Here is a 49658-nt window from a genome sequence, read left to right on the forward strand (position 1 = left end):
ACAGAAGGCGCGCTCGTCGACGGGCCGGGCCGGGCGCTGATGGTTCCGCCGATCACGCTGGAACTCGTCGAGGAACTGCGCGACGTGCGCATCGCGCTGGAGGGCTGCGTGGCACAGCGCGCCGCCACGCGCATGTCCGACGCTCATCTCAGGGCCGTTCAGGATATTTACGAGGTCATGAACGGGCACGCGGAAGCCGGCGAAGTCGCGGACTATCTGCGCAGCAACTTTGCGTTCCACAGCGGAATTTACCGGCATGGCGCGAGCGAAATCACGCTCGCCACCATCCAGAGCTTGTGGATTCGCATCGGGCCGTTTCTCAACGTCGTCGCGCCGGACATCCCGCACATGCGGCGCTCGATGGAAGCGCATCGGCAGATCGTCGACGCGCTTTGCCGGCGGGACGGGGAAGCCGCGCGGGCGGGCATTGCGCGCGATATCGGCGACGCAGCGCAGAGTCTGATTGACCGCCTGCAGATGCGCGCAGACGTCGGCGGGAAGCAGGCGAACCGCTAACAAACACGCATGAATCCGGATGGATTCATACGCAATTGATTCGATTAGTACAACTATTTCTATCCATTCCTGACTGCCAACACGCGTCAGCACATCAGTCTGTCAACGGAGCGAGAAGACATGAGTATTGTGACAATGCTGCAACCACCACCGGGTTTGCGTGTACTGGTTACAGGCGGCGGCGGTGGGATCGGCCTCACGATCGCGCGGGCCTTCACCGAGGTGGGCGCAAAAGTGCACGTCTGCGACGCAAGCGAACGCGTGCTCGAAGCGATGCGCGCCGACAGGAACAACGAAAGCATCTCGGCCACGCTCGCCGATGTCGCCGATGAAAGCGCGGTTGCCCGTGTCTTCGAGGACGTCCAATCCCGGCTCGGCGGTCTCGACGTGCTGATCAACAATGCGGGCATCGCCGGACCGACCGGCGGCATCGATGAAATCGACGCCGCGCAATGGGAACAGACGGTCGCGATCAACCTGAACGCGCAGTTCTATTTCGCGCGACGGGCGGTGCCGCTGCTGCGCGAATCGCCGCACGGTGGCTCGATCATCGCCATGTCGTCGGTGGCCGGGCGATTGGGCTATGCATATCGCGCGCCCTATTCCGCGACGAAGTGGGCTGTAATCGGCATGACCAAAAGTCTCGCGATCGAACTCGGACCCGCCGGCATTCGCGTGAACGCCATTCAGCCGGGCATTGTGCGCGGCCCCCGCATGGAAGGGGTGATCGCGGCGCGAGCCCAGCAGCTCGGTCTGAGCTACGCGGAGATGGAAGCGAAGTACCTCGAAAAGATCTCGCTGCGCCGCATGACCACTCAGGAGGAAATCGCGGCGACCGCGCTATTCCTGTGCGCGCCGGGCGGCAGTGGCATTTCCGGCCAGGCGATCTCCGTGTGCGGCAACGTCGAAGTGCTCTGACGCTTCACTCTTTCCTTCCTCAGCGTGGACTCCGATTCTCATGGCCTCAACCCGTAAAGTCATCATTACCTGCGCGCCCACGGGCGCGATCCATACACCGTCGATGTCGCCCTACCTGCCGGTCACCCCGCAGCAGATAACCGAGGCCGCACTGGCGGCAGCAACCGAAGGCGCCGCGATCCTGCATCTGCATGCCCGCGATCCCGGCGATGGACGGCCCACGCAGGACCCGGCCGTGTTTTCAGAATTCCTGCCGCAGATCAAGGCGCAAACCGACGCCGTCATCAACCTCACCAGCGGCGGCAGCCCGCATATGACCGTGGCGGAGCGGCTGCGCCCCGCGCATCACTTCCAGCCGGAGATCGCCTCGCTCAACATGGGCTCGATGAATTTCGGCCTGTATCCGATGCTCGAACGCTTCAAGGAGCTGAAGCACGACTGGGAACGGCAGCATCTCGAAGCGAGCCGCGATCTCGTCTTCAAGAATACGTTTGCGGACATCGAGTACATCCTGACGTCATGCGGCGCCAATGGAACACGCTTCGAGTTCGAGTGCTACGACATCTCGCATCTGTACAACCTCGCCCACTTCGTCGAGCGCAATCTGGCCAAGCCGCCGTTCTTCATTCAAAGCGTTTTCGGTTTGCTCGGCGGCATTGGCGCTCATCCGGAAGACCTGATGCACATGCGGCGCACCGCCGACCGTCTGTTCGGCAACGACTATGTCTGGTCGATCCTCGGCGCCGGCCGCAACCAGATCCCGCTCGCGACCATGGGTCTGACGCAGGGTTCGAACGTCCGCGTCGGCCTCGAGGATTCGCTCTGGATTGGACCGGGCAAACTCGCCGAATCGAGCGCCGCACAGGTTCGGCAAATCCGGAAAGTGATCGAAGGGCTGTCTCTCGACATCGCCACGCCGGCCGAAGCACGCGCGATGCTGGGTCTCAAGGGCAAGGACAACGTGCGTTTCTAATCGCCGCCCAAGCCTTCCGGCACGGAAACGGAAGGAGACGGCAGGGGCAGTCGAAGGGCATCTGGCCGCGCGTGCCTCGCCCTTCGCCTCGACGCATACACGCGCAAAGCGGGTCGTTGCCCGTTGCCGGGGCGCAGTCGCTGCGCCGAACCGGGCACCGGGATCTCCGACGTTCCACCTACCCAGATCTGGGGAATCACATGTCAACGCATCGATCAACGAAGCCGCAAGCCGATCAGCTTGCGCAATCCGCCCTTACACGGCTCCTGATCCGCAAGCTGATGCCGTTACTCGTCATTGTCTACGTCATCAGCTTTCTCGATCGAACGAATATCGCGTTGGCTCGACACACCATGAGCATCGACCTCGGGCTTTCCGCGGCGGCTTATGGACTCGGCGCGGGACTGTTCTTTCTCACCTACGCAATGCTGGAAATACCGAGCAACCTGGTGATGAACAAGGTGGGCGCGCGGCTATGGATCACGCGCATCATGGTCACGTGGGGAGTGCTATCGATTGGCATGGCCTTCGTGCGCGGCGAGACGTCGTTCTACGTGATGCGGCTATTGCTGGGCGCCGCTGAAGCAGGCCTCTTCCCCGGTGTCATGCTCTACCTGACGTACTGGTTCACCCGCGAAGAACGGGCGCTTGCAACAGGCTATTTCCTGATCGGCGTGTGCGTCGCGAACATTGTCGGCGGGCCGCTCGGCGGTGCACTTCTTGAACTCGACGGCATGCTCGGTTTGCGTGGCTGGCAGTGGCTTTTCGTGATCGAAGGGTTGCCGGCGGTGCTCCTCGCGATCGTGGTCTGGAAGATGCTGCCTGACAAACCCCTGGAAGCATCGTGGCTGTCGCCGGCGCAAGCCGCGCAGATCGAGGCGCGCCTCGCCGCCGAACGCGACGCGCAAGCCGGAGACGGACGTGCCAGCCATTCCCTGCGCCACGCACTGGGCGATCCGCAAGTCTGGCTCGCCATTCTCGTGTACTTCTGCCATCAACTGACCATCTACACGACCATCTTCTTTCTGCCGGGCGTGATCGGCGCGTCGGGACATTTCTCGCCGCTGGTGGTGGGAACGTTGTCGGCGACACCGTGGATTGCCGCCGCCATCGGCGCGGCGGCGCTGCCGCGTTTCGCCAGCACGTCGGCACGCAGCCGGCTACTGCTGGTCGGCGGCCTGATTGTGATGGCGCTCGGCTTGTTGATCGCCGCGCACTCGCGGCCCGCGATCGGTCTGCTTGGAATGTGCCTCGCCGCATTCATGTTCTTCGTGGTGCAGTCGATCATTTTCACGTTCCCGTCCTCGCGGCTCAGCGGCGCCGCGTTGGCCGGCGGTCTTGCGCTGGTCAATTCGTGTGGTCTGCTCGGCGGATTCGTTGGGCCTACGGTCATGGGCCTGATCGAACAATCGACGGGCAGCGCGACCAACGGCCTCATCGTTCTGGCGGTTGCGCTGATCATCGCCGCGGTGGGTAGTCTTCGCTTGAGGCATGGGGACGAGGATCGTCGCGCACGTGCTGTGTATTGCCGGGATGCCGAAAAGGCGGTATGAGGCCGACGATGGTTCTGTCGCACCGAAGCGTTTGTCGACGAAGATCACTGGCGGCGGCCTTAGTGGCAAGTACACAACGGATTGACCGCGTCACCGGTCACGATTGAGTTATCGGGTTTATACTAAGCACGTCTCCTCCATGTCTCCTCTGATATGGATTCAGCCCGCCTCCGAGCGGGCTTTTTCTTATCCGACACAGCAAGCACAACGATGACAGGAAGAATCGCCGACGGTGAGGCGCGCGAGCGTCTCATTATCTGGATTCGCCGCCGCATGAGCGAGTTCGGCATCACGTTCGAAGCGCTCGCCGAATCCATCCAGCACGATCTCGACAATCCGCCGATTTACCGTGACGCCAGGGGCAACGACTGGAACGGACTCGGCGACATGCCGGACTGGCTGCGGGCAGCAAAAAATGCCGGCGTCGATCCGGCTTTCTTCAGGATCGAGCCAAAGCCTGAGCCCGCGCCGAAACATTCCAGCGCGCAGTATGTGCAGGCTGATCTCTTCGAGTAACGGCGCCGTGCCGATCAATCGGCCGAGCAGGGGTGGTTGAGGATGTAGTTCTTGTCGCGCAATGAACGCGCTACTTGCCTGCGCGATGCGCAACTGCAATCGCATCCAGCCCTGCCAGCACGAAACGCACAAAGTCATCGGCAAGCGCTTTCCTGTCTTTAGCGACTGCGGGCAGCAAGGCCGCCTGCACCTGCTTCGGCGCGATCATCATCGCGATGCACGGCAGCACCGTGAACATCAACGCCCGCTGCACGGCTGGCTCTTTGGGGTTCAATTGAAGCACCTCGCCGATGAGTCCCAGCAAAAGCGCGGCCTTGGGCCGCACCGCTTTCTCGATGAGCGCCGGAATCGCCGGCGACGGCGAGAGCACCTCGCGCAGCATCAGCATGAATCCCCACGGCGCCGCCGCGTTGACCGACAGGCCGACAAAGTGCGAGATGACCGCGCGAAGCTTGTCCTTCGGATCGCTAACGCCCTCGGTTAACGCCTTCAACTCGTCGAGCCCGACAACCTGCCGGTGCGCTTCCACCAGCGCCGCTTCGTAAAGCGCCTCGCGGCTGCCGAAGTGGTAATGCACCGATGCCATCGGCGTACCTGCGCGTTCGCAGATCTCCTTGCTCGTGGCGTCCGCGAAACCGCGCTCGGCGAATACCTGCCCGGCTGTGTCGAGCAGATGCTGGCGCGTCGCCGCGCCGTCAGGACGCGTCGCCCGCTGTTTGCGCGTCGAACCGGTTTTTGCTGAGGATGTGCGCATGAAGAATCGGTGACTCTGGAAATAGTTTGAATTCAAATTCAAATTCACATATCATCGATTCTACTTCATCCGAGGCCCTCTTGCGTCGGTTCAACCGCGCATGCAAGGCTGCGTCGGCGGCGGACAGTGCACACCGCGCAGTCGCTTTTGGCAGCCACGAGTCAGCCAGATGAACGCTGTGTCGCGCTCTCAATGATATGGATTACTTACTGAACACGCGTGTCCGAGTAGGCGCGTTTTTTCGGATGAACCCATGCTTACCTCGCTAACGAACCTTGTGCCACCGGTTCCCGGCCGCTTCATGATGATGTTCGCCATGCTCGTGGGCGCTACGCTCACAGCCTGTTCCCATTCCGACAACAACGCCTACCAGGGCTATGTCGAAGGTGAATTCGTCTATCTCGGCTCGTCGCAGGCAGGGAGATTGACGCAACTATCGGCCGCACGCGGGCAATATGTGAAAGCGGATACGCAGCTCTTCACACTCGAAGCAATCGACGAAACAGCCGCGCTTCGACAGGCCGAACAGCAACTCACGGCGACGCGCGCGCAACTGGCGGACATCGAGACCGGCAAGCGCGTGCCGGAGGTCAACGTCAATCGCGCGCAGCTTGCCCAGGCTGTCGCCAATGCGCGCAAGGCATCCTTGCAACTCACGCGCGACAAGGCACAGTTCGCGGCCGGCGGCATTGCAAAAGCGCAACTCGACGATTCGCAAGCCAACGCCGACGCCACCGCCGCGCAGGTGCGCGAGCTGACGAATCAGGTCGAAGTGGCGCGCCTGCCCGGGCGCTCGCAACAGATCGCGGCGCTCCATGCGCAGGTAGCAGCCGCCGAAGCAGTCGTCGCGCAGGCGCAATGGAAGCTGGACCAGAAGCGTGTCAGCGCGCCTGCCGGGGGCCTGATCTACGACACGATCTATCGAACGGGAGAATGGGTACCGGCGGGAAGTCCTGTCGTGCAGATGCTGCCACCGCAAAATATCAAGGTGCGCTTCTTCGTGCCGGAGAGCATCGTCGGCCGACTCGCGAACGGCCGCAGCGTGGCGATTCATTGCGACGGTTGCGCAGCCGATGTGTCCGCGAAAATCACCTACATATCGAGCGAGGCGGAATACACGCCGCCCGTCATCTACAGCAACGAAACCCGCGCGAAGCTCGTGTTCATGGTCGAAGCGCATCCGTCCATAGCGGACGCAAACAGGCTGCATCCGGGCCAGCCGGTGACGGTGGCACTGCAATGAGCGGCGAGACCCCCGAGCACGTCATCGACGTTCAGCATCTGAACAAGCATTTCGGCGACAAGCACGTCGTCAACGACGTGTCGCTACAGGTCGGACGAGGTGAAATCTTCGGTTTTCTCGGCCCGAACGGCAGCGGAAAAACCACCTCGATCCGATTGATGTGCGGACTCCTGACGCCGGATTCCGGCACCGGCACCTGTCTCGGTTACGACATCCTGCGCGAGAGCGAAGCCATCAAGCGTAATGTCGGCTACATGACGCAGCGCTTTTCATATTGGGAAGACCTGACAATCCGCGAAAATCTCGATTTCGTCGCACGGGTCTATCAGATGAAGAACCGCCGTCAGGCGGTCGACCGCTCGCTCGAATCGCTTGGACTGCAAAGCCGCGCCAATCAGTTGACGGGTTCGTTGTCCGGCGGCTGGAAGCAGCGGCTCGCGCTCGCCGCATGCATGCTGCACGAACCCAAGCTGCTGTTGCTCGACGAACCGACTGCCGGCGTCGATCCCACCGCGCGGCGCGATTTCTGGGAGGAACTGCACCGGCTGGCCGCACGCGGCATTTCGGTGCTGGTCAGCACGCACTACATGGATGAGGCCGAACGCTGTCACAAGCTCGCGTACATCGCCTACGGCAAGTTGCTCGCGCAAGGCACATCGAACGAAGTCATCGAGTCACAACATCTGTCGACGTGGTGCATCCACGGCGAACACCTTAGCGCACTGTCCGAACAGCTTCGCGCGATGCCCGGCGTCGACCAGACCGTTGTGTTCGGCTCCGCGCTGCATGTCAGCGGCCGCGACCACGCCGCGCTCGAACAGGCAATCAGGCAGGCGACAGCAGGCACCGCGTTGCGTATCGAGCCGATCGGCACGGGACTCGAAGACGTCTTCATCTACCTGATGAGTCACGCGAAAGACAACTTCGGAGCGCCATCATGAGCAGACGAACCGTGTTCTCGTTGAGCCGCTGGTGGAGCATCGTGCTCAAGGAGTTTTTGCAACTTCGGCGCGATCGGATCACGTTCGCGATGATCATCGGTTTGCCGATCGTTCAACTCTCGCTATTCGGCTTCGCCATCAATACGAATCCGCGGCATCTACCTACCGCCGTCGTCATTCACGATCAAAGCGAGTTCTCGCGCAGCTTCGTGGCTGCAATGACCAACTCCGCGTATTTCAACGTGATCGAAAGCTTGCCGGACGAAGAAGCCGGCCGTCGCGCGCTCGCGCAGGGCCGCGTGCAATTCGTGCTCAACGTTCCGGTCGATTTCTCTGCGAAATTGCTGCGCGGTGAGCACCCCTCGTTGCTGGTCGAAGCCGATGCAACCGATCCGACCGCGACCAGCACCGCCGTCGCGGCGCTGCCGGGTCTGATCCAGCCCGTCGCCGACAAGGACATCACCGGTCCGCTCGCGCATCTGAACGGCGGCCCGAGCGCATTCGGCGTGCAGGTTCACAACCTGTACAACCCCGAGGGCATTACGCAATACAACGTGGTCCCCGGCTTGATGGGCGTCATTTTGACGATGACGCTCGTCATGATGACGGGCCTCGCGATCACACGCGAACGCGAACGCGGCACGATGGAAAATCTGCTCGCGACACCCGTCCTTCCGATCGAAGTGATGACCGGCAAGATCGTGCCTTACATTGCGATCGGGTTGATTCAAGCGTCGATCATTCTCGCCGCGACGCGCTTCGTCTTCAACGTGCCGTTCGTCGGCAGCCCGGTGGCAATCTATCTTGCCGCGTTGCTCTTCATCGCGGCCAATCTCACCGTGGGCATTACGCTGTCCTCGCTCGCACAGAACCAGTTGCAGGCGATGCAACTGACCTTCTTCTATTTCCTGCCGAACATCCTGTTGTCGGGCTTCATGTTTCCGTTTGCGGGCATGCCGCGCTGGGCGCAGTTCATCGGCAATCTGCTGCCGCTGACCTATTTCAATCGCCTGATCCGCGGCATTCTGCTCAAAGGCAATGGCTGGGCGGACCTGTGGCCGTCGGTGTGGCCGATGATGCTCTTTACGGCGATTGTCATGGCGATTGCGTTGCGCTTCTACCGGCGCACGCTCGATTAGAAGGACAAGGCGATGAAACCACTCGTTATCGTGGCCGGGCTCGCGCTATGCGGTTGCGCAGTCGGCCCGGATTTTCAGAGCCCGGCCGCGCCGGACACGCAAACCTATACTCGCGACGGCCTGCCGCAACGCGCCGCATCGGCCAACAGCACGGCCGCATTTGCGCAGACCTTGCGCATCAGCGACAGTGCGACGCCGATGTGGTGGCGGCAGTTTCATTCGGATGCGCTGGACCGGCTGGTTGACGAGGCGTTGCGCCAAAGCCCGACGCTGGCGCAGGCTCGCGCAAAGCTGATTGAAGCCCGCGAGGACTACAACGCGCAGGCGGGTTCGACGCAATTTCCCAGCGTAGACGCGACAATTTCAGCTTCGCGCCAGAAGGTTGACCCTGCCGCGTTCGGCGTACCCAACGTGAACAGTCCTGGCCCGTTCTCGCTGTTCAACGCTTCGGTGAGCGTGTCGTATGTATTCGATGTGTTCGGCGCCAATCGTCGCGCGCTCGAAGCGAGCTTCGCGCAAGTCGATTACGAGTCGTTCGAACTCGATGCGGCGCGGCTATCCATTGGGGGCAATGTCGTGTCGGCGGCAATCCGGCGCGCGTCGTTGCGACAGCAGATCGAATTGACACAAGATCTCGAGCACGCCCAGGCCCGGCAACTGACGATCGTCGAAGCGCGCTTCGCCGCCGGTGGCGTGGCTCAACTCGACGTGCACAGCCAGCACACCCTGCTCGCGCAAACGCGCGCATCTTTGCCGCCGCTCACCACGCAGCTTGCGCAAACCGATCATCAACTCGCGATTCTGCTGGGCGCCACGCCGTCGGAAGCGGATTTCAGTGACATCACGCTCGACGCGCTTCATCTGCCCAATGATCTGCCTGTCACGCTGCCTTCGACACTCGCACGCGAGCGGCCCGACATTCGCGCGTCCGAAGCGTTGTTGCATCAGGCCAGCGCGAATGTCGGCGTCGCGACGGCCAACCTTTATCCGCAGTTTTCGCTATCGGCGGGATTCGGCTCGCAGCGCACGAACATCGGCGATGTCATCAACGGTTTGAACATCTGGAACATCGGGCTCAATCTGACGCAGCCTCTTTTCCGTGGCGGCGCATTGCATGCGAGGAAGCGCGCAGCGCAGGCCGCCTACGAGGCCGCCCTGGCCGGCTATCAGCAAACCGTTTTGCAAGCGCTGCAGCAGGTCGCCGATTCGTTGACAGCACTGCGGGATGACGCGCACGAATTGCAGGCCCGGGACGACGCCTGGCAACACGCCCAGGCGAGCGTCTCAGTTGCGAGCCGGCAATATGCAGCGGGAGGAATTAGCCAGACGGCGTTGCTCGACGCGCAACGCCAGGCCTTGCAGACCGCAATCGACCGGACGCGGGCGCAAGCCGACCAGTTCGCCGATTCGGCAGCGCTATTTCAGGCGCTTGGCAGCGGCGTGCCGGTAACGACGCAGGTGGGTGAGCAATGAGCCGGCCTACGCATCCCGATGACGTGAGCGATCGACACGTCCGGTCGAGATCTACGAAAACTGACAAAAGCGCAACCGATTCCCGGACGGGTCCGTGATTTGCATTTGCCGGCCCCAACCGACTTCCTCGATGCCGGGCCTTGCATACGAATACTGCTTGCCGTGCAACTCGCCGTGCAACGACTCGATGTCGTCGAGCGGCAGGAATACGGCTGATCCCGGCGTACTGTCGCCGTGATGCTCGCTCAGATGCAGGATGACAGAGTCGCGCCTGATCTGCGCATACAACGGTAAATCGTCGGCAAACCGATGTTCCCAGTCGAGTTCGAAGCCAAGGTAGGTCAGATAGAACTCGTATGTCCTCTCGATGGAGAACATGCGCAAAATCGGTATGGCGTTCAGAAGGGTCATCGGCTTACTCCGCAGTCGTCGAATCGAAACCGCAGTTCAACGGGTTACCCGCTTCCTGTCAACCATCTGGATATGCTATCGCCTGACCACCGTCCTCGCGCGCACCTAGCCCTTTCTGCATTCGGCGCAAAGACCGAACACCACCAGTTGCCGTTCCGACACGTCGAACTCAAAGTTGTCCGCCACCGCCGTCTGCCGCGCCTCGATCTCGGCATCGAAAAACTCATGAATGCAGCCGCAGGCCGTGCACACCAGGTGATCGTGCCGCGTGCCGTCGTTCAGTTCATAAACCAGACGGCCGTCACCGAATGCGACACTCGACAGCAATTTCGCGTCGACCAGCAAACCGAGCGCCCGGTAGAGGGTGCCCAGACTCAGATTGCGCATGTTCTCGTTCAGGCGCTTGTAAAGCTGTTCGGCGCTGAAGTGTTCGTGGGCATGCTGCTGAAAGAACTCCAGCACCAGCACACGTGGGAACGTGGGTCGCAATCCGGCTCGTTCCAGAATTCGGTGAATGTTCATGGACGTAGTTGCAACACAAGACGGGCAGCCCGAAGCGCCTGGGTCGTCGGAAGTGGTCGGTAAGGCTGTCGGCCTGCGCGGCAGGGCGATCTGCGAATTGCCAGACTATGTGAGCCACTTCCTTAAGAGAACCTTAGGTCAACGTTCGTATCACGACGAATCAGGTTGAACGAGGGTTCCGAGCAAACGCTGTCAGCAACTGCCGGGAATCACGCGCCAGGTCTTCGCCGCATGCAGTCGGCGCGTGCCTCGTTGACGCCGTTCCTCTCGAGACGACGAGTTCGCACGGCGTTTCGGGGGCGCCGCGCTGCTGTGGTTTGCAACTCAGAATCCTGAGCTTCGCGCCTCGCCTCAGATCACCGATGGGAGAGGAACGGAGTCAAATCCGTGAAGGCCTTTTCTGACTGCACTGTCTCCACCTGCTCCCTTGGCAACGGCCTCACTTACCATTCGGCGACCAGCGTCCAACGCAGCCAATGACGGCCCGCACAGGTATGCGTAGAATTCAGAAACCGCAGAAATCCCGCCCACTCCCGTTTCGAAACCATCGATCTGCGCTCCGGCGCCCACGCTGCACGCTACCGCGACATGACCGACCTCTTCAGCTCCGCCCCACGTGCGCCCCTTGCCGAACAACTTCGCCCCGCGTCGCTCGACGAAGTCGTGGGTCAGTCCCATCTGCTGGGCGCAGGCAAGCCGCTGCGGCTCGCGCTCGATTCGAACCGGCTGCACTCGTTCATTCTCTGGGGTCCGCCCGGTGTGGGCAAAACGACGATCGCGCGGCTTGCCGCGAAGGCGTTCGATTATGAGTTCATCGCCGAATCGGCGGTCGCCGCCGGCGTCAAGGAACTCAGGGAGGCCGCCGCGCACGCGCAGCAGGTGCTCGACCACCATGGCCGATCGACCGTCCTGTTCCTCGATGAAATTCATCGGCTCAACAAGAGTCAGCAGGACGCGCTGCTTCCTCACGTGGAAGTGGGCCGCCTCACGCTGATTGGCGCGACGACGGAGAACCCGAGTTTCGAGGTCAACAGTGCGCTGCTGTCGCGCGCACAGGTATATGTGCTCAAGCCGTTATCCGATCGCGAGTTGTGGGAGCTGTTTGCGCGCGCCCGTCCCCGTTTGGGCGAACTGGCGTTCGAGGACGCCGCCGTCGACGCGATCATCGGATTCGCCGACGGCGACAACGCGGCAACGGCGGCACGCATCAAACACATCGACAGCGACTTCGTCGGCACGGCGTCGGCCAACACCACGCGACGATTCGACAAAGGCGGCGAAGCGTTCTATGACCAGATATCGGCGCTGATCAAATCGGCCCGCGGCTCCGATCCGGATGCCGCGCTGTACTGGATGGCGCGCATGATCGATGGCGGTGTCGACGTTCGTTATCTCGCCCGTCGCATCATCATTCTGGCGAGCGAAGAAGTCGGCAACGCGGACCCGCGAGCATTGGAAGTTGCCGTGAACGCCGCTCAAGCGTATGAACGCCTCGGCTCGCCCGAGGGCGAACTTGCGTTGGCGCAAGCCCTCGTCTACATCGCGGTGGCGCCGAAGTCGAATGCGGTCAGCGTGGCATGGCATCAGGCGTTGACGTTCGTGCGCGCCGACCGCACGCGCGCGGTTCCGCTGCATTTGCGCAATGCGCCGACGCAACTGATGAAGGACCTCGGCTACAAGAAGGACTACCGCTACGCGCATGACGAACCGGATGCGTACGCAGCGGGAGAAAAGTACTTTCCGGAGGACATGCCCGAGCAGCGATGGTATCAGCCGGTGCCACGGGGCCTCGAAAGCAGGATCGGCGAGAAGCTCGTTCGTTTGCGCGAACTCGATGAGCAGGCGCGTGATCTGGAGAAGAGCTAGTGCTCGTGAACGAGCCCGGGCGTCGCTGCGGCAGAACGTCGGGTGAAGAACCTTTAGCAAGGTGATGCAAGCTACCAAGCATCCGCGTTCAGTTCGATTTGACCCGGAAACCACCCTTGCTCGGCGTGTCGCCCTGCGTCCACCATTGAGCGCAGTGCTTCACGTTGAGGTACGTCACGCAGGCACCGCCTGGGAATTGCGCGTGATCGCCGCCGTATCTTCGGCTTCCGATGAAAAAGAATCGGCCGGCAACGCGCAATGAATATGCGCTGGAAAGCGGGGATTAATTCATGAGCGAATTGGGATGGAACGAAGCGCGCTCATCGCGTGAGAGCAGAGAGTAAATTATCGCTTATTGCCCCGCCGTATGCGCGCGCAGAAACGCCACATAACCATTCTGCGTCTTGAGGATCTTCTCGGCGCACTCGTCATAGTCCGAACCCTTCGCGCCGTCCGGTCCGTACATGCCGCGGCACTGTGCAAAGAGCGTGAGCGTCGCGCCCGCGTCTTTCGCATCGCGGCTCGCCGAGAAGGCGGCATCACCCGAGCCAGAGGGCACGCCGGTTTCGATCGCGACCGCGTCCGCGCGTGTCACATGCGTGTCGGAATGCTGTTCGATGTAGCGTTTGGTCAGCGCCCACGCCGCGTCGCAGTTCTGTGCATCGCAATTGACGGTCGCATTGCGCTGAGCAGCAGCCAGGCCGGTTTCGTTATGGAGAAATTGCTCGGCTTGCTTCGCCTGCTTTTCAGGCGACGAGCAACCGGCGAGTACAAGCGCAACAAGCACAGAAGCAGCGATCTTTTTCACGAGTCAAACCTCTCAAGCCACGTTCGAGCGCGATTATAGCTGTGTGCCGGAAGCGCTCGCGCGTTTGCTTGCCAAGAAGAACGGTCACGCATCGCACGCATTGGACGTCACGCACGAACCACGCTTACGCCAGCGGCCTCCAGTGGCGCGATCAACCCCGCATCGGTCGAGCGCTCGACCACCACGGTCTGTGCAAGCGTCACGTCGCCGATGACATAGGCCGACGCCGCGTTGAGCTTTTCCGTGGTCGCAAGAACGACGGTCTCCGCCGAACGCGCGGCAAGCGCGCGTTTCACGTAGGCCTCTTCAAGATCACCGGTGCTGAGTCCCGCCGTCGGATGAACACCGGTCACGCCCATGAAGTAGAGGTCGGCGTGGATATGCGACATCGCCTCGATGGCGCCTGCGCCCACGGTCACGATCGAATGTTTATAGAGCCTGCCGCCGATCACGATCACTTCGATCGACGGGTGTTCGGCCAGCGCGACGGCAATCGTGGGACTGTGCGTCACGACCGTCGCCGCCAGCGAGGACGGGATGTGCCTGACGAGTTCGGCGCAGGTCGTCCCGCCGTCGATGATCACGATCTGTCCTGGCTCGATCATGGCTGCCGCGGCCATGCCGATCGCGCGTTTGCCCGAGGATTCCAGCGTGCGCCGCTTTGAAAAAGAAGCGACAGCCGGCGACGCGGGCAGGGCGCCGCCGTGCACCCGCTGCAGCGAACCCTCGGCGGCGAGTTCGCGCAAGTCGCGCCGTATGGTGTCCTCCGACACGCCGAACTGCACGGCGAGCGGCGCCGCGAGCACCTGCCCGTCACGGGCAAGCCATTCGAGGATGGTTTTCTTACGTTGGCTGGTCAACATGGCTTTGCACGTTTCTTCTTGATATTACACGAATATGCACGATATCATCAATGCCACTATCGAACCAGCAGGAGCCGGCCATGGCAGCCACGCAGGACCGTGTACGCATCATCGATACGACCGTGCTGTCCGACGACTGGTACGTACTGAAGAAAACAACGTTCGAATTCCTGCGGCGCGACGGCACGTGGCAACGTCAAACGCGCGAAACGTACGACCGGGGCAACGGCGCGACGCTGCTACTGTTCAACCGTGCGAGAAAGACCGTGGTGCTGACCCGGCAATTCCGCTTGCCCGCGTTCGTCAACGGTCACGACGGAATGATGCTGGAAGCCGCGGCGGGTCTGCTCGAGAAGGCGTCGCCGGAAGAACGCATTCGCGCCGAGGTGGAGGAAGAAACCGGCTACCGCGTGCAACACGTGCAGAAAGTCTTCGAAGCTTATATGAGCCCCGGCTCCGTGACGGAGAAGCTGTACTTTTTCATCGCCGAATACGATGCCGGGACGCGGGTCGGCAACGGCGGCGGAGTGCAAACCGAAGGCGAAGACATCGAGGTCGTCGAACTGGCGCTGGAAGAAGCCTTGGAAGGCATGCGCCGTGGCGACATCGTCGATGCGAAGACCATCATGCTGCTGCAATTCCTTGCGCTGCGCGAACAGGCGCAGCAGCGTTCACAGTGACGCTGCGCCGTATCCTCGTTGCCGACCCTTGTTGCACTCCACTCGTGACGTCGCGTCGCATTCAGATCGATTTCAGTTCCCCGCCGTCCAGCCGGTCGCGCGGATGATCTGCGTATTGGGACACTGAATGATTACGCATGCGATGACCGCGGTGATGCTGTTTGCCGCGCAAGTGAACGCTTTGCTGGCCGAGGGTGTTGTTGGCACGATGCGCCCCCTCGGCTGCGCAATCTGAACGCACGCGCTCGGTGCTCTGGTACGAGCAGATTGCAGGCTCGCCAACGACAAGCGCCGCTGCATGCCGGGCCGCGGTTGGCGTCGCCGACAAGCTGTATGATGGCGGGCTCGCGCCGGAGCGAAAGCCCGCGCGGTCGGCCCGCAGCAGATCGCGCACCGCCCGCCGCGGTTCCACGGTGCCAACCTATCCATTCACGACGACCCGGAGGAAGACTCGCCATGACGGCCGCAACGCAATTCGATCAGGTTTCCATTATCAAACGAGCCAACGTCTATTTCGATGGCAAGTGTGTCTCGCACACCGTGCTCTTCGCCGATGGCTCGCGAAAGACGCTCGGCGTGATTCTGCCGGGCACGCTCAACTTCGGCACCGACGCGCCGGAACTGATGGAAGTGCAGGCCGGCCAGTGCCGCATCCGCCTCGAAGGCAGCGACGAGTGGAAGACGTATCGCGCGGGCGAGTCGTTCTCGGTGCCCGGCAAGAGCCGCTTCGATATCGACGTAATCGAAACGCTCGATTACGTTTGCAGCTATCTGTGAAGATGGATGGGCATGCGGCGTCCGTTGTCGCACGCGATTTTGCGCGCGTGCGGTGGTATTGAAGCCGCGCGTTAGCGGCTACGATCTGCGTGGCGGCGTTTGAGTTCACCTGGCATCGTACGTCTGAACAACGGTCGTTCACATCCCATCGGCGGATAAAGATGCGGGCATTCACAAAAGATGATTCGCCCGCTACAATGGCGCCCCCTTGCCCAGGTGGCGAAATTGGTAGACGCACTATCTTGAGGGGGTAGCGCCGAAAGGCGTGCGGGTTCAAATCCCGCCCTGGGCACCAGTTTCTATCCGCAGTCCTGCGTAGAAGCTATGGAGGTTGCGATTCCAGAATGCGTTCGAGTAGCGAATCGCAACATCGTCCATCAGATCCGATTGCCGCCCGAACTTGAGCGTTCCATAGGGCCCATCAATGCCGACATAGGCCTAACGATCGAACAACGTATTTGTTTTGATCAGCGCGCCAGAATTGACATGTGCTGATGGGCGACCTTTCCGAGGCGGAAATCGAAGCGCTTTTCCCCGAGCCAATGCTGCCGACCTACACGCCGCATACCCCTCGTACCGCGAAGGAAGTTTATCAGCGCGCGCAAAAGTATGCGGCGGAAGGCTGTGCGGTCAGTGAGTCGTCGTTCGAACCCGACATCTCTGTGATCAGCGCACCGGTGCGCGACGAAACCCGAATGATCGTCGCCGCGGTGACACTGACGATTGCCAAACCGTTTCTCGAGAAGGCGATGTTCGACCAGGGCCTCGTCGCCCAGGTGAAGCAGGCGCCGGCCGAGTTGTCGCAGAGACTGAACTATCGCGCGGACGCGCCTGAAGAAGTCAGTAAAGCGTGAGAGGTGGCGCGTGCGATTGCGCGCAAAGGACGCTGACTTCGCTGCGAGTGAAACGCCGAGCCCTGAGACGAGCCTTCGGTTCGTCGACGATCTCAACTGCCCAATCGACTGGCCCGGCGTTCGTGGTCCTCGACTCGTCGACACCACGAAACGCTGAGCCAGAACCCGGCGCTCCTCGCGTGTTCACACCGGCGCGCTACGCAGCCGCGCCACGTTCCGCTCACGTACCGTAAGCGCCAAGGCAACCAGCCCAAGCGCCGCGAGCGCACTCGCGACGACGAACGCCGACGAATACCCCGCGCCGTACTGAATCATGAAACCAGTGATGCTCGGCGAGAGAATGCCCGCGAGATTCGCGAGCAAATGCACGAAGCCGCCGGTCGCCCCGATTCGCTCGCGCGGCACGATGTCCTGCAGCAGCGACCAGCAGGCCTGCGGCGTCATGAAGGCGAAGAGGCTCGCAACCGCGATCAGCGTGACGGCAGGCACGAGCGAACTCACGCGCGAGACGAGCATCACGCAGATCGCCGCCATGCCGAGGCCCATCATGATCACGGTCTTGCGCGCAAAGAGAACGTTGCCCGTGCGCTTGTAGAGTCCGTCCGAGATCATGCCGCCCAGCACGAAGCCGAGCGTCGCGCCCAGCCACGGCAGAATACCGACCAAGCTCATGTGCTTGATATCCAGATGCTGGTAGTCGGTCAGGTAGCTCGGCAACCACGAAAGAAAAAAGTACAACACGTAGTTAAACGCGAAGAACGCCATCGCGACGCCGAGCACCGGCAGCGAAAGCAGATAGTGGAAGACACCATGCGACGTGGCGGCCGCGCCAGTAGAGCTCGAAGGCGTCGGTTGACGACCGGCGGCAATCCATTGAGCCTCTTGCTTCGATACCGACGGATGTTCATCCGGCTGATCGCGAAAGCAGCGCCACCAGAACGCCATCCAGACGAAACCGAGTACCGCGATCACCGCGAACGAGACGCGCCAGCTGAATTGCAGCGCAACCAGCCCGACGATCGGCGCCGCGACGGCCGCGCCAAGCGGTTGCCCGGCATTGGTGAGACCAACCGCCCTGCCCGCTTCACTGCGCGGAAACCAGTTGGAAATGGACTTGTTGGTCGTGGTGCCCATGGGCCCTTCGGCGACACCGAACGCGACCCGCGCGACCATGAGCGTGGCGAAGTTGCTGGCGAACGCGGTTGCCCCACAAAACGCGGACCAGAACCCCGCCGCAAGCATGAAGACTTTACGCGGGCCGAATCTGTCGGCAGCCCAACCGCCGACGAAGCAGAACACGCAGTAGCCGATAAAGAAGCTGCTGAAGAGCAGACCCATTTGCGCGTCGTTGATGTGCAAGTCCGCCTTGATGATCGGCGCGACCACGGATAACGCGGCGCGATCCAGATAATTCAGCATGCCGGCAAAGAACAGCAGCGCGGCAACCACCCAACGGTATCGCGACTTCATGGCTTTTCTCCTCACGTGGCCCGGTCGGTGGACTGCGCCTGAACGCATGCGTTGGCCTGGAACGGGAGCGCGGCTTTTTGATGACTGCAGGAGCTTCCGGGCCTGGTGATGCGGGTGGGCTTTGCGCCGGGCTGGACGGTTAGTTTCGCGGCGACTCGAAGGTCGGGACGTGGTGCGGTAGCATCCCAAACCTCGTATGTCGTCGTACATCGTCTGGCAGTTTAAGAGTGCTAGCTGGGCTACGCAAAGTAGTATTTACCCGAGGAAGTCAGCGAAATCTTAACAGAGCTTTCGTTATTTCCTTGGGTTCTCAGCCAGTCCGTCGCTCAATCGGTGTGAACGGACGGCGCCGCTAACAGATATACGACAACGTATAACTAACGGTACGCCAATGCGCCGGATTGCCTCAACGGAACAGGAGAGTCGTGCTCAGGCAGCTACTGACGCCATCCATTCTGGGAAGCTGGCATTGCCGCAGTGCGAAAATCCGCCGCTAAGGCCTCCCTTATGTTTGTGGTGGCGAAATAAACACAGACGGTTAGTTGCATAACTGAGCTTATATTTGTCCAGCCGTTGGAGCCTCGCCGCCTATGCCCTCGATCAGCGAACTCTCGTACTTGCGATCGCCCGACTCCTTGATCGTCCTTAGCACGGGCAGCGAATAGCCCGCGATTGTCGTGGCAAGCGCGATGCTCTCGTCGCGAGAACGGATGGACAACACGATGAAGTGCGATACGTTTCCGAGTGAGGGCGTTCCCGCATAGCGCAGACATCGGCAAGCCTCAACCGACTTTCGATTGCCGGACATGACATGCCGTGCGGCACGACTACGACAACCCGGTAGCTCAGATCACGATCGCTCCGGTTATCAGACCGACCAGCGCGGCGATAGCACCACACACCGCCACCGCGAAAATGATCCACTCGGTTCTAATGAACACCGGCACACGGCGCTCCCGTCTGGCGAGGATGAACAGCACGGTGCCAGGCGCATAGAGCATCGCCGACATCATCAGGAATTTGGCGCCGCCCGCAAATAACAGGAATGCCGTATACAGCGTGGCGAAAGCGGCAATGAAGTATTCCCGGCGCAATACGCTGTGCTGCTCGCCACCCTGTTCGATATCGTGACGCGCGGCCTTGATGCCGAAAGCCGCGACCAGAAAATACGGAATCAGCGCCATCGAACTGGTGAGGTTGATCATCAGCGAAAACGCATCCGTCGACCAATACGTGCTGATCACGAATAGTTGCACCACGGTGCTGGTCAAGCAGATCGCGGCGACCGGCAATTGGCGCTCGTTCTGCTTGGCGAAGATGCGCGGCATCGTGCCCATGCGTGCTGCGGCAAACAGCACTTCGGCGCAAATGAGCGACCAAGCGAGGTACGCGCCGAGAATCGAAATGATCAGGCCGGCGCCGATAAAGACCGTGCCGAACGGACCCAGCAGTGCGCCCAGCACCGCCGCCATCGACGGCTGCCGCATCACGGCGATGTCCGCGCGCGGCAAGGTCGCGTAGGGCAGCAGCGTCACCATCACCAGCAGACACAGGACGGCCGCGAAGCCGTAGAGCGTCGCGGCGCCGACATGCGAACGTTGCCTGGCATAACGTGAATACACGCTTGCGCCCTCGATGCCGACGAATACGAACACGGTGACGAGCATGGTCGCGCGGACTTGCGAGAACAGTCCTGTCGAGAGCGCATCGCCGCTTTCCCAGAAGTTCGCGTGGAACATGTCGGCGCGGAACAGGACGATCAATATGCCGATGAACACGATAATCGGAATGACTTTCGCCACCGTCACGATGGTGTTGATCATCGTGGCCTGCTTTACGCCTCGCAACATCACGAAGTGGAACAGCCATATGCCGACCGACGACACTGCGATCGCAGTCGCCGTATTGCCATCGCCGAATGCCGGGACGAATGCGCCCAGCGTCGATTTGATCAGCACCCAGTACGAGACATTGCCGAAGCACCCTGCCATCCAGTAGCCGAATGCGGAGAGAAAGCCCGCATAGTCGCCGAAGCCCGCTCTCGCGTACGCGAACACGCCGGCGTCGAGTTCGGGCCGCCGTTGCGCCAACGCCTGGAAAACGCGCGCCAATGCATACATGCCGATGCCCGCGATGCACCATGCGATGATCGCGCCGACCGGCCCGGTCGCGCGCGCGAAGTTACGCGGCAGCGAAAAGATCCCTGCGCCCACCATTGATCCGACGACCATCGCGGTCAATGCGGGCAACGACAGTTTCGGCTCGACCTGTGACGCCATTGTTCACCATTCAAGGAGCTGGGGTTCTTTTAGAAGTGGACCAGCGCGGGTGAGCATTGCGCTCCTCTCTGAGCGCTACAGCGCTAGTCCTCCCGAAGTGCGTTTTCTATTGCACCGGAAGAGGCGAATCGGTTCGTCGCATCATGCTGGCCAGCCGGCGTGCAACGTCAAACCGGTTCTCTCGATCAGGCGGTGTTTGTTGTAGTCGGGAATGTCCTCGTCGTCGTCGTTGAAGAGCCGCTTCAGAGAGGCCCGTTTGCACACGCCTGAAGTGTCTTTTCTTCAGCGTCGCGCCTCTAGGCATCATAGGATATCTGCAGCGATATGGTCAGTTGGTTTGCACTCATCCTCCGCCAATCTTGCGGGGAAAAGCAAAGAGCTGTTCTTATCGCGAGCGCCCATTGAAGTCCTCCTGCATCACTTCACGTGACCACCACACGAGACGGCGAGTCTTTGCGAATCCGCTAGCGGAATGCGCCGTACGGTGCATCGACAAACAATGAACTCTTCTGGAGAAGACGGGCCTTCCTGCACCCTCTGCTCCAGCGCATAGCTTGCGATATGCAACGCCTATTTGACATTTCAGAATGAGTGCGACCCGATCGTCCAGAAGCGGATGGAGGTTCGCGAAGCCAACCGCAAGCAACGCGAGGCGAATGCCAAGACGAGGAAGCAGGCCCAACAGCAGCAAGCCCAAGCCAGAGCCGAGCGCAACCAGTCCGTGCAGCAATCGCGTGATCGCGCCACGGCTGCGATGTCCGCATCGGCACCGCAACAAGGGCACGCCATCCGAGGCGGGCAACATTAGGCCGCCCTCGGTCGATTCGACCAATCAGAGAGAACGCCGCTATCGTGGCATCACGGCAACGACGTTTTCACGCGAATCGTCACGCCCGGCAACCTATGGGTTTTTGCCGGCACATCGCCCCAACTACTGACTCGCCGATGGCGCCGGGAACGGCGGCGACGCGCTGATCGCAGAGCCCGCCGGTTGCCAGCCGCCCCCCATCGCGCGGAACAATGCAACCTGAGCCTGCAATTGCCCGACCTCTTCCCGCACGAGCGTCGCCTGGCTTTCGAGCAACGCAAGACGGGCCTGATCGACATCCATCACGCCGATATCGCCCACCGTGAACTGGCGCGTCGTCTTCCTTAGCACCTCGGTGCGTTGTTTGACTTCTTCATTGCGCGCGAGCTGCAACTGTTCCTGCCGCTTCAATCTCGACAGCGCCTGCTCGACATCGAACAGCGCCCCCGATGCGGCTTTTTCATAAGCGTGAAACGCCTGTTGCGCCTGCGCATCCGACGACTCGACCTGCGATTCGCGCGCACCGAAGTCGATCAACGGCAGGGCCGTCGCTGCGCCGAACAGCCAGAATGTGCTGGGCCCGAGACCCTGACCCGCAATGTTCCAGCCGTTGCGCGCGAGCATCGCGCTCAGCGAGAATGTCGGCCAGTAGTTCAGACGCGCGGCATCCGACTGCTTCACGCTCGCGAACAGGCGGTCACGCGCAGCGATCAGATCGGGGCGTCGCATCAGCAGATCGACAGGTTGCCCCGGCGTGATCTCCGGCAGTGGCTTCGGCAAACCGCTGACGGTGCTCAACGTGGCGGCGAGTTCCCCCGGCTGGACCGCGCACAGATTCTCGAGCGCCAGTTGCGAAGCGGCAATGGCCGTCTCGACATCCTGTTGTCGCGCCTCGACCTGCGCAAGCCCTGCCCGAGCCACCTCGATATTCGTGCTCAACCCCACGCCGGCCGTGAAACTTTTCTCTGCAATCCCAACGAAATCTGCGGCGATCTGGTGGCTTTGCGCCAGCAACTCGCGCTGCTGCAACAAGCCACGGTAAGTCATATACAGATCGGCGACCGCACCGATGACGCTCAGCCGCACCGCCTCGGCATCGCCCGCCGCTGCGAGCGTCGACGCACGCGCGGCGGCAAGACGCGCGCGTCCGCGGCCGAATACGTCGATCTCCCATTGCGTCTGAAGACCAATACGCCAGAACTTCGCATCGACATCATTGATCCCGAGAAACTCCTGAAACTCTAGCTGGGTTTCCCCGCCGTGATAACTCGCAGCCTGAGCGCCCACGCCCACTGAAGGCAGCAGTTGGGAGCGCGCGAGGCGTATGCCTGAGCGCGCCTGATCGACGCGCGCGGCCGCAATCGAAATATCGTAGTTGTGCGCGATCGCCGTCTCGATCAACTGGGTCAGCGCCGGGTCGTTGAACTGCGTCCACCACGTCGCCAGCTGTGCGTCGTCGGGCGCGACGTGCGCATCGGCGAGTGCTGGCGACGCTTCGTTGTAGTGCTGCGGAAGCGTCTTCGCCGAGTCGAGTTTCAGCGTACCCGTGCAGCCCGAAGCGATCGCCACGACGATCGACGCCAACGGCAAACGTCGTGCAACAAGTAATGCGAATGGCGATATCGCGCGGTTCCGGTAATCAGGTTTTTCCATGTTGATCCCCGGGTTGCTGGCCTTCTTCCCACTCCGTACCTTTGATCGAGAAGAGCAGCACATAGAGCGCGGGCACCGCGACCATCGTCAGGACCGTTGCGAACGCCAGCCCCGCCATCATCGTGATCGCCATGTCCTTGAAGAATGGATCCCATAGCAGCGGCACCATGCCGAGGATCGTCGTGCCCGCGGCCAGCGCCACCGGCCGCAAACGGCTCATCGAGCCGAAGATCACCGCCTGCATGCGTGGCACGCCGGCGGATACCTGACCATCGATCTCCTCCACCAGCACCACGCCGTTCTTGATCATCATGCCGATGAGGCTGAGCAGCCCGAGCAGCGCCATGAAACCGAACGCGCCACGGAACATCAACAGGCCGATCGTCACGCCGCAGATCGACATCGGCACCACCAGCAGCACCACGAGCGCGGGCTTGAGGCGGCCGAACATGAACAGCACAAGCAGAATCATCCCAAGGAAACCCATCGGCAACTGACGGAACAGACTCTCCTGAGCAATCGTCGACGACTCGTGTTCGCCGCCCCATTCGAAGGTATAACCGGGCGGCAACGGAATCGACTCGATCGAATGCCGCACGCGCTCGAACGCCGCCACGCTGTTGCTGCCGTACGTGACGCCGGCCGAGACGGTCAGCGTGCGAATCCGGTCGTTACGCGAAACAATGCTCTCTTCCGTTTGCGGCGAGACGCCGTCCAGCACGTCGCCCAGCGGCACGTAGCGCTGCTGTCCCGCACTGAAGACCTGCATCGTGAGCAGGCGCTCCATGCCCTGTTCGCTCTCCGGCGCGCGCAGGACGATCGGCAACAGCTGGTCGTGCTCGCGGAAGACACCGGTGGTGATGCCCTCGGTGGCATACGCGAGCACGTCGTTCACCTGGCGTCGAGTCACACCGGCGGAGCGGGCGCGCGAGTCGTCGAATATCGGCCGCACCACGTTGACCGGATTTTCCCAGTCGTCGCGGATCGAGACCATGCCGCCGTCTTTATGCAGGATCGCCTGCGCCTGACGGCTCAACGTGCGCAGCACGCCTGGGTCCGGGCCCATGAAGCGCGCCTGGATCGGCGTGCCGCCGCCCGGACCGAAGCTCGGCCGGCTCACCGTCCAGGTCGCGTCGGGGAAGCGCTTCTCGAGTTCCGCCGTAATCGGCGGGATCATCCCGTCAATATCGCGCTGATCCTTGACCGTGACGATGAATTGCGCGTATCTCGGGTCGCGGGTTTCCGGATCGTAGACGAGAAAGAAGCGCGTCGCTCCGCCGCCGATATAAGTGCCCACATTCGCGACGCCATTTTGCGCGAGCAGGAACTTCTCCGCGCCACGGGTCTTTTCGGCGACCGCACGAATATCGGAGCCAAGCGGCAAACGCATGTCAACATAGAATATCGGCGTCGTCGAGTTTGGAAAAAAACTTTGCTCAACGAAACGAAATCCCCACATGCACACGCCGGTCAGCACCGCCAGAGACACCACCACCGGCACCCGGCGTGCCGCCACCCAGCCTAACAAGCCCCGGTATCGCCGATACAACCGCGAGTCGAACGGATTGGGCTGGTCGCCCTCGTCGGCTTTGAACAGGTAGAAACCGAAAAGCGGCGTCAGTCCGATCGCGATCACCCAACTGAACAGCAGCGAGATCGCCGCCACCGCGAACAGCGATGCGCAAAACTCCCCGACGGCGTCCGGTGAAAGTCCGATGCCCGAAAACGCGAGAATCCCCACGATAGTCGAAGCCAACAGAATCCACTGACCCTGCTGCAGCACCTGGTTGGCGGCGTCAATGTGCGACATGCCCTTCTGCACGCGCACAAGCATCCCCTCGCACACGACGATCGTGTTGTCGGTCAGCATGCCCATCACGATGATCAGCGCGCCTAACGAAATTCGCTGCAACTCGATACCCGCCGCATACATCACGAACAGCGTGCCGACAATCGTCAGGAACAGTTCGACGCCGAGCACCACGCCCGCGCGCCAACCAAGGCCGATGCCCAACGCCACGCCGACGATCGCCACCGCCAGCATCACGTCGAACACGAAGCCCTTGACCGCGTCGTCGACGGCTTCCGGCTGATCGTAAAGCACATGCAGTTCCATCCCGAGCGGCCGGCCGCGCTCCAGCTCCCGCATTTTCGCCTTCACTTGCGCACCGACGTTCACGACGTTCACCCGAGCGCGCGCGCTGATGCCGATCGTGAGTGCGGGTTCGCCGTTATACCGGATCAACGCGTTCGGAATCTTCGCGTAGCCGTAGTTCACGGTCCCGAGATCGCCGAGCAGAACTGGACCGGCGGTCGTGCCCACCGGCAGCGCGCGGACTGCGTCAAGCGAATCCAGCGTGCCCGTGGGCGCGATCCGCATCAGCAGATCCCCCACCCGCTCACGGCCGGCTGAGCGGATTTCGTTTTGCAGGGCGAGCGTCTGCGCGAGATCGTCGGTCGAGAGATTGTTCGCCGCCAGCTTCGCCTGGTCGGCCTCGACCGTGACCTGCTCCTGCTGGTTGCCCGCGATCACGATATCGGCGACATCCGGCAACGTCAGCAATTGCTTGCGCAACTCGCGGGCGTATTCGTAGAGCTGCGCTTGAGAGTAGCCCTTGCCCGTGATCGCGTAGAACATCCCATAGACATCGCCGAACCTGTCGAACACGACCGTCGGGCCTGCACCCGGCGGCAATCGCGGCTGCACGTCGCTCACCTGCCGGCGCAACTCGTCCCACACCTGAGGCAGATCGGCGGACGTGTACCTGTCGCGGATCTGGACACGGACTTCCGAATAACCGGGCATCGACCGCGAGCGCAGAAAGTCGATCTGCTCCATCTGCTGGATCGAGCTTTCAAGCCGGTCGGTCACCTCGTTCTCCACCTCCTTCGCGCTGGCGCCGGGATAGAGCGTGACGACGACCGCGGTCTTGATGGTGAATTTCGGATCTTCGAGCCGCCCGATGTTGAGGTATGCAAAGAGTCCGCCGAACAGCGAGACGAGCGTGATGACCCATGCGATCAACGGCTTTTCGATAAGGGTGCGCGCGAGGTTCATTGATTCACATCCAGAGGCCGCACTGCCTGCCCCTCGGCAACGAACTGCGAGCCGCCCGCCACGACCTTGTCCCCCGCATGCAGATCGCCTGCCACGATAGCGACGCTATTGCGGATCTCACGTAGATCGACCGGCACCGCATGCACCTTGCTCGACGCGGTGTCATAGCGCCATACCCTGTGCTTGCCATCAGGCGTGACAGCAAGCGCGGCGATCGGCACAGAGAGCGCGAGGTTCGCGGCCGGTGCCTGGTTCACGCCGATGCGCACGCGCACTGCCATGCCCGGCAGCAGCGTCAGATTCCTCGGCTGTTTGACGCTGAACAGCAGCCGGTATGAACTCGCGGCGGCAGAACTCTGCGTGGCATGTTCGCGATAGACCAGCTGCAACACGTTATCTGGACGGTCCGGCGTCCACGCCTCGGCACGCAGACCGCTGTTGAGCGGCAGACTTTCGGCGATGCTTTGCGGCAACTCGACGCCGATCTCGATGCGCTCCGCGTTCTCCAGATTGAACACGGGCGCACCGGCCTGCACCATCTGCTGGGTTTCGATCATACGGCGCGCGATCCGTCCGTCGAACGGTGCGATGAGACTGGTATTGCGCAAGTCCCTGTGCGCGAGATCTCGTTGTACTCTGGTGACTTCCAGCGTGGTTTTCAACTGCTCGAACGCGCCCGCCGACAGAATGTTTTCGTCGTGCAGCACAGACTTGCGTTTGAGGTCGTCGGCAAGCTGGGCGTACTGCGCGTCGGCGCGGCGCGCCACCAGTTGAAAGGGCTCAGGATCGATTCTCGCGATCAGTTGCCCCTTGCGCACGCGTGCGCCGTCGAGCACGGCGATCTGGACGACACGCCCGGACACCTCGAAGGCAAGCGAGGAAATGCTGGTCTGCTCGACGCGGCCGGTGAACTCGCGAAGTTCGTTCGCCCCTTCCTGCGTGACAGGCACCAGTTGCACCATGCGCGGCCCGGTGTCGGTCACGGCCTCCTGCTGCCGCCCACATGCACCCAGTAGTCCGAATACCAGAACGATGACTAACCGCGACCGGTACGCCGCCCGCTTTACCCCATGCAGATCGCAGGACCCAACTGCAGGGTGGCTTTCGTGAGCGGACATTCAGGCCTCTCGGTATGGTTGATTCAATGTCGCATGTGCGCGCGATATGAAGACACTTGCCACCTGCCGCCATGCTCCGATCGAAGCCTCACCGAAGACCTCGGCCATGCGGACTGCGGCGCCCTTCCGGCGCCAAGGTCAGGCCCAACGAATCAGACAGGCGATGCGAGGTGAAGGAATGACTGGCGCCTTCGCGCCCGCCGATACTCGTGAGCGCGACAGGTCCGATACGCCGCGCATGATCCGAGAGATCATGCAATGGTCGCTACCGCGTCCTCACTCCGGCTCTGTGTCGACGATCGCCATGGCTTCGGTCCCGCCCTCTACAACAATTAGGTCTATGCGTCGTATTCGGACTATCGAGGCTTGCTCCACCCTGCTTTATATTGTTCATGTCCGTTCCTCGGGCTGAAGGTTTCCTGCCTGTCGCCACACAAGGAAAGTGGCCAGCAACGCTCCGGTCACGGCAAACGCGGAGTTAACCATTCGGCCTGGGAGGCAATGACTGACATGTCGATATTCTTGCTGAGGCGCGATACGACGTCGCCACTCTGACGAAAGATCGCGGCAGACAACGCTGTCCCGTCTTCAGTATGGGAAACACAACCATGCCGGCTAGATTCAACAACGAAAGCTTTTGCGTATCGGTTGTCATAGCAAGAGACGCCGGTTCATTGAGACGAGGCTGCCTGAAAAGTATTTAAGTTCCCAAACAAATCCTTGTCAAGAATTTCCCTGCCACTGCCTTGTCTTGTCGAAATAAAACTTGACGTGCTGAACACTCAGCCAGATTGTTTTTGCTTTTGTCAGCGGTAAGCGCACTTCAAGTATTGCTAGTCGGAAAACTGGCGCGCTCGTATTGCGACCCTCCACGATGGGGTCGTCATGAGTATGTCACCGTCTGCCGTCAAACTGCCAGGTTGTCGAACGCATGCTCATACCACGGGTTTAATGACGGAGCGTCGCGCGCTTTAGCGCATGATGGCTGATCGAAGCTGGCGGCGTCAATTGGTTCGAGATCGACATCGCGAATATACACGTGTGGCCGTGGAGAGCTTTGGCGATCGTTCAATCGCAAAGATGAGCACACCTACTTTTGATATGCCAATCGTGCCCATTAATAAGCGCATGCAGTGCGTTCAAGCGGGACACGTTCTGCACATCAGCCAGGCACATGGGACAACGTGAGCGGTAGGGTTTCGATATCCGAAGAAAAGGCGAACGTCGCATAAGCGTCCGGGCTGTCTTCATTCTTATGGTCATCAAAAGCCAGCGTTACTAAGCGCCCGCTGACTGTCGCTTCTTGCGCAAGCTATTTGCCAGGCGTACAGTACTCTGCGACGAATAATATGCATGAAATCTCGTCGGTCCTGCGCATAAAACAGCGGCTTATAGGCTGATAGACCCTCCATCATTTTGCCCGTTTCACTGGCCAAGCACATCATGGCCTGAGAGATTGGAAAGTCCTGTCGGTGATGCAGCCATGGCAACGGTCCCCAGCAAGACTACGGACTGCGCGTCACCACGCGGACGGGGGCCGGACTGTTCAGTGCTCAAATATGCAGGCGTTGACCTGTCGAGGTCGGCACCGCGCCTCTTCTCATCCTGGCATCCGAACAGACGGACTCCTGCCGGATTTCAGGCGCGACTCTCGCCACGCGCCCGGCGATCCGCATATCAGATCGTCCGCTCGAACAAAGGTGCCGTCAATCCGAAGGCAGCCCGACGCCTTGCAAGGGCGAATGCGCAATGACGCACACGCTCTCACGATGCATACCGCGTTGCTTTACGTTCAGCCTGCTAGTCACCGTTCTCCTGTCCGGCTGCGCCATGGTGCGGGTCAGTTCGCTCGGCCCGCAGCAATACATCGCCATGCGGCGCGGCGATATCCTTTCAACCGGCCGACTCAGCGCGGCGACGCGTGACACCCTGCGCGTCGCGGCTCTCGACGAGGCGCGTTGCCAGCAAGCGCCGCAGGAGTGCATCGATTCGATCACGACCGTTCCGGGAATCAACGTCGATCGCCGTCTCGCCAGTCTGGCCGAGCTTTCCCTCGCGATGGCGATTGCCCAAACACCTGACAACAGCACGGCGTGGAGCGATGCGCGATTCGACTTGTGGCTGAGAACAGCCCGCTATGCGTACGCGTTTCTCTTCCTCGGTCAACGCACGGCGGGTGAACGCGCCTTCGAGGATCGTCAAACGCAGGTTCGCGACTATTACAACTATGCCGTCCAGGAACTGGCCGGCGCGCTATTCCGGCGCGGCGCCCTCGAAACAGATTCGGGCAAAGGCGATCCCTCAACGCAGTTCATCGCGGGCTGGACCATTCATATCGACCTGAGCCGGGTCCGGCTTCCCGAAGGCGTGCGCGAACTGCGCGAGGTGATCCCGGCGTCCAGACTCTCGTTCGCAGGGCTGCGCAGCATCTATCGCCGCGACGGTCTGGGCGCCGAACTTGTCGCCGTCATGAACATCCCCGCGCCGGACGTGAAAGCTTTGCCCGCCTCGGATGCCAGCGCAGACACTGCGTCACGTCCGTCGACCTGGTCAACGCTACCGTCGCGCCCGTTTAGCGAAATGCCGTCGCCGAACGTCACCGTACTTCTTGGCTTCAGCGCAGAGAATCTCGAACAACTGCGCGATGCACATGATGTCGTCTTATCCGTTTACGATCCCTATCGGGAGAAAAGCGTGGTACGGCATGACCAGACCGTGCCGTTGGCGGCCAATTTCAGCGCGGGTTACGGCATCTGGCTCGCGCGTTCGGGCTTTGCCGGACAATCCTTGCGCACACTGTTTGGCCGGGCGCGCGGCATTGATAGCCCCCGTATCTACATGATGCAGCCGTTCGATCCGCAGCGGCGCATCGTTCTGATGTTGCACGGCCTCGCCAGCAGTCCAGAAGCGTGGGTCAATGTCGCGAACGACATTCAGGGTGATGAAATGCTCCGCCAGCACTTTCAGGTGTGGCAGGTCTACTACCCGACCAATGTCCCCATTCTCGTCAGCCTCGCGCGAATTCGCAGAGCGGCGCGACTCACGCTCGAGCATTTCGATCCAACCGGCACGTTGCCGGCTTCGCAGGGAATGGTGCTGATCGGACATAGCATGGGCGGCGTTCTGGCAAGGCTGCTCGTCTCGACCTCCGACGAAGAACTGTGGGCTGCCTTCGAAAAAAAGTATGTGCCCGAGGGCGCCGAGCTCGACCGCGAGGACGAGCGGCTTGATCGCTTGCTGCGCTTTACGCCGATGCCGCAAGTCGAGAGAGCGATTTTCATCGCGGCCCCGCACCGGGGCACGCCCTTTGCCAGCAATCGCATTGCCCGGTGGGCGTCGAACCTGGTGCGCTTGCCGCTCGCCCTTCTGCACGAGTTCGAAGACGTGATGCAGACGGCCACCAACAATGGCGGCGGACCGCTCGAAGGCCAGACCTTCCACGTTCCAAACAGTATTGAACAGTTGCGCGAAACCGATCCGCTCATCCGCGCCACCGCCGAGCTGCCGATCAGCCCGGACGTGTGCTTCCATTCGATTATCGCGAGACGCCGGGCGACGGGTCCGCTCGAGGATTCGAACGACGGAGTCGTGCCTTATCGCAGTGCGCATCTGACGGGCGCAGTCTCCGAGAAGGTGATCGTTTCCGGACACAGTGTTCAGGAAACGCCCGAAGCCATTTTGGAAATCCGGCGGATTCTCCACGAGGATATTGCGGACGTGGCGAGAAGTGGTGAGTCCGGGTTATTCGTGCGCTGTGAGCCGGGGATGGCCGTTCAGTAGAGAGCGGCGTGCGTGTAGGCGTTAAGCGTCGTGGCTCGTTGCGCCATGGTGGGCGGCGGGATGCGGTCTCGTTGCGCGAGGCCTCGTCTAGGCTTGTAGCACTTAGGCAAGTGTCGGCTGTGAGAAAGCGCCATACTGACGTTGGATTGAATTTGCAAACCGGACGGTCGGCAAAACCTGACTCTGCGTATCACGATCTAGCGTGAACAGGCCGGGCTATCAGATAGAGTTCGCAAGCTTCATTTTATTCTGGATTCCTTATCACGTGAGCACGCACAACTTGGCCTTTCGACGAGGCTAGCCATGGCGCGTGGTCTGCGCCTTACGCGCATATCGCGCCATCCCGTCCACGACGCGGCGTCGATCGAGAGCTGCAGCGGTCTTGCCAGCTGATAATGCAAAGGTACATGTCTGCGACCTTAAAGGATGGCGCAGGCCGAAGGCTGCTACCGGACGCACTCAGTGGAGCGCCTTGGAGCATGCCCGACTGTGAACGAATCCGCCATCGACATTCAACCGCGCACGCAGGCGGCGTAGGTGGCAATTACGCCGAGGGAGCCTCAAGGCCGATACCGGCACAGACCGTGCCCTTGTCGCCGTATGCATGATGTGGCGACCCTCTCGGGAACAGATTGAGGCGCTTGGTCAGGGGAAGCGCTCAGCGAGCGTTTTGTCTTCGCTTGATGAAGCGTCCACAGAAAGCGTATGAATCGCAGGGGGCACAGGTGGCAAGTTGATTTGCCCTGGGGGTCAAAGGTCAATGCTTCACCCGAGAAACGAGCCCGATTCGAGAATCCTATAGAGCTCTTAGCCGATCGTGCGTCTCGCTGCGCCGCCGGTAGGCGCGTTATCGAAGCCTCTGACGATAGCCTATTTTGGAGATGTGTAAAGACGGCCAATTCTGTGAGAGTTTTAGCTACGCGACGCAGGCGAGGGCTCATTCTTTTTGGAAGACCGGCACGGCGGGCTCGTACGCTGAAGCGCTGTCCACCTCTGGGCACTCCGGCAGTTGTGGTAAGGGAGCGCGGCAAGGCCCAAGGCTACGGGTGCCAGATAGAGCCATTACATATCACGTAACGAACACTACATTTTTCGGGAAATTTGGCCGCCGGTTCGAAACCAAATCGAAAAAGGCGTCTTGTCAGTGCGATCGCACGCGTAATAGATCCTTTCGCGTGGAACATATTGGCAGAATCGGGTGAAACTATATATTAAACAGCAAGTTATTCGATTCGCTTCCTATTTTAGGATGTTTCACGACGAATGGCGTTTAGCAGATACTAGATGACGCGCCATTTGGAACGATTCAACTCGCTTCGTCTCTGCAGGGTCTCAATAGCACCGGTGCTGCTTGATGACGATGCGTAGGGCGCAGAGGAAACGGAATCGATACGACGCATCAGAGTAGTCCCCCTCGCTGCTCCAACGCCTAAGTGTTATGGCCCCAAAATTAAAACTAACGCGAATCCTGAATGATCTCTGAATTTTAAATGAGCGCCCCTGCAACGAATTGGGCATTCTGCGCTGCGCAGCGGCGCGAAACCTTCTCGCTCTGTATTGGCGCGAGGGTGGCTATTGGTCTGGGTGCTAGATCACCTGCTTTGAACGACGGGTATCCGCTAGTTTGCAACGGGCGGGTAATCAACTGCGAGGGTCCCCTCCACGTAGTAGCGACCATCCCAGGATCCGGCTGTGACGCTTTTGAGAGGTTGATATCTTTGTTCTAGGTGATTGCAGTTTGCCGCATTCCCTCCATCAACGCGATGTCGCGGTTGGCACCATCGAGCAGGGTTTGCGAGGCAATGTTGTGTGCCGTCGACCATGCAATGCTTAGCCAGTCGTCAGTTGAATGTTCAGATACGGTTAGTATGAATCTGGTTTAACCCGCCGTTCAATCTTTAATCGAGTCAAGCTCTGGTGCGCACCAATGGATACGTGGCTACTACACAGAGTCGATCTGCGACTGATTTTTAGCCCAGGACGAAAACTCTTTCGCTCCGGTCTCACGCGGTCGTTCGCGTGGATGTTCCTTCAGAACCACAAACAGCCCTGTTGAACGACATTCGCCGAAACATCCATTGACGTGCGGCCGAAGGGAAAGGTGCATCCCGCGCGTGAGTGCGCTCTTCAAGACGGGATGGCCGGCTACATAGTCGGCCAAGTCCGGTTCGAAGAACATAAGACGGGTTCGGAACAGGCCACTTTGCCCGTCGGCGATTCTCACCCAAACGGAATTCGCGGGCGCCGCTGGCAGTTCACATGACAATCGATCCTCTAATAACCGACGCGCTGAAAAGTCATCGGAGATTCGAATGGCCGCCTATCGAGGGCCATTCTCATATAAAGCTCCGCGCGGAATTTACTGCGGTGCAGGCTAAAGAACGCTATCGTCGGGAGCGCGGACTTTGATATGCCGCCCCCGCCGGGGCCGCGGCGGTTCGGAACGAAGTCGCCATCGTTCCGGATATCCGTCGGTAATACTGACTTCCGTACTGAGCGTCCGATTGAGTCATGCCGATGGAAGGCTGCGTGCGGGTGTTGGTCTTGGCTTCGCTGCGCTCGTTGCGTTCTCGCTATCGCCTTGACTCGGCGCGAAGCGAAGATGCGGCAAGGAAAGCCCTGTCCGTCCCCGAATTATCAAGACGAGAGAAATTGGTCGAGCTGTGAAGTGGTCGGACCTTTGGCACGACACGCGCCACTGGAAAACTCAGAACCTTCCAGCCCGCTTTGGGCCCTAAAATGCGGCTTGTACACCCTCTACCCCCGCAGCGGCTAATGATATCCGTTGATCTCAGTCGGTCGGCCGAGTGACCACGGCTGATATAGCAGGATCTTGAGGAATCGGCCAACCCCACGCTTTGAACAATGCGATAGACCATTTGAGCGCGTTCAGCGCACCGACGACATGCGCATCGACAGGGATGCCATTGGACGAGGCTTCCATTGAACGCGGCGGGCACGACGATGGAATTTCTGAGCGGTTTCTGATGGCACCAATTGGACGCCGAAATTGGTTTCGCCACCCCGCGCTTGCGGCACGTCTTTCCGGAGACGTAAGATCGGCACCCGCTTGATGACTTTTCGACGGCACCGAATCTCGCGCAGCAAGTGGACGGACCTAAGGCTCGATTTCCAAGCGATTGTCTGAAAACGGGCGAGATCCCGACAGAATAAGAGATTAGGCCATGTGCGGCCGCAGCAGCCAAGTGCAGCTATGACCGGCCACGCAGGATGTCCCTGCCGCGACGGCATCCATGGGGCGATGCTCTGATCCGATCAGAGCCTGCGAGCAGTGTCTAGACTCTAGACACTGCCCTCTCGCAGCAAAAAGGCCCCTTCAAAAAAAAAGCCCGCAATCCGCGGGCTTCATTTCACAACACAGTCCTCTATCAGCCAGCCTTGGGCTGTGCCTGAAACATCTGACCGATCAGTTCCCGAATCTGGATTTCTTGCGCCTCGGTAATCACGCCGGTTTTAATCTTCACGGTGAAATTACTGATGTCTTTGGTAATACTGCCTGCGTGTTCCTTTCCGGCAAAAAACTTATCGATGCTGCGCCCGCTAGTTCCTTCCGACGTCGTCCGGCGAGTTGCCAGCGCAGTAATCGCCGAAGCGGCTTTACCCTGATCCATCTCTCCTTTCAGAACGAGCGGCCAGATTTCCATGGCGGCTTTCATACCGTCCTCGCCATGCTTTTTAATCGTTGCGGCAATTGCCTGAGCCGCGGTTCCCCCGAGCAGGCGAGGCTGAATGTCCAGATCCTTCTTGATGAAATCCGGCAAATTATCGAATGCGAGAAACTGGTACAGGCCCGCACGCGATAAGCCCATCGCTTCTGCCAGTCGTTTGCGATTGGGAAATTCCGTCTCCGAGCGGCGAATGGCCACGCCGATTTCGTAATCGGCGAGATCATCGCGGCTGATGTTCTCCACCATCGCCAGGACAGCCATATCTGAATCGGAGCAATCCGCGACGACTGCCTTGATCGTCTCGCTCCCCAACATTTTGTGCGCCCGCCACCGACGCTCCCCTGCCACGATCTGATAGTCATTTTCAACGCGCCGAACCACGATCGGCTGCATGAGTCCAACTTCGCGAATAGACTCCGCGAGTTCCGTCAGCTTGGCCTCGTTGAATACCCGGCGCGGTTGCCAAGGGTTCGGCAAAATTCCCGCTACCGGCAATTGGGACGCAACACCGGTCGACTCAAGCTCCTGTACGCGAAGTTGCGCAACCGCCAACGCGCCCGCGAGTCCAGGCGCCGTTTGCGTCCGATTGCTGCGCTTAACTTCGTCTTCATTAATCGACGAGGTCTTACGGATGCCAGACGTCTTCGCCAGCAATTGTTCACGCATATTGCTCATTGCGCGTTCCTCCATTTTTCCGAATAGATTTCGTCCACCCATCGGCAGTAATCGACAAGCGGCTGCCGTACGCGTTGCAGCGATTTGGACGCACTATGGGTACTGCTGATGTCGAAGACCGTCGAGAACGCCAGCGCTCCCGTGCTCATGACGGAGCTTGCCGGCACCTCAATCGAATGCAGCCAATTTTCGTATGCGCTTTGCGCCCAAGCGCGCACGATGGGTGCGGACGAATTTCGCCCGTAGTCGACCCGCGACAGCATCAACGAAACAAAGTCGTACTTCTTGTCCTTCTCGTATTTGATAAAGCTCTTCGAGACGTCCGAAAAAAGTCTCCAAAACGATAACGAACTGATGAAATCCAGATTCTCCGGCACCATCGGCATCACCATCGCATCTGCGGCCATGAGCGCGTTCAGGTTGAGGTAGGACAGGGACGGAGACGTGTCCATGAGAATGTAGTCATACTTCTTGCGCAGTGGTTCGAGCCCTTGCCTCAGCACGGTCCAGAACCGGAATCCCGGCCGCATCTTCTGCATTGCCGGTAAATGAAATTCGGCGCCAATCAGTTCCGTGTGCGCGGGAATCACATCAATCCCGTCCCAATACGTCGACTGAACTCGAGCTTCCAGCCCGCCCTCGATGTCCTGATCGTAGACGTACGGCAGCACCGTGTCTTCCGGCGTCACGTCTTTTTCGGCGTAGAGGCCACACAGTTCGGAAAGAGATGCTTGCGGATCCAGATCGACCACCAGTACCTTCCGCCCGCGAAGCGAGAGCCCTTGCGCAAGACACATAGTCGTGGTGGTCTTGGCCGACCCCCCCTTTAGCTGGGCGGTGATGATGATCTTCCCATCCGGTTCCTTTAATCGGGTGACGAGAGGGGTCTGATAAATGTCCGAGACCTTCTGAACCCAAATGCGCGCTTCTTCCAAAGTAAATGTGCGAGTTCGGCCGGTGCCGGCTGCGGTACCGGGCGGCAACTCGCCATCACCTTTGGTGGCGAGATATTGAACCTGGGAGTGGGAGATGTTGCACATCTCGGCGATCTCGCCCGTCTTGAAAACTGGAGCCGTCTTTCGCGGACGCGGCGCCAGGATCGTGTCACGGAGTTCATTCGTGAAAATCGTGACCTTTTCCGCAAACTGGCTGATCTGTTCAAAGTGAACCGTTCGGTCTACGGCAGGAAGTTGGCTCGTTCTGACCATTCTGAGGTTTATCCATAAAATTCCAGAAAGCTCAGAATACAGGAAATACTCGAAGTTAGCTCTTTAAATTGCTGTTTTTACGTTAAATTTTTAGCATTCTATGGAACCAGCGCCTTTTTATGAAGCGCGATGGACGATTTTCAAGGAAGGTTTAGGCTCGTCGTGACAGGACACGCCGCTCGTAGAAAAACGAATATGCACAAATGACCTCACCATCAAGAGGCAAACGGAGAATCCAATGACTTCGTTTGCTCAAAAAACCAGCAGAGGGTGAGGTCAGTTGTGCAGGTTTCCCCATTCGCGCAGGCAGCAGGCCACCTGTCAGCACAATCAACCTCACCTTGATTGAGGCCATGCCCGCTGTTGTGAGCAACGGAGGCCTTCGCGCGCGTTCACGTTTTCCAGCGCACAATCAACCTCACCCAGCCGTCTCTCCACGAAAAAGGGGGAATCCCCGTCCCGCACCGAAATGACAAGCGATTGCGCGGATTTCAAACACAACCAACCTCACCATCGTGGCGTCGTGCGTCTGACAAGCACAGCAACAGCACAACCAACCTCACCATCTTAGACTCTGCAACAACTTCATCTCTGACTACCGGTTTGTTTGTTTTTTTAAAAACCTGAACAAGCCAACAAACCAACAGAGAATTTCTATCCTCATTTCATTCAACAACTTAACCTCGAAAAGGTGAGGTCAGATGTGTCAAAGGTGAGGTCGGGTGTGCGAATAGGTGCGGTCGGTTGTGCAGTAAGGTGAGACTCCTTCCACATCAAGGTGAGGTTAGGTGTGCTTCATCCCAGCCCGCGGTCAGAAGGTGAGGTAGGTTGTGCATACGCTGCCGGGATCCACGCCTAGCCCCGTGGAATAAGGAGTCGGGGAGGAAAGGACACGCCGTTGTGGTGAGGTTCATTGTGTCGTTGGTGAGGTTCTATGTGCGTAATCGGCGAGAACCACCCAATTCACCCTGCGACGCCTCATCGAAGGTGAGGTTCTGTGTGTTGACACCTCACCACTGCGTGCTACAGTCCCGGGAGCGAAAAAGTGGATGAAAAACATGGCGTCGGACAATCCGGAAGAGGGCAAATCGAAGGCAACGTCTCGCCAGATGGCGCTCGCGTTGTTCGAAGACATGTTCGACCAGGGATTGCGAATCAATGAAGCCAATCGTGAAATCGGCTATCAGCGCAATGACTTCTTCACTGAAATCGTCAACATGGGCTTGCCGGCGCGGCGCTTTCTCGATGCCGCGTATTTCATCGTGGCGCAGGAGACCGATGAGCGCGATCAATACGACGTCGAGCTGAACTACTTCAAGTGGTTGATGCGCTATGACAGCCGCAACCTCAAGCACTTGCGCACCATCGCCGACGAAGCGCAGAACGCGAAGGTCCGGGTGACCAACACGCCTATGGACCGTGACCCTAACGAGAACGATCTGTGGGTCCAAGTGCAACTAATCGGGATGGTCGGTTTTCACCGCGGACGGATGCGTTTCGATGTGCATCCACGCCTGGTCCCCCACATCCGTGATCCGCAAAAGTCGCACTGGCTGAGCCTGCGCATTTCGACCGCGTTCACGCGCAGCCTCGCGCGCGCGATCTATGACAAAGTGCTGCCGCACGTGCCGGCTGGCCGGACGGACTGGATCCAGCTCGACGAGATGCGCAACTGGCCCGGCAGAATGGGCGCGAACGCGGCCATCTTCAAATACTTCAAGCGCGACTGGCTCGAGCCGGCGGTCCGTGAGATCAACGACGTATCGGACATCGAGCTGTCGTACGAGACGCGAACCGCGTCAACGTCATCGAAGAAAATCGACCGCATCCGATTCCTGCTCAAACGCAAGGACACCGCGGACGCCGTGCTGGCCAGCCTCGCGGATGCGAGTCACCTGTACAAGATTCTCACCGACGAATTCGCGCTGTCCACCAAGCAGTTCAGCGAAATTTCCGAGAACCGCGATGTATGGACCGACGAACGCATCCAGCAGGCGGTCGAATACACGCGATTCAGGGTCCAACGCGGGCAGGTCAAGAAGAGCCCCGCGGGTTACCTGATGCGAGCGCTGCGCGACAACTGGAAGATGTCCGAAGCCGAACGAACGATGGTCGATGTTCAGGCCAAGCTTCTCGCCGACGAAACGCAGGAACAGGTGGCCAAATCCGAGGCGAGAAAGTCGGTGGCGCTTAGCGTCGCGTCGCGCGAAGAGGAAGTGCGCGCCCGCATGAACGAGGACTCGCGCAAGGGCCGTGACCACTTCAACGCGGCCGACGCGAAGACACGCAAGGATCTGATGCACGCGTGGATGGCATCGCGGGAAGGCAAGCTGATGCTGCGACGAATGAAGCTCGAACCGTCGACGGTGACGGAGGACGCGATCCTGTCGAACACCGAGTTGGTCTGGTACCTCGGGCAGTTTGTTTTCGGGCGGATGAATTCGGCGCGCGCAGCGGCCTGAGGCGTCGCCAGGCTTCACCGGTCGACGTCGCGGTTGGATGTAAGTTTGTTCGTTTTATCGCGAGGTGCGGAAGAAACGCGTGGGTCTTCCAATCGCACAACCAACCTCACCTCACGAACCACGCCCAGCGCCGGGCACCGCCCTAAAACGACCCAACAATCGACCCCAGCACAATCACCACAACCAGCGCCAGCAACGCGCCGAGAATGCCGACGATCACAATGTCCCGATAGCTCTCCCGATGCGTCGACCCGCATACCGCCAGCAACGTCACTACCGCGCCGTTATGCGGCAGGCTATCGAGCGTACCCGACGAAATCACCGCGACCCGATGCAGCAGGGAAGGGTCGATACCGTGTTGCGCGGCCAGTTGCAGATAGGTGCTGCCAAGCGCATCGAGTGCAATAGTCAGCCCGCCGGATGCGGAGCCCGTCAGCGCCGCGAGCAGATTCGTCGCGACCGCCAGCGACACGAGCGGACCACCGCCCACGCCGAGCACCCATTCGCGCACCAGCGCAAACGCGGGCAACGCGGCGATCACCGCGCCATAGCCGACCAGGCTGCCGACGCTGAGCACCGGCAACACCGACGCGTTCGCACCCGCATCGACGGTATCGCGCAACGCGGGCAGGCGACGCCGGTTGAGCACGATCAGCGCGACGATTGCGACCGCGAGCGCCACGCACACGCCCCACACGCCACCGACCGCCGCTAGCGACGTCTCGCCCCAACGGACGTCCGCGAGATAGTCGGCGTCGATGCGCGGCAGCACGATCACGTTCATCACGAAGTTCACGCATACCACCAGCACGAGCGGTGTCATCGCGACGCCGAACGAAGGCAGATCGCTGCTGATGTATCCGTGCTCGATCTCTTCAGGGTCGAAGCTCTGCGACACGGTGGCGCGCTCACGCACGAGCTTTGCATTGGGCGCGGGCTTCGCCGCCAGCACGGAGGCAGTGCCGCCGAAGCCGTCGAAACCCTCGTTCGCCGCGCGCGCGCGGGACTGTTGCAGCGACAGCCACCACAACCCGAAGCCCACCATCACGATGCTCGCGATCACGCCCAATCCGGGCGCGGCGAACGGCGTCGTGCCGAAGAATGGCATCGGAATCGCGTTTTGAATCGCGGGCGTGCCGGGCAGCGCGGACATCGTGAAGGTCGACGTGCCGAGCGCAATCGCCGCAGGCATCAGACGGCGCGGAATATTGGCCGCCTGGAACAACGCGGTCGCCATCGGCGCGATCACGAAAAATGCCACGAACAGACTGACGCCGCCGTAGGTTACGAGCGCACCGCCGATGACGACCGCGAGAATCGCCCGGTGCGCGCCGAGCTTCTCCGTCATGAAGCTCGCAATCGCCTTGACGGAACCGCTGTCCTCCATCAGCTTGCCGAACAGCGCGCCGAGCAGGAACAACGGAAAGAACTGCGCGAGAAAACGCGCGGCGCTGTTCATGAAGGTCTGGGTCCAGTGCGCGAGCACGGGCTCACCGGAAATCGCCGCGGCGAGCATGGCGGCAAACGGTGCGAGCAGCAGCACGCTCCAGCCGCGATACGCGAAGCCGATCAACAGTGCGAGACTCGCGAGCATGCCGAACAGGCCGAGGCCCACCGCGAGCGGTGACAGGGTGATGACGTCCATGATCAGACTCCGTCGAGCAATGCGTCGAGATCGAGCGAAGAGCGCACGCCGATCGAATCGGCGTGCTCAGCGAGAAAGGCGCCAGCTGCGCGTCGGCCTTCGTCTCGCAGCATCGTCAGAAACGCCCACTCGGCGTTCAGCTTCGACGAGTAGCCGAGCTTCGTCATCTCCTCGCTTGCGATCCGGTGAATGCGCATTTCGGCCCAGTGACGCCCTTCGTCACTACCCGCGTCCGCCGCGCGGCGCAGCAGCGCGATCATCCGCAGTTCCTTGAGCAGCGGCGCGTTGAACGCGACTTCATTGAGGCGGCTGATGATGTCGCGCGCGGTGCGGGGCGTTTCATCCCGTTCAACGGGATTCACCTGAACCAGCAGCGTATCGCTCGACGTGCATTCGCGAACCAGCGGCGTGATGGTCGGATTGCCGGCGTAGCCGCCGTCCCAGTAGTCGTCACCGTCGACGTTGACCGCCTGGAACAGCGTCGGCAGACAGCTCGACGCGAGCAGCACGTCGGCCGACAGATCGGCGTTGCGAAACACGCGCGCCTGGCCGGTGCGCACCCGGGTCGCGGTGATGAAGAGCTTGATCGGCGCGTCGCGCAAATGGGCGAAGTCGATCGATTCATCAAGGATCTTTTGCAGCGGATTGACGCCGCGCGGATTCATGTCGTAAGGCGAGAACACGCGCGCCGCGAGATCCATCGCGATGAACAGCGGTGAATGGTCGAGCGTCCAGCGACCCATCAGTGCGTCGAACGGGCTGCGCCGGAACGGACTGAAGACCGCGGCGTCGGACACGCGTCGCCAGAAAGCTTCGAGCGCGGCGCGCGCGCCGGTCGCACCGTCCAATTGATAGCCGCTCACGAGCACGGCCGCGTTCATTGCGCCTGCCGATGTGCCGGAGATCCCTTCAATCTGAATCCAGGATTCTTCGAGCAGACGGTCGAGGACACCCCATGTGAAGGCGCCATGTGAACCGCCGCCTTGCAAGGCGAGGTCGATACGGGCGGGCGCGTGACGCACTGGTTGATCTTTCGAGGCAGCCAAGACAACTCCGTTGTGAGGAGTGCTCCATGTCGCGAGCTGAAGCCGAATATACGGCGGACAAAGAAAACCGGTGGGGCAGAAGCGACAGCAAAAACCGAGAGTGGCGGGCGGCTATTCAATGCAAACGGTGAACGAATAAACCGCGTTGTAAAGAGATCGCGCTGCTGGGAACGTCTGGATTTTGAATGGACGTGCGTATGACGTTAAAGAGCAATACGGAGCAAAACGAACTGGCAGACGTTTCGTATTGAAAGGGCCTGCTGCTCAAAAGTCAAGGGTATTCGCCAGGATGCGCGCGCGTGGCGGGTTGCCGGGATCGAGGCGATATTTTTGTTCGCTTGCGAGCCGATATTGATTGTGCTCAGTGACGGGAGAAGGAGAGCGCATGTGCGCGAGCGCAGTCACGACGCGGTCAAAAAAAGGGTGTAGCAAATCCGTGAGGAATGACGCGGGAGCGTACATCTTCATTGACAGATCGCCACTTAAAAGCGCTACAGCATGAGGCCTGATCTGCCGGATGAAACCCAAGCATCGGACTCATGCGTGCCTGTCATCGAGTGGCGGCCCATGACGTATGCGAGTCAAGCACCGTCCTTGGTTCAGATCGTCCCAAACAGCGCACGCGGACGGTCCTTGAGCGTTCCCGTCAACAGCCTTAACGCGCTCACCAGCTGATCACGGCTCGTCGCGCACGCAAGATTGATCCGCACACCGTGCTCGATCTCCGACCGATCCACCGCGAAGGCCGAAGACGGCATCACCACCACGCCCCGCGCTTTCGCGTTTGCCGCGAAGTCGTCGGCACGCCAGGGCGGCGGCAACTTGAGCCACACGAACATGCAGGCCGGGTCAGTTTGCAGCAGATCAGAGGGCAGCAATTCTCGCGCGAGATCCTGGCGCGCGCGGATCTCGGTGAGTTGCGCGTCCATGATGCGCCGCGCAGTGCCGTTCTCGATCCAGATCGACGCAATCAGCATCGACATCGGCGCGGGCATCCAAGCGGTGGTTCGCACCGCTTCTGCGCACAACGCCGAACTGTCCGGCGGACTCAGCAGATAGCCGAGCCGTAACCCGGGCGCGAGGATCTTGGAGGTTGCTGCGATATGAAACGTCAGCTCGGGACATAGGCTTGCGATCGTCGGCAGACGTTGCGAAACGAGCGGCCCATAGACGTCGTCTTCGATGATCGGCATGCCGTGCCGCCGCGCAATGTCGACGAGCGCCATGCGGCGTTCGAGGCTCATCGTGGTGACGGTCGGATTCTGCAGATTGGGCACCGTGAAGATCGCCTTCACGCGACGGCGTCGGCACACGGCCTCGACTTCGTCGGTCAACAGACCGTCGCGATCACTAGGAATGCCAACGATCTCGAACTGGAAAACCGGTGCCAACGCTTTGAGGCCGTAATAGGTGAGTTGATCGGCGAGGATGACGCCGTCGGTGCCGATCAGACTGTTGAGCACCGCATACAGACCGTGCTGCGCGCCGCTCGTCACGACCACGTGATCGGGCGATGGCGTGAAACCCGGCGCGCTCATCCAGCGCGCACCGGCGGCCCGCGCCCACAGCGGTCCTTGTGGCGGCTGATATTCCTGCAATTGCGCATAGCGCGGGTCGCGCGGCAGGTCCGCAAGCGTGCGCGCGAGACAGTCGAGAAATTCGCCGGTCGCCGGCCGGTTCACGGTCAGGTCGATCGCCGCATTGCTCGCTGCCTGCACGGGTTCGACGCTCGGCATCGCTCCGCCCGTGACCAGCGAGCCGCGCCGCTTACTGCCGATCACGAGGCCGCGCAACTGCAATTCCTTATACGCCCGCGACACCGTCGACACGTTGATACCGAGCTCGGTCGCCAGTTGCCGCTGTGGCGGAAGCCGGCTGCCGGGCGGATAAATGCCGCTGCGGATCTCGCTCTCGATCGAACTGGACACCTCGATATAGGTGGAGCGTTTTGCCTGCTCCGGCGCGCCTTTGGCGATGCGGGCGGCGTCTTTGCCAGAAACCATGAGCTTGCGTGTCTCCATACAAAACCAGCTTTGTCCGCAAATTGTGCGAAGGTTTGCCGATTCTATACCACGATTGTCCGACTGCAAGCCTCGCATCGCTCAAACGCCAGTACGGCAGCCCGCAGGAAACCCACTCCACGCGGGCCAGGGAAAATGCGAGGGCCACACAATGAGCGTTTTAATTGCACACAAAAAAATATTGTGTGATTCTAGGTACCAGAGTTTGTCTGGCGACGTGCTTCGCCATGGCGGCGCCGGCACTGTCCGGCGTATCTTCAGCCACCCCTCAGCAGGAGTTGTTTGATGAGCGTTCCGCAGTCCTCTTCTTCCGAGCCCGCGCCGACACTCGGCGCCGCGTTGCGTCAGCGGCACGTCACGATGATTGCGCTAGGCGGCATCATCGGCGCGGGGCTTTTCGTCGGCAGCAGCGCGACGTTGGCGAGCGTCGGTCCGGCCGCGTGCGTGTCGTATCTGGTGGCCGGCATCGTCGTATTGATGGTGATGCGCATGCTCGGTGAGATGGCGCTCGCGGTGCCGGGCGTCGGCTCGTTTACCGAATATGCGCGCGTCGGTCTCGGCAATTGGGCCGGTTTTACGAATGGCTGGCTGTACTGGTATTTCTGGGTGATCGTCGTCGCGGTCGAGGCGGTGGCCGGCGCGGCGATCCTGCAGCGCTGGATTCCCGCGCCGGTCTGGATGATCGGCCTCGTCCTGCTGTCGATCATGACGGTGATCAACCTGCTGTCGGTCAAATCGTATGGCGAGTTCGAGTTCTGGTTCGCGTCGATCAAGGTCGCGGCGATCATCGTCTTCATCGCGATCGGCGCCGGGTATCTGCTCGGCTTTAGCCCGGCCGGCAGCGCGGTGGCGAATCTGATCGGCCATCACGGCTTCATGCCGTTCGGCGCGATGTCGATCTTCGCGGCGGTGCCGACGGTGATCTTCGCGGTCGGCGGTGCCGAAATCGCCACGATTGCCGCAGCGGAATCCGATGATCCGGCGAAAAGCGTCGCGGCGATGACGCGCTCGGTGATCCTGCGCGTCATCACGTTCTACGTCGGTTCGATGTTCCTGATCGCGTGCATCGTGCCGTGGAGCAGCATCGTGACCGGGCACTCCCCATTCGTCGCCGCACTGGAAACGATGCGGATCCCCGGCGCCGCCGACATCATGAACGCGATCGTGCTCGTCGCCGTGCTCTCCGCGCTGAACTCCGGCCTGTACGTGTCGTCGCGGATTCTCTTTCGACTCGCCGAGCGCGGCGATGCGCCGAAGTCGCTGCTGAAACTGACGTCGAACAAAGTGCCGCGGCTCGCGGTGTTGCTAAGCAGCGTGGTGGGCTATGTGGCGATCGTCGCGGCCATCGTGTCGCCACAGGGCGTGTTTCTGTTTCTCGTGAACGCGTCCGGCGCGGTGATGCTGTTCGTTTATCTGGTGACTGCGCTGGCGCAAATCCGCATCCGCCGGCGCATCGAGGCCACCGATCCGCAACGGCTGACGCTCAGAATGTGGCTGTTCCCCTGGCTGTCGTATGCGGTCGTCGCGGCGATTGCCGGTGTCCTCGCCGCCATGGGCGCGGACCCCGCGCTGCGCCCGCAGTTGATGGCGAGCGCGGCGAGCCTCGCGGTGGCCTCGGCGGCGTATCTGCTGACGGCCAAACGCCAGCAGTCATCGCACGACGGTTGCGCCACCGGCTATCTGTCGCCGATCGGGCAACAGGCCATTGAAGGACGCAAGTGATGCCGGACATCGCCGTCATCGGAGCGGGATTCATCGGCCTCGCGAGCGCCGCGGCGCTCATGCGCGACGGTCATCGCGTCATGCTGTTCGATCCGTCAGGCGTCGGCCAGGGCGCGTCGTTCGGCAACGCCGGAACGTTCGCGCACTATGCGTGCATCCCCGTGAACAACCCGTCGGTGTTCCGCGACCTGCCGCGTTTTTTGTTGTCGAGCGACAGTCCGTTCAGACTGCGTTGGGCTTATCTGCCGCAGCTCGCGCCGTGGCTCGCGCGCTTCATGATGAGCTCGCTGCCGCGTCGTTATGAGGCGAGTGCGGGCGCGCTCGCTGCGTTGCTCGGCCACGCGCAGGGCGGCTACGCGCCGTTGCTCGCGAACGGGGAACTCGCGCGGTTCGTCCGGCCGCGCGAGTGCCTGTATCTGTATTCGAGCGGCGCGTCGTTCGAGGGCGCGCGTGCCGCGCTCGATCTGCGCCGGCAACTCGGCGTCGGGTTCGACGTGCTTGCCTCCGCCGAGATCCGCGCGCTGGAACCGTCGCTCGCGCCGATTTTCGAGCGAGGTGTGCTGTTCAGCGACAGTTGGCATTTCTCCGACCCGCAGGGCTTTCTGCAGACCTTGTACGGCCAGCTTGCCGCGCAAGGGCTGAAGTTCGAACGCGCGACCGTCGGCACGCTGCAGCCTCACCCGGACGGCGTGAGCGTGACGGCCGAGGGCCGCGAGCGGCGCTTCAGTCACGTGGTGGTCGCCACCGGCGCGCGCTCCGCGCAATTCGCCAGACAATGCGGCGACAGCGTGCCGCTCGATACCGAGCGCGGCTACCACGTGCGCTATCCGGGCGCGCAGCAACTGATTTCGCGGCCGATCGGCTGGGCCGAGCGCGGCTTTTACATGACGCCGATGAGCGACGGAATTCGCGTCGCGGGCACCGTCGAGCTGGGCGGCTTCAGCACGACTCGCAATCGCTCGCTGATCGACCTGCTGACGTTTTCGTCGAAGCGCGCGCTGCCCGCGCTCGATACACCCGACAACAACTGGTTAGGATTCCGGCCGACCTTGCCAGATGGCGTACCGGTGCTCGGCCGCTCACGCGCGAGCGAGCGCGTGATCTATGCATTCGGCCATCAGCATCTCGGCTTGACGCTGGCCGGCGTGAGCGGACGCATCGTCGCCGACCTGATCGCGCGGCGCACCCCACCGCTCGATCTCGCGCCTTACGCGGCCACGCGTTTCTAGCATCGTGCGACGGCCGCGACAGTAGACGTTTTTTGCAGCAGGCATCTCAGGACAATCTCGCCGCGTCGCGCACCGGATCGGTCCAACCGCAACGCGCGACGCGACATCTCGCAAGGAGCGCATCATGAATCGCCGCTATTGGCTTTTGAGTCTGGCCGTTTGCGCCTTGGGCGCGCATGTGCCGCTGTCTTGGGCCGCCGATCCGCAAATCGTCAAGATTGGTTTTGTCGGACCGCTGACCGGTCCTGTGGCGCGGGTCGGCAAAGACCTGCAGTACGGCGCGCAACTTGCGCTCGACGAGGAAAACGCCCGGCATCCGACAGTGGGCGGCAAGCCAGTCAAGTTCGTGCTCGACGTGCAGGACGATCAGGCCGACCCGCGCGTGGCGATTCAGGTTGCGCAGAAGCTGGTCGATAGCGGGGTGGTGGGCGTGATCGGCCACTACAACTCCGGCTGCAGCATTCCCGCGTCGACCGTCTACCACCAGGCGAATGTCGCGATGATCACGCCCGGCTCGACCAATCCGCAACTGACCAAACAGGGCTACAAGAACGTGTTTCGCACGATGGGGCACGACGGCATCGGCGGGGTGGTGGCCGGGCACTTCGTGGTCGACCAGATGAAGGCCAGGCGGATCGGCATTATCGACGACCGCACGGCATTCGGACAAGGTCTCGCCGATGCCTTCGAAAAGGGTGTGAAAGAAGCAAACGGCAATATCGTCGATCGCGAATTCACCAACGACAAGGCCGTCGATTTCCGCGCCATTCTTACGACGCTCAAGAGCAAGAACGTCGATCTGATTTTCTTCGGCGGACTGGACGAGCAGGGCGCGATGCTGATCAAGCAGATGCGCTCGCTCGGCATGCCCGCGCAACTGTTCGGTGCAGGTGCGTTGAAGAGCAATGCGTTTCTGCAGATCGCCGGCTCGGCCGGTAACGGCACGCAGGACCTCGAGCCCGGGCCGGCCCTCGACAAACTTCCCGCCGCGCAGGACTTCAGCAAGCGTTACAAGGCGCGCTTCAATCAGGATGTCGAGCTGTACGCGCCGTTCGCGTATGACGCCGCGCTTGCGATGATCAAGGCGATTCACGATGCCGATTCGCTGGATCGCGCGAAGATCGTCGACAGTCTGGGGAAAATCTCCGTCAATGGCGTGACCGGCAAGATTACGTTCGATCCGTATGGCGATCTGATCAAGCCGCCTTACACGCTGTTCCAGGTGCAGCAGGGACAGTGGAAGAGCGTGAAGACGGTGGGCGGTGTCTGACGGCGCCCACCGTGGGCCGTGCGCTCAGGCATGCGAGATACGGCGCGGCGAATCGACCTGCAACGTCGAAATAGGGATGCGCGAGTTCTGTCGTCGACAGATCGCTCGCGCCTCGCGTCTCCACAATTTCGCCCGATAGCGCCGATGACAGGCACAGCGGCCAAATACGCCGCACGAGGATGCGCATCAGCGATGCGCCCTCCTTTTTGGAGCAGTTGTGTATGTCATCGTACAACATGTGGCGACTCAGTTAAGATATCTGGGACAGGCAACCATGACTGTGGACCCAATCGGGGCGGCAACGCCTGACCTTATAGTCATCGAGCCGCTTCGACGCCAAATATTCGGGCATTTCGCAATGCCAACGTCGACATCGACTGGAACCGCCAGGCGTCGGCCACGTAGCCTCGCGCAGGACGTTTTTCGGGTCCCCGCTGCTCGCTTCGTCAGTCGATCGATGCCGCTTGATCCCGCTTGATGCCGCTTCAGAGGCCGGTTTCGCGGCCAGAAACAGCGCCTATTGCAATGTTATGTATCGGCTGGACCGGCAGATACACTGAGACACAATCGGTGCGGTGAACCAGGCTATAAAGCAATCGTTGCCAATCACCGAGACCACCATGAGCGCCGATTCGCTGCAAGGTTCCTGCCATTGCGGGGCCGTCCAATTCGAAGTTCGCACCGCGATCGTTCCCGCCGGACGATGCAACTGCAGCCTGTGCCGACGCAAGGGCGCGCCGATGACGCCGCTGTTCCCCGCGAGCCAACTGAAAATCTTGAGTGGCGAGGATGCGCTGACGCTTTACCGGTTCAACACGAAGGTGGCGAAGCACTACTTCTGCAAGCACTGCGGCATTTATCCATTTCATCAAACGCGCAAAGATCCGCAGCAATGGCGCGTCAATATCGGTTGCCTCGAAGGTGTCGACCCATATACGCTGGAAGCCGGCGTTGCCGACGGCGCCAGCCTCTCCGTGCTGGAGGACGCATGAAGCGGTTGCTGGCAATCGTCCTGTTCATCGCCGGCGGTTGCGCGACCGAGCTGGCGCATCCGCTGCAATGCACGCTGGTCCAGGCGAGCGGGGTGCAGATTAACCGCCGTAAGAGATAGTGCCTCGATGGAAACGACCGACCATGTATTGATCGTCGACGACGACCGCGGCATCCGCGAACTGCTCGCCGGCTACCTCGAGAAAAACGGCATGCGCGTGTCGCTCGCGGCCAACGGACGCCAGATGCGCGCCGCGCTGGAACAGGGCGCACCCGATCTGATCGTGCTCGACCTGATGCTGCCGGGCGCGGACGGTCTCGTGCTGTGCCGTGAACTGCGCGCCGGCAAATTCCGCGCCGTGCCCGTGCTGATGCTCACCGCCCGCAACGAGGAAGCCGATCGGATCCTCGGTCTGGAAATGGGCGCCGACGACTATCTGCCCAAGCCGTTTGCCGCGCGTGAGTTGCTCGCGCGGATCCGCTCGGTGCTGCGCCGCGCCCGGATGCTGCCGCCCGGCATGCAGGTGACGGAATCGGTGCAAATGCTGTGCTTCGGCGACTGGCGGCTCGATACCACCGCGCGCCATCTGCTCGATGCGGAAGGCACGATGGTCGCTTTGAGCGGCGCCGAATATCGCTTGCTGCGCGTGTTCCTCGATCATCCGCAGCGGGTGCTGACGCGCGATCAACTGCTCAATCTGACTCAGGGCCGCCAGGCCGATCAGTTC

Annotated in this window: 39 protein-coding genes and 1 tRNA gene (1 of these 40 running past the window's edge); 22 read left to right on the forward strand and 18 right to left on the reverse strand. The window is 61.0% G+C overall.

Going from position 1 to position 49658, the window contains the following annotated elements; genetic code table 11:
* The 5 genes from HV770_RS11165 to HV770_RS11185 all read left to right on the forward strand — a co-directional run.
* Nucleotides 1–516, forward strand: the 3' portion of a protein-coding gene (locus HV770_RS11165) for a GntR family transcriptional regulator (protein ID WP_175159616.1). It extends 144 nt beyond the left edge of the window; only the last 516 of its 660 coding nucleotides appear in the window; its start codon lies off the left edge, out of view; its stop codon occupies nt 514–516.
* Between the two features lie 120 nt (nt 517–636).
* On the forward strand, nt 637–1434 hold the full coding sequence (locus tag HV770_RS11170) for an SDR family oxidoreductase (protein ID WP_175159482.1): 798 nt from the start codon (nt 637–639) through the stop codon (nt 1432–1434).
* 40 nt (nt 1435–1474) lie between these two features.
* Nucleotides 1475–2407, forward strand: a complete 933-nt coding sequence (gene kce, locus HV770_RS11175) for a 3,5-dioxohexanoate:acetyl-CoA acetone transferase (protein ID WP_175159484.1) — start codon at nt 1475–1477, stop codon at nt 2405–2407.
* A 200-nt stretch (nt 2408–2607) separates the two neighbouring features.
* Nucleotides 2608–3960: an MFS transporter gene (locus tag HV770_RS11180; protein WP_175159486.1), complete on the forward strand. Its 1353-nt coding sequence runs from the start codon at nt 2608–2610 to the stop codon at nt 3958–3960.
* A 273-nt stretch (nt 3961–4233) separates the two neighbouring features.
* Nucleotides 4234–4476: an H-NS histone family protein gene (locus HV770_RS11185; protein ID WP_246290841.1), complete on the forward strand. Its 243-nt coding sequence runs from the start codon at nt 4234–4236 to the stop codon at nt 4474–4476.
* A gap of 70 nt (nt 4477–4546) precedes the next feature.
* On the opposite strand, the gene HV770_RS11190 is transcribed toward HV770_RS11185, so the two are convergent.
* Nucleotides 4547–5230 carry a TetR/AcrR family transcriptional regulator gene (locus HV770_RS11190; RefSeq protein ID WP_175159488.1) on the reverse strand — a complete coding sequence of 228 codons (684 nt, stop codon included), beginning with the start codon at nt 5228–5230 and terminating at the stop codon, nt 4547–4549.
* Nucleotides 5231–5531: 301 nt separating this feature from the next.
* Between HV770_RS11190 and HV770_RS11195 the strand changes: the two genes are divergently transcribed.
* From HV770_RS11195 to HV770_RS11210, 4 genes are read left to right on the forward strand one after another with little or no spacing between them, the layout of a single operon-like run.
* Nucleotides 5532–6473: an HlyD family secretion protein gene (locus HV770_RS11195; RefSeq protein WP_175159620.1), complete on the forward strand. Its 942-nt coding sequence runs from the start codon at nt 5532–5534 to the stop codon at nt 6471–6473.
* On the forward strand, nt 6470–7414 hold the full coding sequence (locus HV770_RS11200; protein WP_175159490.1) for an ABC transporter ATP-binding protein: 945 nt from the start codon (nt 6470–6472) through the stop codon (nt 7412–7414). The genes HV770_RS11195 and HV770_RS11200 overlap by 4 nt, the downstream gene beginning before the upstream one ends.
* The gene (locus tag HV770_RS11205) at nt 7411–8553 is read left to right on the forward strand and encodes an ABC transporter permease (protein ID WP_175159492.1); all 1143 of its coding nucleotides are present in this window, start codon (nt 7411–7413) and stop codon (nt 8551–8553) included. The genes HV770_RS11200 and HV770_RS11205 overlap by 4 nt, the downstream gene beginning before the upstream one ends.
* Nucleotides 8554–8565: 12 nt before the next feature.
* Nucleotides 8566–10026 carry an efflux transporter outer membrane subunit gene (locus HV770_RS11210; RefSeq protein WP_175159494.1) on the forward strand — a complete coding sequence of 487 codons (1461 nt, stop codon included), beginning with the start codon at nt 8566–8568 and terminating at the stop codon, nt 10024–10026.
* A 51-nt stretch (nt 10027–10077) separates the two neighbouring features.
* On the opposite strand, the gene HV770_RS11215 is transcribed toward HV770_RS11210, so the two are convergent.
* Together HV770_RS11215 and HV770_RS11220 are read right to left on the reverse strand one after the other, a co-directional pair.
* On the reverse strand, nt 10078–10437 hold the full coding sequence (locus HV770_RS11215) for a glyoxalase superfamily protein (protein WP_175159496.1): 360 nt from the start codon (nt 10435–10437) through the stop codon (nt 10078–10080).
* A 105-nt stretch (nt 10438–10542) separates the two neighbouring features.
* On the reverse strand, nt 10543–10926 hold the full coding sequence (locus tag HV770_RS11220) for a Fur family transcriptional regulator (protein ID WP_217468594.1): 384 nt from the start codon (nt 10924–10926) through the stop codon (nt 10543–10545).
* Between the two features lie 621 nt (nt 10927–11547).
* Between HV770_RS11220 and HV770_RS11225 the strand changes: the two genes are divergently transcribed.
* The gene (locus tag HV770_RS11225) at nt 11548–12825 is read left to right on the forward strand and encodes a replication-associated recombination protein A (RefSeq protein WP_175159501.1); all 1278 of its coding nucleotides are present in this window, start codon (nt 11548–11550) and stop codon (nt 12823–12825) included.
* 352 nt (nt 12826–13177) lie between these two features.
* Here HV770_RS11225 and HV770_RS11230 read toward each other — a convergent pair whose 3' ends face one another.
* Nucleotides 13178–13633 carry an META domain-containing protein gene (locus tag HV770_RS11230; protein WP_175159503.1) on the reverse strand — a complete coding sequence of 152 codons (456 nt, stop codon included), beginning with the start codon at nt 13631–13633 and terminating at the stop codon, nt 13178–13180.
* Nucleotides 13634–13740: 107 nt separating this feature from the next.
* Entirely contained in the window at nt 13741–14496 is a 756-nt protein-coding gene (locus tag HV770_RS11235) for a DeoR/GlpR family DNA-binding transcription regulator (protein ID WP_175159505.1), read from the reverse strand.
* Nucleotides 14497–14576: 80 nt separating this feature from the next.
* Here HV770_RS11235 and HV770_RS11240 point away from each other — a divergent pair, with 80 nt between their 5' ends.
* On the forward strand, nt 14577–15176 hold the full coding sequence (locus HV770_RS11240; protein WP_121324616.1) for an NUDIX domain-containing protein: 600 nt from the start codon (nt 14577–14579) through the stop codon (nt 15174–15176).
* A gap of 61 nt (nt 15177–15237) precedes the next feature.
* Here HV770_RS11240 and HV770_RS11245 read toward each other — a convergent pair whose 3' ends face one another.
* Nucleotides 15238–15570 (reverse strand): hypothetical protein, encoded by a 333-nt coding sequence (locus HV770_RS11245; protein ID WP_175159507.1) that lies wholly within the window; start codon nt 15568–15570, stop codon nt 15238–15240.
* A gap of 62 nt (nt 15571–15632) precedes the next feature.
* Between HV770_RS11245 and ppnP the strand changes: the two genes are divergently transcribed.
* The 3 genes from ppnP to HV770_RS11260 all read left to right on the forward strand — a co-directional run bounded on the left by ppnP (nt 15633) and on the right by HV770_RS11260 (nt 16807).
* Complete coding sequence (gene ppnP / locus HV770_RS11250; RefSeq protein WP_175159508.1) at nt 15633–15953, forward strand: pyrimidine/purine nucleoside phosphorylase; 321 nt, start codon at nt 15633–15635, stop codon at nt 15951–15953.
* Between the two features lie 210 nt (nt 15954–16163).
* Nucleotides 16164–16248 (forward strand) — tRNA-Leu (locus HV770_RS11255).
* A 199-nt stretch (nt 16249–16447) separates the two neighbouring features.
* Nucleotides 16448–16807 (forward strand): IclR family transcriptional regulator domain-containing protein, encoded by a 360-nt coding sequence (locus HV770_RS11260; protein ID WP_175159510.1) that lies wholly within the window; start codon nt 16448–16450, stop codon nt 16805–16807.
* Nucleotides 16808–16990: 183 nt separating this feature from the next.
* Here the strand turns inward: HV770_RS11260 and HV770_RS11265 are convergent, their stop codons facing one another.
* From HV770_RS11265 to HV770_RS38580, 6 genes are all read right to left on the reverse strand, one after another.
* Nucleotides 16991–18277 (reverse strand): MFS transporter, encoded by a 1287-nt coding sequence (locus HV770_RS11265; protein WP_175159512.1) that lies wholly within the window; start codon nt 18275–18277, stop codon nt 16991–16993.
* Nucleotides 18278–19122: 845 nt separating this feature from the next.
* Nucleotides 19123–20556, reverse strand: coding sequence for a basic amino acid/polyamine antiporter (locus tag HV770_RS11270; RefSeq protein WP_175159514.1), 1434 nt, complete (start codon nt 20554–20556; stop codon nt 19123–19125).
* Nucleotides 20557–21487: 931 nt separating this feature from the next.
* The gene (locus HV770_RS11275; RefSeq protein ID WP_175159516.1) at nt 21488–23017 is read right to left on the reverse strand and encodes an efflux transporter outer membrane subunit; all 1530 of its coding nucleotides are present in this window, start codon (nt 23015–23017) and stop codon (nt 21488–21490) included.
* Nucleotides 23004–26075 (reverse strand): efflux RND transporter permease subunit, encoded by a 3072-nt coding sequence (locus HV770_RS11280; RefSeq protein WP_175159517.1) that lies wholly within the window; start codon nt 26073–26075, stop codon nt 23004–23006. Before HV770_RS11280 ends, HV770_RS11275 begins: the two co-directional genes overlap by 14 nt.
* Entirely contained in the window at nt 26072–27058 is a 987-nt protein-coding gene (locus HV770_RS11285) for an efflux RND transporter periplasmic adaptor subunit (protein ID WP_246290843.1), read from the reverse strand. The genes HV770_RS11280 and HV770_RS11285 overlap by 4 nt, the downstream gene beginning before the upstream one ends.
* Before the next feature lie 2028 nt (nt 27059–29086).
* On the reverse strand, nt 29087–29395 hold the full coding sequence (locus HV770_RS38580) for a hypothetical protein (protein ID WP_246290845.1): 309 nt from the start codon (nt 29393–29395) through the stop codon (nt 29087–29089).
* 165 nt (nt 29396–29560) lie between these two features.
* Between HV770_RS38580 and HV770_RS11290 the strand changes: the two genes are divergently transcribed.
* Entirely contained in the window at nt 29561–30973 is a 1413-nt protein-coding gene (locus HV770_RS11290) for an esterase/lipase family protein (protein WP_246290847.1), read from the forward strand.
* A 3389-nt stretch (nt 30974–34362) separates the two neighbouring features.
* Here the strand turns inward: HV770_RS11290 and HV770_RS11295 are convergent.
* Nucleotides 34363–35337 carry a ParB/RepB/Spo0J family partition protein gene (locus HV770_RS11295; RefSeq protein ID WP_175159522.1) on the reverse strand — a complete coding sequence of 325 codons (975 nt, stop codon included), beginning with the start codon at nt 35335–35337 and terminating at the stop codon, nt 34363–34365.
* Nucleotides 35334–36545: a ParA family protein gene (locus HV770_RS11300; RefSeq protein WP_175159524.1), complete on the reverse strand. Its 1212-nt coding sequence runs from the start codon at nt 36543–36545 to the stop codon at nt 35334–35336. Before HV770_RS11300 ends, HV770_RS11295 begins: the two co-directional genes overlap by 4 nt.
* A 1058-nt stretch (nt 36546–37603) precedes the next feature.
* On the opposite strand from HV770_RS11300, the gene HV770_RS11305 reads away from it, so the two are divergent.
* A complete protein-coding gene (locus HV770_RS11305) occupies nt 37604–39007 on the forward strand; it encodes a replication initiation protein (protein ID WP_175159624.1) in 1404 nt (467 codons plus the stop codon).
* A gap of 142 nt (nt 39008–39149) precedes the next feature.
* Here the strand turns inward: HV770_RS11305 and HV770_RS11310 are convergent, their stop codons facing one another.
* The 4 genes from HV770_RS11310 to HV770_RS11325 all read right to left on the reverse strand — a co-directional run bounded on the left by HV770_RS11310 (nt 39150) and on the right by HV770_RS11325 (nt 43701).
* Nucleotides 39150–40652: a GntP family permease gene (locus HV770_RS11310; RefSeq protein WP_175159526.1), complete on the reverse strand. Its 1503-nt coding sequence runs from the start codon at nt 40650–40652 to the stop codon at nt 39150–39152.
* A gap of 2 nt (nt 40653–40654) precedes the next feature.
* Complete coding sequence (locus HV770_RS11315; RefSeq protein WP_175159528.1) at nt 40655–41698, reverse strand: patatin-like phospholipase family protein; 1044 nt, start codon at nt 41696–41698, stop codon at nt 40655–40657.
* Nucleotides 41699–41962: 264 nt separating this feature from the next.
* Complete coding sequence (locus HV770_RS11320) at nt 41963–42166, reverse strand: hypothetical protein (protein ID WP_175159530.1); 204 nt, start codon at nt 42164–42166, stop codon at nt 41963–41965.
* A 131-nt stretch (nt 42167–42297) separates the two neighbouring features.
* Entirely contained in the window at nt 42298–43701 is a 1404-nt protein-coding gene (locus HV770_RS11325; protein WP_175159531.1) for an aminotransferase-like domain-containing protein, read from the reverse strand.
* 303 nt (nt 43702–44004) lie between these two features.
* Between HV770_RS11325 and HV770_RS11330 the strand changes: the two genes are divergently transcribed.
* The 6 genes from HV770_RS11330 to HV770_RS11350 all read left to right on the forward strand — a co-directional run.
* Nucleotides 44005–45441: an amino acid permease gene (locus HV770_RS11330; protein ID WP_175159533.1), complete on the forward strand. Its 1437-nt coding sequence runs from the start codon at nt 44005–44007 to the stop codon at nt 45439–45441.
* A complete protein-coding gene (locus tag HV770_RS11335; protein ID WP_175159535.1) occupies nt 45441–46670 on the forward strand; it encodes an NAD(P)/FAD-dependent oxidoreductase in 1230 nt (409 codons plus the stop codon). The genes HV770_RS11330 and HV770_RS11335 overlap by 1 nt, the downstream gene beginning before the upstream one ends.
* 124 nt (nt 46671–46794) lie before the next feature.
* A complete protein-coding gene (locus HV770_RS11340; RefSeq protein ID WP_175159537.1) occupies nt 46795–47940 on the forward strand; it encodes a branched-chain amino acid ABC transporter substrate-binding protein in 1146 nt (381 codons plus the stop codon).
* Nucleotides 47941–48560: 620 nt separating this feature from the next.
* Nucleotides 48561–48932: a GFA family protein gene (locus HV770_RS11345; RefSeq protein WP_175159539.1), complete on the forward strand. Its 372-nt coding sequence runs from the start codon at nt 48561–48563 to the stop codon at nt 48930–48932.
* Nucleotides 48929–49051, forward strand: coding sequence for a hypothetical protein (locus tag HV770_RS39415; protein ID WP_281366210.1), 123 nt, complete (start codon nt 48929–48931; stop codon nt 49049–49051). Before HV770_RS11345 ends, HV770_RS39415 begins: the two co-directional genes overlap by 4 nt.
* Nucleotides 49052–49058: 7 nt before the next feature.
* A partial coding sequence (locus HV770_RS11350; protein ID WP_175159541.1) for a response regulator occupies nt 49059–49658 on the forward strand: 600 nt, incomplete at its 3' end.

The sequence above is a fragment of the Paraburkholderia fynbosensis genome (assembly GCF_902859935.1).
In the GTDB taxonomy this organism is placed as follows: Bacteria; Pseudomonadota; Gammaproteobacteria; order Burkholderiales; family Burkholderiaceae; genus Paraburkholderia; species Paraburkholderia fynbosensis.

Coding starts and splice junctions, on each gene's coding strand:
- HV770_RS11170 (WP_175159482.1), top strand. CDS start 637: ATGAGTATTGTGACAATGCTGCAACCACCACCGGGTTTGCGTGTACTG.
- kce (WP_175159484.1), top strand. CDS start 1,475: ATGGCCTCAACCCGTAAAGTCATCATTACCTGCGCGCCCACGGGCGCG.
- HV770_RS11180 (WP_175159486.1), top strand. CDS start 2,608: ATGTCAACGCATCGATCAACGAAGCCGCAAGCCGATCAGCTTGCGCAA.
- HV770_RS11185 (WP_246290841.1), top strand. CDS start 4,234: ATGAGCGAGTTCGGCATCACGTTCGAAGCGCTCGCCGAATCCATCCAG.
- HV770_RS11190 (WP_175159488.1), bottom strand. CDS start 5,230: ATGCGCACATCCTCAGCAAAAACCGGTTCGACGCGCAAACAGCGGGCG.
- HV770_RS11195 (WP_175159620.1), top strand. CDS start 5,532: ATGATGATGTTCGCCATGCTCGTGGGCGCTACGCTCACAGCCTGTTCC.
- HV770_RS11200 (WP_175159490.1), top strand. CDS start 6,470: ATGAGCGGCGAGACCCCCGAGCACGTCATCGACGTTCAGCATCTGAAC.
- HV770_RS11205 (WP_175159492.1), top strand. CDS start 7,411: ATGAGCAGACGAACCGTGTTCTCGTTGAGCCGCTGGTGGAGCATCGTG.
- HV770_RS11210 (WP_175159494.1), top strand. CDS start 8,566: ATGAAACCACTCGTTATCGTGGCCGGGCTCGCGCTATGCGGTTGCGCA.
- HV770_RS11215 (WP_175159496.1), bottom strand. CDS start 10,437: ATGACCCTTCTGAACGCCATACCGATTTTGCGCATGTTCTCCATCGAG.
- HV770_RS11225 (WP_175159501.1), top strand. CDS start 11,548: ATGACCGACCTCTTCAGCTCCGCCCCACGTGCGCCCCTTGCCGAACAA.
- HV770_RS11235 (WP_175159505.1), bottom strand. CDS start 14,496: ATGTTGACCAGCCAACGTAAGAAAACCATCCTCGAATGGCTTGCCCGT.
- HV770_RS11240 (WP_121324616.1), top strand. CDS start 14,577: ATGGCAGCCACGCAGGACCGTGTACGCATCATCGATACGACCGTGCTG.
- ppnP (WP_175159508.1), top strand. CDS start 15,633: ATGACGGCCGCAACGCAATTCGATCAGGTTTCCATTATCAAACGAGCC.
- HV770_RS11260 (WP_175159510.1), top strand. CDS start 16,448: ATGGGCGACCTTTCCGAGGCGGAAATCGAAGCGCTTTTCCCCGAGCCA.
- HV770_RS11265 (WP_175159512.1), bottom strand. CDS start 18,277: ATGAAGTCGCGATACCGTTGGGTGGTTGCCGCGCTGCTGTTCTTTGCC.
- HV770_RS11270 (WP_175159514.1), bottom strand. CDS start 20,556: ATGGCGTCACAGGTCGAGCCGAAACTGTCGTTGCCCGCATTGACCGCG.
- HV770_RS11275 (WP_175159516.1), bottom strand. CDS start 23,017: ATGGAAAAACCTGATTACCGGAACCGCGCGATATCGCCATTCGCATTA.
- HV770_RS11280 (WP_175159517.1), bottom strand. CDS start 26,075: ATGAACCTCGCGCGCACCCTTATCGAAAAGCCGTTGATCGCATGGGTC.
- HV770_RS11295 (WP_175159522.1), bottom strand. CDS start 35,337: ATGAGCAATATGCGTGAACAATTGCTGGCGAAGACGTCTGGCATCCGT.
- HV770_RS11300 (WP_175159524.1), bottom strand. CDS start 36,545: ATGGTCAGAACGAGCCAACTTCCTGCCGTAGACCGAACGGTTCACTTT.
- HV770_RS11305 (WP_175159624.1), top strand. CDS start 37,604: ATGGCGTCGGACAATCCGGAAGAGGGCAAATCGAAGGCAACGTCTCGC.
- HV770_RS11310 (WP_175159526.1), bottom strand. CDS start 40,652: ATGGACGTCATCACCCTGTCACCGCTCGCGGTGGGCCTCGGCCTGTTC.
- HV770_RS11320 (WP_175159530.1), bottom strand. CDS start 42,166: ATGAAGATGTACGCTCCCGCGTCATTCCTCACGGATTTGCTACACCCT.
- HV770_RS11325 (WP_175159531.1), bottom strand. CDS start 43,701: ATGGTTTCTGGCAAAGACGCCGCCCGCATCGCCAAAGGCGCGCCGGAG.
- HV770_RS11330 (WP_175159533.1), top strand. CDS start 44,005: ATGAGCGTTCCGCAGTCCTCTTCTTCCGAGCCCGCGCCGACACTCGGC.
- HV770_RS11335 (WP_175159535.1), top strand. CDS start 45,441: ATGCCGGACATCGCCGTCATCGGAGCGGGATTCATCGGCCTCGCGAGC.
- HV770_RS11340 (WP_175159537.1), top strand. CDS start 46,795: ATGAATCGCCGCTATTGGCTTTTGAGTCTGGCCGTTTGCGCCTTGGGC.
- HV770_RS11345 (WP_175159539.1), top strand. CDS start 48,561: ATGAGCGCCGATTCGCTGCAAGGTTCCTGCCATTGCGGGGCCGTCCAA.
- HV770_RS39415 (WP_281366210.1), top strand. CDS start 48,929: ATGAAGCGGTTGCTGGCAATCGTCCTGTTCATCGCCGGCGGTTGCGCG.